This is a genomic window from Amycolatopsis sp. NPDC043885 (assembly GCF_056435685.1).
The window spans coordinates 110,412-167,751 of the sequence record NZ_JBWKEA010000021.1; the positions used below are offsets into that span (position 1 = coordinate 110,412).

Sequence of the window (57,340 nt, forward strand, 5' to 3'; positions counted from 1 at the left end):
CTTGCGCAGCCGTTGTGCAGGCTTACCCGTTGTCGTCTCGTCCCGGCTATCCGGGAGACAGCACCATGACCGAACGTATTCCTTTCACGCGGAGCAGCCGCGACGGCCCCGCCTTCAGCGCCGCTGCCCGGCCCGCCGTTCCGCCGCCGCGTCCTTCGGCCGAGAACCTGTTGCGGGTAAAGCGGATCCGGTGGAACGAAGACCTGCTCGTAGTCGCCGCGGCCGGGGAGATCGATCTCGCCACCGCGGGACGGCTGGAGCGCGCGCTTCGGGGCAGGCTCCCGGCCGCGACGGTGCTCGACCTCACCGAGGTCGGCTTCCTCGGCGTCGCCGGGTTACGGATCATCGAATCCGCCGCGGCCCGCGCCCGCTCCGAACACCGCACGACCGGGGTGGTCACGGACGCCCGGCCGGTACTGCGCCTGCTGCACCTGTTCGGCGTCGACAGCCATATCCCCGTGTACCGGCACCTCGACCACGCACTCCTCGAAGTGCCGAACCGCTGAGCCGCCTGCCGCTCAGGATCCGGCGAGCGGCAGGAGCGTGGAGAGTCCAGTCTTCGAGGCCAGCCGCCGGATCGTGGGCGACGGCAGGAAACTCAGGTCGACCCCCTGGGTACTGCACCGGTCGTTGATCCTGACCAGGGTCGCCAAACCGGTGGAATCGCAGAACTCCACACCTTCGAGATCGACGACGAGCCTGCCCGGCGCGGGCTCCAGCGCGTTCTCGAACGTCTCCTTGAGATCTTCGGAGGTCGTCAGATCGATCTCCCCCGCCACCGCGATGACGACCTCGGCGCCATCGGGCCTGGCGACGGTCACCGAGAACGGAACTTCCAGGTTTTCGCCGTCTCCGCTCGTCACCGTCATCCACCCCTCGCGATCGGTACCCGAATACTCCGAACATATCGGATGACGGCGCCCGCTCGCGCGACACTCGTGTCCCGATCCCCGGCGGTGCCTTAGCCTTGTCGATGGATCAGGCGGTCGTGGACCGCGGCGGACGACGAGGAGAAGCTTCGTGATACCGATCGACGAGCCGGTGCGCGACGGCACCGACGAGCTGGTCCTCGAGGTCGCCGCCGTCGCCGCCCAGGCAGCCGCGCTACGGGACGTCCTGGCGAAATGGGCACTCGAACGGGGTCTTCCCCGGGAACTGGCCGAAGATCTCAAGCTCACCGCCTACGAAGCGATGACGAACGTCGTCAAGCACGCTTACCCCGACGGCACCGACGACAACGTCATGAAGGTGACCGCCGCCCACGGCGACGGTCACCTCAGGATCAGCGTCGCCGACGAGGGCCGCTGGCGCGACGGAGGCCGCCCGGACGGCGGACGCGGCCTGCCGATCATCCGCGCCTTCGCGCCGGAGGCGACGGTGACGAGCACGCCGACCGGGACCATCGTCCGGCTCGCCTGGCCTTGCCCTTCCGCCTGACACGGGCGTCAGCCGACGGCGGTGACGAGCGTCTTCACGAACGTCGCACCGCGTGCGCGGCCCAGCGCCCGTTGATGCGGTGGACCTCGACCTCCCGTTCGTAACAGGCGGAGAGCCCTTCGCCGGTGAGGACCTCGTCGATCGGCCCCGCGCCGGTGACCTTGCCGCGGCGCACCATCAGCGCGTGCGTGGCCGTCGCCGGGATCTCCTCCAGGTGATGCGTCACGGTGACCGTCGCGAGCTCCGGCTGGGCCAAAGTCAGGTTTTCCAGCGCCATCAGGAGATCCTCGCGGCCGGGCAGGTCGAGACCGGCGAACGGCTCGTCCAGCAGGAGCAGCAGCGGGTCGGCCATGAGGGCCCTGGCGAGCCGGACCCGGGCGCGTTCGCCCTGCGAGCAGACGCGCACCGGCCGGTCGCGCAGTTCGGTGCAGCCGACCAGTTCGAGCAGTTTCGACGCCCTGTCCCGGACCGCGTCGTCGTAGCGATCCCACAGCGGCAGCACGCTTCCGCTGAACCCGGTGAGCACCACGGTGTGCGCGTCGTGGTTCTCCGCGTCCGGCAGCCGCTGGTTCGCGCCGACGAAGCCGATATGCGTCCGCACGTCACGCAGGTCGACCGCGCCCATGCGATGGCCGAGCACGACGGCCGTCCCCGCGCTGGGGAACCGCTGGGTCGCGGCCACCGAAAGAATGGTCGACTTCCCGGCCCCGTTGCGGCCGAGGACGACCCAGCGCCGGCCGTAGTCCACCCGCCAGTCGACGTCCGACACCAGCGGCACGCGACCCACGTGGACCTCGACCCCCGGACAGCTCCACCGCCGGTCCGTCGAGGTTCGGCTGCACGAAGACGGGCTTGTTCACGCGGTTCATGATCGCAGGACACGTGCCAGGCGCCCGCCTGGGTCCGATCATCGGATGACGTCGTAGACCAGCTTCTGGACGCCGTTGCCGTAGGCCTCGCTCTCGACGAGCTTGAGGTTCTGCTTGTCCTTGTCGGTGTCGCCGAACATCTTCTTGCCCGCGCCGAGCAGGACCGGGAACAGCAGCAGGTGGTAGCGGTCGATCAGCCCGGCGTCGGTGAGGTTCCGGTTCAGTTCCGCGCTGCCGTGGATGATGATCGGCCCGCCCTCGGTCTCCTTGAGCTTCGCGACGTCGTCGAGCGAACGCAGGATCGTGGTCTCGCCCCAGTTGTCGACGAGGTCCTCGTCCCGCAGGGTGGTCGAGACGACGTACTTCGGCATCGCGTTGTACTCGGCGAACTCCTCGGTCATGCCTGGCCACACCGGCGCGAACGCCTGGTAACTGACCCGGCCCATCATCATCGCGGTCGCCTCGCCCTGCTCACGCCCCTTGAGCTCGTAGGCGGCTTCGTCGAACTCGATACCGTCGAAGGTCCAGCCGGAGTTGCGGTAGCCCGGCTCCCCGCCGGGCCCTTCGACGACGCCGTCGAGCGAGACGAACGCGGTGGCGATCAGGGTGCGCATCTGGTTTCTCCTTGGGTTGTTTCAACCTGCTTCCGACACTGCGTCGACCGGGGAACGCCGGATTCGACACCGCGCCAGAAAAATTTTCAGCCGTCCGCGTCGCGCACGAGCAAGGCGATCTGCACCCGGTTCTCGACGCCGAGTTTCGCGAGCATGCTGCTCGTGTGCGCCTTCACCGTGGCGACGGTGATGTCCAGTCTCCGCGCGACATCGGTGTTGGACAGGCCCTCGGCGATGGCGTTCGCGGTCTCGCGTTCGCGGTCGGTCAGCGTCGCCAGCAACCCGCGGGCGGTTTCCCGGGACGCCCGGCGCGCGTCGGACGAGTGCGGCCCGGTGGCCGCGGCGATCAGCCGGGACGTCGCGGCGGGCGAGAGCGCGGGTTCGCCGGTCGCGACCGTCCGGATCGCCGCGAGCATCCGGGGCGGCGGCGTGTCCTTGAGGAGGAACCCGAGCGCGCCGACGCGCAGCGCGCCCAGCACCATTTCGTCGGAGTCGAACGTCGTGAGCACCAGGACGCGGGGCGGTTCCGGGAGCCGGAGAATCTCCTCGGTCGCGCTGAGGCCGTCGCGCCCGGGCATCCGGACGTCCATCAGGACGACGTCGGGCCGCTGCTCCCCCACCACGGTCACCGCCGCGTCGCCGTCGGCGGCCTCGCCGACCACGACGAGGTCGGGTTCGCCGTCGACGATGAGCCGCAGCGCCATCCGCACCAGGTGTTCGTCGTCGACGAGCACGACCCGCACCCGCTCGTTGCCCATTCACTCGCTCCCTTCGCGGACCGGCCACGGCAACCGCGCGGCGAGGACGAACCCGCCGCCAGGTTCCGCGTGGTGGTCCAGCTCGCCGCCTGCCAGTCCGACCCGCTCGGAGAGGCCGAGCAGCCCGAAACCCGAGGCGGGCGGCCCCGCGACCGCCCGCGCCGCGCCGGAATCCCGGATCGTCGCCCGCACGCCGTCCCCCGCTTCCCCCTCGACGGTGACGGCCACTCTCGCACCCGGCGCGTGTTTGCCCGCGTTGGTCAGGCCTTCCTGGACGACCCGGTAGACGGTCCTCGCGATCGCGTCGGGCGGCTCGCCCGAGATCGTGGTCGTCAAGGTGACGTCCAGTCCCAGCGCCCGCGCGTCCGCGACCAGCGCCGACAGGTCGGCGAGCGAAGGCTGCGGGGGCTCCACCTCATCCGGGCTGGCCCGTAGCACGCCGAGGACGTCCCGCAGCTCTTCCAGCGCCTGATGGGAGCCGTCGGCGATCCCGCGGGCCAGTTCCGCGACCTGGTCGGCGGGCAGATCCGGACGATGCCCGAGCACCCCGGCCTGCATCGCGACCAGCGAGACGCGGTGCGCGAGGACGTCGTGCATCTCGCGGGCGATCCGGTGCCGCTCCATGATCCGCGCCTCGGCCGCCCGCGCGGCCTGCTCCCGCTCCACGCTTTCGACCCGTTCGCGCAGGGAGCGGACCTCCTCCCGGCGCGCTCCGATCGCGGCGCCCACGGCCACCACGATGCCCACCATCAAGGTGGGGAGGCTGATCACCAGCCACAGCGGTCCGGGCACCTCGCGCTGCGGGTACAGGTCGGCGGTCAGCACCGCCGTGATCACCGACAACACCGCCGCGACCGCCGTTTCGGCCGGTCGCCGCCGGGCGGCCAGCGAGCAGAGCGCCAGCAACGACGCGCCGCCCGCCAATACCGAGACCGTCGACGCGAGGATGACCGCGATCGTGATCACGACCGGGAAGCGGCGGCGCCACAGCAGGGCGGTCAAGCAGGCGAGCGCGATCAGCGGATCACCGGTGATCATCCAGTCGACCCTCGACCCCGTCGCGCCCACCGGAACTTGCGACGCCGTGACGAGCCAGAGCAGCACGCCCAGTCCGGCCGCGGCGAGCAGGCGCCAGGCCTGTCCCCACGGACTGAGGGGCGGCTGGGCGCCGGCGTCGATGATCACGGGCCCATCATGGTCGACCCGCTCGCGGCGGCGCAGCCGGACACAGGACGACCCGGGGCTCGACTTTGGTCGGACGCGAAGTGCGACGCGCTGCCGATGTGCGCCCGGCCCCGCGGCGGCGATGCTGGGTCCCGACCGTGAACCAGGAGGTAGGAAGCATGACCAAGGGCGGCTATCTGGGGCTGCAGATCGTCGGGATGGTGGCCATCGCCGTCTTCGCGCAGGCCGCCATCCGCAGCCTGTTCGATCATTCCGCGACCCAGTTGTGGGGCGCGTTCGACTGGGTACCCGGTGACTGGAGCGGCAGGTTGATCGTGTTCCTGCTGCTCGTGGCCGCGGGAACGGTACTGGCGGGCTGGGCCCATGATCGCGGGAAGCAAGCTTCCCGCTAGGAGGACGCCGGTCCGCTAGTATCCGCAGCCGGGCGATTTCCGTCTACATCGGACGGAACTCGCGAGTCTGGTCGATGGCGGGAGAATGCATGGCGGACGGAGTTGGCTCACTCGCGGGGTGGTCTGCCGATCCCACCGAAGTGACCAGCTACGTGGGCCGCGATGCCGAAACCGGTGAAGCGCGGCGCCTGCTGGAGGCGTCGTCGCTGGTCACGCTGACCGGGCCGGGCGGCGTGGGCAAGACGCGGCTGGCGTGGCGGGTCGCCGCGGCCCACCGCGAGGCGACCGCCGACGAGGTCGCGTTCGTGTCGCTGGCCGAGCTGCGGGAACCGGCGTTGCTCGTGCCGACCGTGGCGAACGTCCTCGGTTTCGGCGACCGCTCGGCGAAACCGGCCATCGAGGTGGTCGTCGAGGCGCTTCAGGCGAGCCGGTTGCTGCTGGTGCTGGACAACTGTGAGCATCTGGTCGACAGCTGCGCCTGGTTCGCCGACACCGTCGTCCGGGCCTGCCCCCAGGTGACCGTGCTGGCCACGAGCAGGCAGTCCCTCGGCGTGGCGGGCGAACGTGTCCTGCCGGTGCCGCCGCTGGCGATCCCGGAACAGGGCGAGTCCTTCGAGCGCGTGATGAACGACGAATCCGTGCGGCTGTTCGTGGACCGCGCGACCGCGGTCGCGCCGTCGTTCCGGCTCACCGACGAGGACACCGAACCGCTGATCCGGCTGTGCCGCAGGCTCGACGGGCTGCCGCTGGCCATCGAGCTGGCCGCCGTCCGCGCGCGGGCGCTGTCCGTGCGTCAGCTGGCCGACCGCCTCGACCGGCAGTTCTCCGTGCTCACGAAGGACCGGCGAGGGCGGCCGGAGCGGCACGAAACCATGCGGGCCCTGATCGACTGGAGCCACGACCTGTGCACCGGGCCCGAACGGCTGCTGTGGGCGCGTGCGTCGGTGTTCTCCGGCAGCTTCGACCTCGACGCCGCCGAACAGGTCTGTTCCGGCGGCGAACTGCCGCGCGAACGGGTCCTCGAAGTCGTCGACGGGCTGCTCGACAAGTCCATCCTGCTGCGCGAGGAGTACCCCGGCGGCGTGCGGTACCGCATGCTGGAGTCGGTGCGCGAGTACGGCGTCGACAGGCTCACCGAGACGGGCGGGACGGTGGAGTTCCGGAAACGGCACCGGGACTGGTTCGCCGAGCTCGCCGGCCGGTACGCCACCGAATGGCTGGAGACCGATCAGCTCGGCTGGATCGGACGGCTGCGGCGCGAACACGCGAACCTTCGCGTCGCCCTCGACTACTGCACCGGCGACCCCGAAGACGCGATCATCGGGCTGCGGATGCTGCGCGACGTCAAGGAGTTCTGGATCGTCCGCGGCCTGAACACCGAAGGCCGGATCTGGGTCCGCCGTCTCGACGAGGCCGCGGCGCCGGGTGTTCCGGAGCGGGCGCACGTGCTGTGGCTCTCCGGTTTCCTGGCCCTGGTGCAGGGAGACCTGCCCGCTCATCGGTGCATGCTGGAGAGGGCGGCCGCCGAAGCCGAGACCAGCGGCGACGAGCTCGCCGCCGCGTACGTGCTCCACGTCCGCGCCTACGCCGCGCTGATCGGCAACGACATGGCCGAGGCGTCACGCCTGTTCGGCACGGCCATCGACCTGTTCCGCGCCCACGGCGACGAAGGCGCGGACCTCTGGGCGAGCTACAACCACGGGCTGGCCATCTGGCTGAACGGCGACATCGACCGCGGCCGGGCGGTGCTCGCGGAAGCCGTCGAGCGCTGCGAGCGGCGGGGCGAGGTCTTCTGGCGGGGCTGGGCACTGTGGTCGCGTGCCGCCGCCGAGTACCTCCAGGGTGACCTCGCGGTGGCGAGCCGCTGCTGCGAGCAGGTCCTGCGCCTGCACGCCCGGGTGGACGACCGCGTCGTCGTCGGGTTCACGCTCACCGTGCTGGCCGGCTGCGCCGCCCGCACCGGACGGCCCAACCGGGCCGCGATCCTGCAGGGTGCCGCGATGGACGTCTGGCGCACGGTGGGCGCCTGGCCGACGCGGTACGAGGCGTTCACCGAGCCGTTGCAGGCCGACACCGAGGCCGTGACGGCCGCGCTGGGCTGGGAAGTCGCGATCAAGGAGTTCACCGACGGCGCCGCGATGCCCATCGCCGACGCCATCGGGTACGCCCTCGAAGAACGGTCCCCCGAACCGCGGAAGCAGGCCGCAGGGGTGCTCACGAAACGCGAGACCGAGATCGCGCACGTGATCGCCGAGGGGCTGACGAACCAGGAGATCGCCGACCGGCTCGGCATCGCCCGGCGGACGGTGGACACCCATATCGACCACATCCTCACCAAACTCGGCTACTCCAACCGCGTCCAGGTCGCCACGTGGGTGACCCGGTCCGCGGAATCCGCCTGACGCTCAGGCCACCCTCATCGGAGTCGCCTGCCGACCCGGTTCGGGCGTGAGCAGCTCAGCGCGCAAGGCGATCCTCAGGTCCAGCCGCGCCTCCGGGTCGTCGAGCCGGGCGCCGAACAGGACGCGGAGGCGGCGCAGGCGGTTGCGGACGGTCTGCGGGTGGACGCCGAGGTTGTCCGCGATCTCGGGTGCCCCGCCGCGGGCCGACAGCATGGCGTCGAGGGTTTCGGCGAGTTTGGCGCGCTCGTTCGCGGGCAGGCCGTCGATCGGGGCGAGGCTGCGCGTGACGAGCGCGGTGGTCAGCACCTCGTCGGCGAAAAGCCAGTGCGTGGTCAGGTGGTCCGACCAGCGCACGAGCGGGCCGTCCTCGATCACCTCACGCCGGACCAGCTCGAGGGTCCGGCGCGCCCACCGCAGGGACACCGCGGCTTCGGCGGGCGAGACCGCGGGCCCGACCGCCGCCCGCGTCCCCGCCGGCACGCCACCGATCTCGACGTCGTCCGGCACGAGCAGGTGCGGGTACTCGCTGGTGAGGTCGGCCAGCACCTCCGGGCCGAACGAGGCGCGGACCGCGCCGGGCTCCGCGGCGACGGCCACCACCCGGGCGGGCGGCACCCAGCCCGCCTCCGCCGCGAGGCCCGCCCATTTCGACGGCGGGCGGCCGCTCAAGATCTCCTTCAGCAGGTCTTGCCGCAGTTCGGCGACCGAAGGAGTGCGCGCCGCGCGGTAGGCGGCGGTGGACAGCCGGATCAGGACGTCCGCGCAGCGGAGCAGGGCCTCCACCCCGGTGTCCATCAGGGCCGACCCGGCCCCGGGCTGCCGCGACAGCGAGGCCAGCGCGGGCAGGGCGCACCGGCCCGCGGAGTGGTAGGCGCGGGAGAGCCGTTCCAGGTCCTTGCCCGCCGCGTACTCGGCGACGCCGACCTGGCGGAAGGCGTCCGCACCGGCCGCGATGCCCAGGTTCATCCCGTCGTGTTCCAGTACCGAGGCGACGAACTCCGTGGCGCGCGCGTCGAACAGCGGCGCGTGCTCCGGCAGCGAATGCCGGATCCCGTCGACGACCACGCGGGCGATCACGAGGGCGGCGGTGCGGGCTGGGGCATGGGACGCGGTCAGGGTCATCATCGACCTCCGGAGCAGCGGGAATCGTCGGGCCGCCGAGTCTGCTACTCCGGAGTAGCGGGGCACATCGGGTGAATTACGTACTCGCGTCTCTCCGGCCTACGCATCACCCGTTCGTGAAGCGCGTGAAAGCCTCCTTCCCCTCGGCTCAGCCGAGGGGAAGGAGGCCTTCACGCGCAGTGGCTCCTACTCGCAAACGGCTCCGTGCGCGGCACTGCGGACGACCTTGGCGTACTTGCCGAGCACTCCGCGGGTGTACGCCGGCGGCTTGGGGGCCCAGCCTTCCTTCCGCGCCTCGATGTCGTCGATCTCGACTTCGAGTGTCCGGTTCGCGACGTCGAGGGTGATCGGGTCGCCGTCCCGTACGAACGCGATCGGCCCGGCGTCGACGGCTTCCGGGGCGATGTGGCCGACGCACAGCCCGGTCGTGCCGCCGCTGAACCGGCCGTCGGTGATGAGCAGGACGTCCTTCCCGAGTCCGGCGCCCTTGATCGCGCCGGTGATGGCGAGCATCTCCCGCATCCCCGGCCCGCCCTTGGGCCCTTCGTACCGGATGACGACGACGTCCCCGGCGACGATCCGGCCTTCCGCGAGCGCGTCGAGAGCGGCTCGCTCGCCGTCGAACACCCGCGCGGTGCCGGTGAACGTCGATTCGTCGAAGCCCGCCGACTTCACGACCGCGCCTTCGGGTGCCAGCGATCCCTTGAGGATGGTCAGCCCGCCGGTCTTGTGGATCGGCCGGTCGAGCGGGCGGATGATCTCGCCGTCGACCCCGGCGGGGGCGATGCCTTCGAGGTTCTCGGCCATGGTCCTGCCGGTCACGGTGAGCACGTCGCCGTGCATGAGCCCGGCGTCGAGCAGCGCCTTCATCACCACGGGGATGCCGCCGACCTTGTCGACGTCGTTCATCACGTACTTCCCGAACGGCTTGAGGTCGCCGAGGTGCGGGACCTTGTCCCCGATCCGGTTGAAGTCGTCGATGCGCAGGTCGACCTCCGCCTCGCGCGCGATCGCGAGCAGGTGGAGGACGGCGTTGGTCGAACCGCCCAGCGCCATCACGACGGCGATGGCGTTCTCGAACGCTTCCATGGTCATGATCTGGCGCGCGGTGATGCCCTGGCGGAGCATCCCGACGACGGCCTCCCCCGACCGGTGGGCGAACCCGTCACGACGCCTGTCGACGGCGGGCGGAGCGGCCGACCCTGGCAGCGACATGCCGAGCGCCTCGGCGACCGACGCCATCGTGTTGGCGGTGTACATCCCGCCGCAGGCACCTTCGCCGGGACAGATCGCGCGTTCGATCCTGTCCACTTCGGCGCGGCTGATCTTCCCCGCCAGGCAAGCGCCGACAGCTTCGAAAGCGTCGATGATCGTGACGTCCTGGCCGTCCACCTGGCCGGGCATGATCGAGCCCGCGTAAAGGAAAACGGAAGCGAGATCGAGCCGGGCCGCCGCCATGAGCATGCCCGGCAGGGATTTGTCGCAGCCCGCCAGCAGCACGGAGCCGTCCAGCCGCTCGGCCATCATCACCGTCTCGACCGAATCCGCGATCACCTCGCGGGACACCAGCGAGAAGTGCATGCCCTCGTGGCCCATGGAAATGCCGTCGGACACCGAGATCGTGCCGAACTCCAGCGGATAGCCGCCTGCCGCGTGCACGCCGTTCTTGACCGCCTTGGCCAGCCGTTCGAGCGACAGGTTGCACGGCGTGATCTCGTTCCACGAGGACGCCACGCCGATCTGCGGTTTGGCGAAGTCGTCGTCGCCCATCCCGACCGCGCGGAGCATGCCGCGGGCCGCCGCACGCTCCAGGCCGTCGGTCACGTCGCGCGAACGAGGTTTCAAATCCGGCTGGTCTTGCGGCATCGGGACACCTTTCTTCGTGGCGGGACACCGGGCACGCTGCCAACCCGGCGCGCCCGGCGCAACTCACCGCTCCGTGTTCGCTCCACGGTGCAGCGCCACCCGCGTGATCGCGTGATGCTCCACGCCGAGCACCTCGACGGTCCAGCCGGACACCGTCACCCGGTCGCCCGGCTTCTCCGGGATCCGGCCGAGGATCACGAGGATCAGTCCCGCGATCGTCGCGTACTCCCCCGGCGGGGCGTCGCGCAGCTCGACGCCGACGTCGACGAGGTCGTGCACCGGGAAGGTGCCGGGCAGGACCAGGGAACCGTCCGTCCCGTCGCGGACGGCCAGCACGTCGCGGTCGGTCTCGTCGTAGATCTCGCCGACGATCTCCTCCAGCAGGTCCTCCAGTGTGACCATGCCCGCGACGGCGCCGTGTTCGTCGACGACGAGCGCCATCTGCTCCCGCTCGGCCTTGAACCTCCGCAGCGCGTCCGAGACCCGCAGCGAATCGGGGAACACGACCGCCGGCCGGACGGCCTCGGCGAGGTCTTCGTGCTCGCCGAGCAGATCACGCAGCCGCACGACACCGACGACGTCGTCCAGGTGGCCGCCGCGGGCGACCGGCGCCCGGGAATGGCCGGACTCGGCCAGCTGCCTCCGCGCCGACTCGATGTCCTGCTCGGCCGCGAGCGTCAGCACCGCCCGGCGAGGGACGAGCACCTCCCGCAGCCGTCGCTCGTGGATCTCCAAGGCGCCGTTGATGATCATGCGCTGCTCGGTGTTCAGGCCGCGTTGCGCCGAGACCAGTTCCCTCAGTTCCTCGGGCGACATCTGATCCGGATCGGCTTCCCCCCGGCCGCCCAGCACCCGCACGACGAAGTTCGTCGACACGCTCAGCGCCCACACCACAGGTCTCGAGATCGCCGACAACAGATTCAGCGGACGCGCCACCAGCAACGCCCACCGCAACGCGTTCCGCATGGCGAGCCGTTTCGGCGCCAGTTCCCCGAGTACCAGGGTCAGGAAGGTGAGGACCATCGTCACCAGCGCGACGGCCACCACCCCGGCCGCGTCGCCGAGGAAATCCAGCAACGGCACCAGGGGTTGCGCGAGCGACACCGCCGCCGTCGCCGAAGCGAGGAAACCGGCGAGCGTGATGCCGATCTGGATCGTCGCCAGGAAACGGTTCGGGTCGCGCGCCAGCCGCACCAGCGTGCGGCCGGCCGCGCGACCGTCACGCTCCAACGCCCGCAACTGCCCCTCGCGCAACGAGATCAGCGCCATCTCACTGCCCGCGAACACCGCGTTGAGCACCACCAGCACCGCGACCAGCGCGATGTCGAACCCGTAGCCGCCCACAAGCACTCCCCGGCCCGCCCGAAGTGCAGAACATTACCGAGCGGACAGCGCGTCCGCAGAGATCGGAGCCGCTGGCTACTGACACGTCGTTCCGATACCTTCGAAGGGAACCCGCACGGACGGAGTCCTGATGTTCGCACTCAAGACCGCTCCCGCACGGACCTTCCGGCACAAGGCGGAGGCGATCGCCAAACCGGTCACCCGCTGGGGCATCGGTCACGCCATCCCCCGGGTCGCCCTGCGGGCCGCGGCACGCCGGGGCGACCTCCAGGGCAGGCTGTCCGTCGAGGCGAGCGGCGGAGCGGATCTGAGCGTGCTGTTCGACGAAATCCGCTCGCACGGCGCCATCGCCACCACCCGGGTCGGCCATGTCAGCACCCGGCATTCGGCGTGCAAAGAGGTGCTGACCAGCGACGCGTTCAAGACCGTGCGGTTCGTCCCGGACAACCCGCTGCTCAACAAGCTGGTCGCGTGGTCGGCGTCCGGCCTCATCCATCCGATCGAGCCGCCGTCGCTGCTCGCCAGCGAACCGCCCGACCACACGCGCTACCGGAAGCTGGTCACCCGCGTCTTCACCGCCCGTGCGGTCGAGCAGCTGCGCGAGCGCACCCAGGCGATCACCGACGAACTGCTCGACGGCCTCGATCCGGCGAACCCCGTCGATCTCATCGAGCACTACTGCGGGCTCTTGCCGGTCACCGTGATCAGCCAGATCCTCGGTGTCCCCTCGGAGGAACGCGACAAGGTGCTCGCGCTGGGCAGCGCGGCGGCCCCGAGCCTCGACCTCGGCCTGCCGTGGCGGACCTTCCGCACGGTGGAGGCGACGCTGGCCGAGTTCGACTCATGGCTCACCGTGCATCTGGAGAAACTGCGGAAGAACCCCGGCGACAACCTGCTCAGCAAGCTGATCGCCGCGCGCGAGGACGGGGTGGGCCTGACCGAGCGGGAACTCAAGGCCACCGCCGGACTGGTCCTGGCGGCCGGCTTCGAAACGACCGTCAACCTCCTCGGCAACGGCATCGCCCTGCTCACCCGGCACCCGGGCGAACTCGCGAAACTGCGGGCGGATCCGGACCTGTGGAGCAACGCCGTCGACGAGATCCTCCGCTACGACCCGCCGGTTCTGCTGACCGGCAGGCTGTCCGCGCGGGACACCGAGATCGGCGGTGCCCGCATCGAGCGCGGCGCGATCGTCACCACCGTGCTCGCGGGCGCCAACCGGGACCCGGAGATCTTCGACGACCCCGCCACCTTCGACGTCGAGCGGGCGAACGCGCGGGATCACGTGTCGTTCGGCGCGGGGCGGCACTACTGTCTCGGCGCTTCGCTGGCGAGGATGGAAGGCGAGATCGGGCTGCGGTCGATCTTCGAGCGCTTCCCGGACCTGCGGCTGCTCGACGGTGCGCGACGGCGGGAGACCCGGATCCTGCGCGGCTTCGAAACGCTCCCCGCCGCGCTCGCGTAAGCGGATCGTTTCGTTCACCCTCTCCGCCGCCCCACCACCGGGACCGCCAGCAGCACCAGTGCTCCGCCGATCCACAGCACACTGACGGTGGCGATGGCGTCGACGGCCAAGCCACCGAAGAGCGCGCCGAGGGCGATGGACAGATTGAACGCCGACACGTACAGCGAGGAAGCCGCCTCGGTCGCATCCGGCGCGGCGGCGAGGATCCAGGTCTGGAAGGTGACGGGGACGGCGCCGTAGCCCAGCCCCCAGAGGACGAGGATCGCGGCGGCCGAGAAGGTGTCGTTGTCGGTCACGGCGAACACGGCCATGGCCGTCGCGAGAACCACGCCGATCCCGCACACGGTCTGCCGCAGGTACCGGTCGATCAGCGCGCCGGCGAGGAAGTTCCCGCAGATGCCCGCGACGCCGAAGATCAGCAGCACCACACCGATCATGCCGTCCGCGACGCCGTCTTCCTGCAGGATCGGCCGCACGAAGGTGTAGGCGACGAAGTGACCGGTGATGACCAGGAAGGTCATCGCGATACCCGCGCGGACCGCGGCGTGCGAACGGAACACCCGCGGCAGATCCGCGAAGGCGATCGTCTGGTCCGGCTCCACCTTCGGCATCAGGAAGACCATGCAGGCCAAGGAAATCAGGCCGAGGACGCCCACGGTCGCGAAAGCCGTCCGCCAGCCGCCGAGGTCGCCGATCAGCGTGCCGGCGGGCACGCCCAGCACGGACGCCGTCTCGACACCGCCGAAGATGACGGCGGTGGCGCGCGCGACGTGGTGTTTGGGCACCAGGCGCAGCGCGATACCGCCGGCGAGGGCCCAGAAACCGCCGACGCTGATCCCGATCAGGAAGCGGGCGACGAGAACGAGCGCGAAGCCGGTGGCGAACGCGGAAGCCAGGTTGGCCGCGCCCACGAGACCGACCAGCACCGCCAGCACCAGCCGCCGATCGGTCTTGCCGATGGCCACGGTCACCAATGGCGCCGAAATCGCGGCGACCAGACCGGGCACGGTGACCATCAGCCCCGCCGTTCCCGGGGAGATGTCCAAGGCCGAACCGATCGGCGTGAGCAGGCCGACGGGCAGCAGTTCGGAGGTCATCAGGGCGAAGATGCCCAGTGTCACGGCCAGGACGGCGAGCCAGCCCTTGACCGGTGAGTGGCTCCTGGGCAGGGTTTCGGCGGCGGTCACGAGGTCAGCCTTTCGAGAGCAGGGGCGATGGCCGCGCGCGAGCGGCCATCGCCCTTGGTGTGCGGGGAGAGGTTTATTCGGTGCCTGGTGTCTTGCGGGTGGTCACGTTCATCCGGTTCCAGGCGTTGACCGTGAAGATCAGCGCGATGAGCTGGGCGAGCTCCGCGTCCTCGAAGTGCAGAGCCGCCTGGTCGTACACCGCGTCCGAAACCCCTTGTGGCAGCAAGGTCACGGCTTCGGTGAGGGCGAGCGCCGCACGCTCCTTCGCGGTGTAGAGGCTGGACTCTTCCCAAGCGTTCAGCTGGTTGACGCGCTCTTCGGTTTCGCCAGCCTTGCGCGCGTCGTTGGTGTGGTAGTCGATGCAGTACGCGCACCTGTTGATCTGGGACGCGCGAATCTGCACGAGTTCGAGGAGGACCGGATCCAGACCGGCGCGGGCCGCGGCGTCCAGAGCCAGCACGGCTTTGAAGACCCGCGGGGCGACGCGGGAGAAATCCATCCGCTCGGGGATGTGAACAGTGGTCATGTCAAGGACACTAGAAGTGCAAGTGGCCCACGGTATGGTGCATTCTTGTGGAGATTTCATGGGTCAATTCCCGTCGGCTCGCGGCGTCGTGATGGACCGGGGCAGCGATCTGCATCTGGAGCTCGCCGGCAGTGGGAGCGTGCGGTTCCGGCTGATGCGAGCCTTGCGTGAAGCGATCCGGTCCGAACGGCTCGCGCCCGGCACCCGGCTGCCGCCCTATCGCGCCCTCGCCGCCGACCTGGGCATCGCTCGCAACACCGTCGCCGACGCGTACGCGGAGCTGGCCGAAGAAGGCTGGCTCATCGCCCGCCAAGGTTCGGGCACGCGCGTCGCGCATCGCGCCACGCCGCTGGAACCCGGCCGATCACGGGGTCCGGCGCGCCCGGCCTCACGGCGCGTGGTCCACGACCTGATGCCCAGTTCCCCGGACGCCTCCGCCTTCCCACGTTCGGCCTGGGCGGCTTCGGCCCGGCGGGCGCTCGCGACCGCTCCCAACGAAGCCTTCGGCGCCGGCGATCCCCGCGGCAGGCCGGAGTTGCGGACGGCTCTGGTGGAGTACCTGGCGCGGACCAGGGGCGTACGCACGGAACCGGACCGGATCGTGGTCTGCTCCGGATTCGCGCACGGGCTGAGCCTGGTGCGCCGGGTCCTGCGCGGCCCTGTCGCCGTGGAGTCGTACGGACTCGAGTTCCACCGCTCGCTGCTCGAAGAGGCCGGGCTGAAAACGGTGCCGTTGACGGTGGACGCCCACGGAGCACGCGTCGAGGAGCTCGACGGCACCGGCGCGGACGCCGTCCTGCTGACCCCCGCCCACCAGTACCCGATGGGAGGTGCCCTGCTTCCGGAGCGCCGAGCCGCGGTCATCGACTGGGCACGCGCGACCGGCGGCCTGCTCCTCGAGGACGACTACGACGGCGAGTTCCGCTACGACCGCGAGCCGGTCGGCGCCGTACAAGGTCTCGACCCCGATCACGTCGTCTATTTCGGTTCGGCGAGCAAGAGCCTCTCCCCCGCGCTCCGGCTCGGCTGGCTGGCCGTACCCGGCTGGTTGGCGGACGAGGTCGCCGCCGCCAAGGGACCGCGGGAGATCTGGTCGGGCGTCGTCGATCAGCTCACCCTCGCCGACTTCCTCACCAGCGGCGCCTACGACCGGCATCTGCGCCGGATGAGGAAGGTCTATCGGCACCGTCGCGACCTGCTCACGACCACACTCGCCGACCGCGCCCCGCACATCACGGTCAGTGGAATCGCCGCGGGGCTGCACGCCGTGCTCGAACTGCCCGCGGGTACCGAGGAAGCCGCGCTGCGCGCCGCACGGCGTCAGGGGCTCGCTCTCGACGGCCTCGCCGCGTATCCGCATCCGGACAGCGCGATGCCCCGGCGCGAGGGCTTGGTCATCGGGTACGGCACCCCACCCGAACACGCCTTCGGTGCCGCGCTGGACGCCCTCTGCCTTGCCTTGCCTGACCGGTGAAGACCACCGTATGTCCACAAAGGACAAACAAATCCCTTCGCGGGTGATTGGCCGACCACGGGTCCGTCTCGGCGCGGACCCGCTTCGGCAAGCGGGCATTTTTACCGGACCACCGACGGAAACCGGCCAGTAACCTCACGCCCGTGGAGACGGACCGCGAGGGCAAGGAAGCACCGGAGCTGCCTGCCTTCACCGTCATCGGGTGCCTCCTGGGCTTCTTCATGACCATCCTGGTCCTGATCGGCCCGGGCCTGCTCTGGATCAGCAGCTACTTCGAACCCGGCGACGACGACCGCCTGGTGGTCATCGCCATGGGCGTCGTGTTCACGCTCGGCGGTCTGGGCACCGTCGGCTCGCACCTCAGGCAGAACGCCAAGGCTCGCGAGGCCCACCGCGGGCTCGACCGGTCCGGGGTCCGCGCGAACGCCGAAGTCGTTTCCAGGAAACGGATCTGGGTCGGCGAAGTGAGCACACCCGCGGACGACGTCGACCTCGTCGTCACCGGCCCGGGAGTGACTCCGTTCAGTGCGCGCGTCCTCACCGAAGACGTAGGCCGCTACGAAACGGGCACGGTGGTACCCGTCGACGTGGACCCGAGGACCCTCCTGTTCCGCCTCGCCGACTGACCTCGCCGCGATCATTGCCCGGCAGCATCGTATCGCTTATCGTATATGAAATTCACCCCCCGATGCTGCGAGGTGACCCCGTGACCACCGCCACCGCCGACCCGACCACCACCACGGTCGCGCGAGATTTCACCGATTTCCGCACGGTGGTGTCGCAGTCCTTCGTGCCGCTGCATGTGACGAGCGAGCACCGGGACCACTTCCGCGGTCGCATCCGCTCGTGCGGCGCGGACGACGTCCAGCTGACCGAGGTGACCGCGTCCGCGCACGTGGTCGAACGGACGCCCGAGCTCATCGCCAGGGCGGACAGGCACTACTACAAGCTGAGCCTGATCCTGTCCGGCACCGGGCTCCTGGTCCAGGACAACCGCGAGGCGATGCTGCGCCCAGGGGACGTGGCTTTGTACGACACGCACCGGCCGTACACCTTGGCGTTCGAGGAGGATTTCCGCACGCTCGTGGTGATGTTCCCGCAGCGGCTCATCGATCTCCCCCGTGACCTGGTCGGCCAGCTGACCGCGGTACCCATGTCGGGCAAGCGGGGCATGGGCAACGTGGTGGTGCCCTTCCTCGCGCAACTCGGCAGCAACCTCGACCAGCTCGGCGGGCCGGCCGGCGTCCGGCTCGCGCATACGGCGGTCGATCTGCTCGCCACGCTGTTCGCCAGCGAACTGGACCTCGCCCGCGCGACCGCCGGGCCGCACCACGAGCTGATGCGCCGCGTACTCGCCTACATCGACTCGAATCTCTCCTCCACCGACCTCGGCCCTGCGCAGATCGCGGCCGAGCACTACATCTCCACCCGGCATCTGCACGGCCTCTTCCACGAACAGGGCACGACCGTCTCGGGCTGGATCCGCACCCGGCGGCTCGAACACTGCCGCCGCGAATTGCTCGACCCCGTGCACCTTTCCCGGCCCGTCGCGGCCATCGCGGCGAAGTGGGGTTTCGTCGACGCGCCGCATTTCAGCCGGGTGTTCAAGACGGAATTCGGCTGCTCGCCGAGCGAACTGCGCCGAGGCTTGACCGTGAGCGACCGGTTGTTGCCGCCCAGCGCGTGACAGCTGGCCTCGCCGGTGCGGTCGCCTCGACGATGACCGCATGCCCGAAGCACCCGAGGAACAGTGGCGCACCTATGACGAGTTCGCCGCCGGAATAGCCACCTACCGCCTGCCGAACGCGGACCTGTCGGGACGCGAGCTCACCGTCACCCTCGACGACGGAAAGACGCTCGCGCTGCGATTCGAGGACGCTGAAACCGTCACCTGCAACGGCATCAAGGATCCGTACGACGCGGTCGCCGTCCGGAAAGACGTTTTCTTCGTCAATCTCCCACACACCAGCGTGGAAGGTGAGGCGCTCACCGTCGTCTTTTCCACGACGACGCATCGCGCGCTCGCCGTGCGCTCGGTCATCGGCGCCGAGGACGTCGAAGGCGTTCCCCGTGTCTCGCAGACGTTCTGGTCCGGCACGACCGACGCGGGCACACCGACCGGCGAGGTACCGGGTCCGTCGCGCGACCTGATCGGCAAGCGCAACATCTACCGCTACAGCCCCGAACACCTCTACGAGCATGTGTACGTGTCCTCGCAACGCTACGCCTGGCAATGCCTCGAAGGTGTGCAGCGCGGTCACGGGGACATGGACCTGTCGACGGTGTGGAAGTTCCAGGACGGGCTCTACCTGTTCTGTTTCCGCGAATTCCGCATCGCCGTGGCCAGCGTGTGGTTGCACGATCTCGGCTACGCGCTGAAGACCACCGGCGTCTTCCTCGGCCTGACCGGCGACGGCCGGTCGGAACATTCCCGCGCGGGCGGGCACATCTACCCACTCGGCGCCGTCGCCTATCCCGACGCGCAACCGGTCTAAGGAGCCTCAGTGTCCAATCTAGACATCATCGCCGCGCACTACGCCGCGAGCGACCGGGGCGATCTGGCGGGAATGCTGGCCCCGCTCAATCCCGGGACCACTTGGACGGAGGCAGCCGGTTTCCCCTACGCCGGCACCTACACCGGCCCCGAAGAAGTCCGGGACAACGTCTTCGGCGCGATCGCGAAGGACTGGGACGGCTACACCTTCACCCTCGGCGACCTTTTCGACGCCGGTGACACGGTGATCGGCATCGGGACCTACGAGGGCAAGCACCGCGGGACCGGTCGCTCGTTCACCGCCCGCGTCGCGCACGTGTGGAAGTTCGCCGACGGCAAGGTCACTTCGTTCGAGCAGATCGTCGACTCGGTCCCCGTGGCCGACGCTATGAACGCTTCGGAGAACCGGTGAAACCCGCGCGGCGCCTCGTCGCCCTCGCCGCGGCCGTCCTGCTCGCCACAGCAGGCTGCGCCGGTTCCGACAGCGGTTCGAGCGGGCCGATCGTTGTCGGTTCGGTCAACGCGCTGAGCGGCGCGGCCACGTTCCCCGAGGCCTCCCAGGCGGCCAAGGCGGTCTTCGACGCGGCCAACGCGAGCGGCGGCGTGAACGGCAGACAGATCCAGTACAAGGCCCTCGACGACAAGGGTGACCCGGCGGCGGCGGCCGCCGCGGCCCGCGAGGTCGTCGGCCGGGACGAGGCGGTGGCGCTCGTCGGCTCGTCCAGCCTCATCGAGTGCGAGATCAACAACAAGTACTACGAACAGCAGAAGATCCTGTCCATGCAGGGTATCGGCGTGGACCCGGCCTGTTTCTCCAGCCCGAACATCGCCCCGGTCAACGTCGGCCCGTACCACGACATGACGCTGACCCTGCTCTACGGCTCGGAAACCCTGAAGCTGAACGACATCTGCGCGCTGCTGGAGATCGCGGGCAACACGCTGCCGTCGTACCAGGCGGCGATCGACGAGTGGTCGGCCATCACCGGCAAGAAGCTCAAGTACCTCGACGCGACCGTGCCCTACGGCGGTTCCGACTACACCTCGTACATCGTCAAGGCGCGCAACGCAGGGTGCAAGGCGATCACGGTGAACCCGGTCGAGCCGGATTCCATCGGGCAGCTCAAGGCCGCCGCGGCGCAGGGCTGGAACGACGTCACGTGGCTGCTGCTCACCAGCGTCTACAGCGAGAACTACGCCAAGGCCATCACCAACGCCGGCGCCGGAGTGTACGTGCCCGCGGAGTTCTACCCGTTCACCGACGCGACCAGCCCGCAGAACAAGGACTGGCGCGAACTGATGACCAAGAACAACATCCCGCTGACCTCGTTCAGCCAGGGCGGCTACCTGGCGGCGAAGTACTTCCTCGACGTCATCCGCGGGATCCAAGGTGACATCACCCGCGAATCGGTGACCAAGGCACTGCGCGAGATGAAGCCGATCACCGATCCGATGGTCGGCACCCCGTACGTCTTCGGACCGGGGCAGACCCACCACGACAACACCGCGGGCTGGCCGATCAAGCTCGCCTCCGGCACCAACAAATGGGAGCTCGTCGCCGACGACTGGCTGCGGATCCCCAAGAAGTAACGGGAGGCGGGTGCGTGGTGGGTCACCTGGGTCGTGGGGGGGGTTTTTGGTTTTCACCCCAAAAACCCCCCCCCACCCCCCCCCCCCCCCCCCCCCCCCCCCCCCTCCCCCCCCCAAGAAAGGAGTGGGAGGGGGGGGGGGGGGGGGTAACCTGGGTCGGGGGGGGTTTTTGGGGTCCAACCCAAAACCCCCACCCACGACCACCGCGCCCCACTACGCACCGCTCCCTTCCCTCACACAGGAGGAAACATGCTGCAGGGAGCGCTGGCAGGCTTGGCCGCCGGCGGACTGTACGCGGTGTTGGCGGTGTGCCTGACGCTGATGTCGCGCCTGGTGCGGGTGGTGAACTTCGCCCAGTCGGCCACCGGGATGTTCGGCTGCTACGTGGCGGTGTTCCTGTCCGTCCACGCGGGACTGCCGACGTGGCTGGCCACGGTGGCGGGAATCCTGCTCGGCGGGTTGCTGAGCGCGCTGCTCGGCTGGATCGTGTCCACCTGGCTCGCCGAGGCGGACACCGGCACCCGATCGGCGGTCACCGTGGCGGTGCTGCTCCTGCTGATCTCGTTGTCGTTCATCCTGTTCGGCAACAAGCCACAGCCGTTCCACCCGATCCTGGACGGTCCGGCGGTCACCGTCGGCGGCGTGGTGATCAGCCAGGTCACCGTGGTGACGGTCGCGCTGGCCGTCCTCGTGGCGGTGGCCAGCCGGATCGTGCTGAGCCGGACCCCGGCGGGGGTCCAGCTCAGGGCGCTGTCCGAACGCCCGACGACGGCGGAGCTGCTGGGCATCCCGGCGAAACGGCTCAGTGTCGCGGTATGGGCGGTCACCGGGGTGGTCAGCACGCTGGTGATCTCGATCGTGGCGCCGTCGCAGTCCAACGACGCGACGTCGCTGGCGATGCTCGTGGTCCCCGCGGCCGCGGCCGCCCTGCTCGGCGGATTCCGCCGTCTCGACCTCGCGGTCGCGGGCGGGCTGGGCCTCGGCCTGATCCAGGGCGCGGCCGCGCAGGTCGACGGCCTTTCGGTGGTGCGGTACTTCCTGCCGTTCGCGGTCATCGTCGCGCTGCTGCTCTGGTCACAGCGCAAGGAGGTGTGGGATGCGGCTCGCTGAACGCGGGATTCCGTTCGCGGTCGCCATCGTGGCGATCGCCGTGGGGTACGGCCTGAGCGTCGGGCTCGACGGGTACTTCGTCTACCTCGGCATGAGCGCCGTCGTCGCCGGGATCTCCCTGCTCGGGCTCGGCGTGGTCACCGGCAGCGCGGGCATGATCTCCCTGTGCCAGCTGACCTTCGGTGCCGTCGGCGCCTGGACGGTGTCGGCGCTGAACGAGGCGCAGGCTCCGGGCGGGTTCCTCACCTGGCTGGTGCTCGGCGGTCTCGCCGCCGGGGTGGTCGGGGTGCTCGTCGGGCTGCCGGCGCTGCGGCTGCGTGGAATCAACCTCGCCGTCGTGACGCTGGGGCTCGCCGCGGCGGCCGACCTCGCGCTGGTCCAGCTCCAGTTCCCCGGCGTCTCCGGCGGGATCTCGGTCGAACGGCCGGACGCCTTCTCCGACGACCGGGCCTACTTCCAGTTCGCCGTCGTGGTACTGGTGCTCTGCTGCCTCGCCGTGTACTTCCTGCGCCGCGGGCGCTGGGGCAGCGCCTGGCAGGCGGTGGCGTTCTCCGAACGCGGCACGGCCGCCGCCGGGACGAGCGTGCGGACGTCGAAGCTGACCGCGTTCGCGGTGAGCGCCACCCTCGGCGGGATCAGCGGCGGCCTGCTCACCGGGCAGGTCGGGCTCGCCTTCCCGGCCAGTTTCACCGCGATCCAGTCGCTGGCGCTGTACGTGCTGGCGATCATGTCGGGCGCGCACCTGATCGACATGGCCGTGTTCGGCGCGGTGCTGTGGGTCGGAGTTCCTGAACTGCTGAAACGCTGGGGAATCCCGCAGGACTGGGGTTTCGTGGTGTTCGGCGTGCTCGGGGTCCAGGCGCTGGCCGGCGGCGGGAACCTGGGCACCACGGTGCGCCAGGTGTGGTATCGGCGCGCCAGGAAGGAACCGGCGAAACTCGATCTCGCCGCCGGGACGAGCACGGTGGAACCGGTCTCACCTGGTCCACCGGTGCTCACCGTACGCGGGCTGAGCGTGAACTTCGGCCACGTGGCCGCACTATCCTCAGTGGACATATCGGTCCCGGAACACGGGGTACTCGGCGTCATCGGGCCGAACGGTGCGGGGAAGTCGACGCTGGTCGACGCGATCAGCGGCTTCCTGCCGAACGCCGAGGGCCAGGTGGAACTCGGCGGCAGCCCGCTGACCGGGTCGCCGTCGAACCGGGCCCGCGCCGGGTTGCGCCGGACGTTCCAGCAGGATCGCGTCCCGCCGGGGCTGACGGTCGGGGCGTACCTCAAGTTCCTCGCCAGGCGGCGGCTCACCGCCGACGAAATCGGCGATGCGCTGGACTTCTTCGGCTGCCCGGCCGCCCGCACTCCGCTGTCGCAAGTGGACGTCGGCGCGCGCAGGCTGGTCGAGGTCGTCGGGCATCTGCTGGCGCGGCCGCGTGTCCTGCTGCTCGACGAGCCCGCCGCGGGACTTCCGCACGAGGAACACGTCGCCTTCGGGGAACGGCTGCGGCAGGTCCCCGCGCGGTTCGGGGTGTCGGTGCTGCTCATCGAGCACGACCTCGACCTGGTGCGCTCGGTCTGCGACACGATCACCGTCCTGGACTTCGGCCGCGTGCTGGCCTCCGGCCCGCAGGCCGAAGTGCTCGCCGATCCGGCCGTACTCAAGGCATACATGGGTGAAACGGAGCTGTTGTGAACGCTTTGCGGATAGCGGGGCTGACCGTCACCCGCGGCGCCGGGCCGGTGATCCGGGACGTCGACCTGACCCTGGAGCCGGGCCGGATCACCGCGCTCGTCGGCCCGAACGGCGCCGGCAAGACCAGCCTGCTGGAGGCCGTCTCCGGCGTGGTCCCCGCCTCGGCCGGAACCGTCCACATCGGAGCCGACGAGATCACGAAGCAGTCGCGGGTCTCCCGTGCGCGGCGGGGTCTGGCGCATATCGAGCAGGGGCGCGCGGTGTTCGGCGGCCTGACCGTGCTGGAGAACCTGATGCTGACCGCGCGCACCCGCGCGCGGGCCGACGAACTGTTCGAGCTGTTCCCGGAACTGGAGAAGCGCCGCGATTCACCGGCCGCGCTGCTCAGCGGCGGCGAACAGCAGATGGTGGTGCTGGCCCGCGCGTTCGCCGCGCGACCGTCGTTCCTGCTGATCGACGAGATGTCGCTGGGCCTGGCGCCCGTGGTGTTCACGCGGCTGCTGCCGATGGTGACCCGGTTCGCCGAGGAGGGCGCGGCGATCCTGTTGGTCGAGCAGTTCACGCATCTGGCCCTCGGGGTGGCGAGCGACGCGCTGGTGGTCTCTTCGGGGCGGGTCACCTATGCGGGTTCCGCGCAGGGCCTGCTGGACTCGCCCGGCACCCTGCACGCGGCCTACCTCGGCGAATCCTGACCGTTCGGAAGTCCGTGAAGGCCTCCTTCCCTACTCTCAAGGTAGGGAAGGAGGCCTTCACGGAGCCCGCACCCGTCTAAGAACCCATCCCCGCCCGTTCGAAGGCCAAGGTCGGGAGATCGACGGCGTGCGCGCCGCCGTCCGCCACGATCACCGCACCGGTGATGTACGAAGACTCCGAAGACCCCAGGAACCGCACGATCGACGCGATCTCCTCCGGTTCGGCGGGACGGCGCAGCGGGACCTCGGCGGTGACGCGCCGGTAGCCCTCGTCGTGGCCGCCGTCGAAGCCCGCCGCCTCGGCGAACTGGTCCATTTCGCCGTCCGCCATCGGGGTCCGCACCCAGCCGGGGCAGACCGCGTTCGCGCGCACGCCCTTCGGCCCGTAATCGCGGGCGATCGAGCGCGTCAGGCCGATCAGCGCGTGCTTCGCGACGGTGTAGCCGGCGACGTTCGGCCCGGCGAACAACCCCGCCAGCGAGGACACGATGACCACCTGACCGCCGGTTTCGACCAGCGAGGGCAGCGTGGCCCGGCAGAACACGAAGGCGCTGGACAGGTTCGAGCGCAGGGCCAGTTCCCATTCCTCGTCACCGGTGTCGGTCACCGAGGACAGGCCGTGCCCACCGGCGTTGGCCACCACGACGTCCAGCCTGCCGAACTTGCCGACGATCTCCGCCGCGGCGTTCTCGGCGGCTTCGCGGTCGCTGGCGTCGCAGGCGATGACGTGCGCGCCGGTTTCGGCGGCCACCTTCTCCAGCGGTTCGAGCCGCCGTCCGAGCACCACCACCTGGGCGCCTTCGTCGGCGTACCGGCGGGCCACCGCGGCGCCGATACCGGTACCGCCACCCGTGATCGCGACAACCTTCTTCACTTGCGGAGTCCTTTCTAAGCGGGAAAACCGGAACGGGCCGAGACGCCGAAGTCGGCGAGCACGGCCTGGCCGTTGACCGCCCGCGAACGCGCGGACGCGAGGTGGAGCACCTGCCAGGCGACCTCTTCGGGAGCCTGCACCGGGAAAGCGGGATCGTCGAGTACGTCGCCGAGATCGCCGCGCGCCATCGGGGTGTCGACCACCGACGGGCAGACGCAGTTCACCCGGACACCGGGAAGATCGACGGCGAGAGCCCTGGTCATCGCGACCACGGCGCCCTTCGAAGCGCAGTACGGGACCATGCCGGGCGCGCTGGTGAACGCCGAGTCGCTGGCCAGCAGCACGACCGAGCCACCCGACGCGGTGAGCCACGGCGCGGCGTGTTTGACCAGCAGGAACTGGCCGGTGACGTTGATCGCCATGAGCGCGGCGAAATCCGCCGCCGAGGTTTCGGTGACCGGTGTGCCCACCGGTCCGGAGATCCCCGCGCAGCCCACCACGACGTCGAGTCCGCCGAACCGGCTCGCCACGGCCTCGACGGCGGCCGCCATCGACGGCTCGTCGGTCACGTCGGCGTTGATCGCCAGGAGACCGTCGGCCAGTGTGGGGACGGGTGCCCGGTCGAGGGCGCCGACCCGTGCGCCCTCGGCGAGGAAGGCCTGGACGCAGGCAAGGCCGATACCGGATGCCGCGCCGGTCACCAGAACGGCCTTGCCCGCGAGATCCAGACCCATGCCGCCATCCTCCGGTCCGGACCTTTCACGGAGGTTGGCCGTCAGTGCACCCTTCTTGTCGGCAGCCGCATGACGGCCTTTTCAGGGAGAGGTGGACCGGCAAGACTGCGAACCATGACCAGGCCGCATCCACTCGACCCGCTGACCGCCGACGAACTCACCGCAGGCCGCGAGATCCTGGCCGCCGAAGGCCTGCTCGCCGCGACCACGCGGTTCCCGGCCGTGCTGCCGGTGGAGCCCGAGAAAGGCGACGCCGCCCCCGACCGCCGTGTCCAGTACACGCTGCTGGACACCGCGACCGGCGAGGCGCGCGACGTGGTCGTCTCGCTGGCTAAGCGCGAAGTGGTTTCCAACGAGGACTGCGGCGCAGGTCAGCCCGCGTACCTGTTCGAGGAGTACGACCTCGCCGCGTCGATCACCAAGGCGTCACCGGAATGGCAGACCGCGATGGAGCGGCGCGGGCTCGGCGACCGGATCGAGCACGCCTTCTGCGCTCCTCTGGCCCCCGGCTTCTTCGGCAGGTCCGACGAGACCGGCCGAGTCATCCGCTCGCTGACGTTCCTGCGCGACGACGCGTCCGACAGCCCGTGGGCGCATCCGGTCGAAGGCCTGATCGTGCACATCGACCTGACCGGGCAGCGCGTCATCCGGGTGGAGGACGAGGGCGACGTGCCCGTACCGCCGGAGCACGGCCGCTACGGCGACGTCCCGGCCCGAACCACGCTCAAGCCGATCGAGATCACCCAGCCGGAGGGCCCGAGCTTCACCGTCGACGGCAACGAGGTCACCTGGGAGGGCTGGAACCTCCGGGTCGGCTTCAACGCCCGCGAAGGCCTGACGCTGCACCGGATCAGCTTCCAGGACCGGTCGGTGCTGCACCGCGCGTCGGTACCGGAGATGGTGGTGCCCTACGGCGACACCGCGCCCGGCCGGTTCTGGATCAGCTACTTCGACGCGGGCGAGTACCTGCTCGGCAAGAACGGCAACGATCTGCGGCTGGGCTGCGACTGCCTCGGCGTCATCCACTACTTCCCCGCGTTCGTCGCCGACGACCACGGCCATCCGGTCGAGATCCCCCGCGCGATCTGCATGCACGAGGAGGACTACGGGATCCTCTGGAAGCACACGGATCTCGACGGCCGCGCCGAGGTCCGCCGCTCGCGACGGCTGGTGATCTCGTCGATCTCCACCATCGGCAACTACGACTACGGCTTCTTCTGGTACTTCTACCTCGACGGCACCGTGGAACTGGAGGCGAAGGCCACCGGCATCGTGTTCGCCGGCGCCGCGCACCCCGGCACGGACCACCCGCACGCCAACGAGATCGCGCCCGGCCTGTTCGCACCGGTGCACCAGCACCTGTTCTGCGCGCGGCTGGACGTGGCGATCGACGGCGAACGCAACTCGCTCGTCGAGGTCGACGTCGAACGGATCCCCATGGGCGCGCGGAACCCGTACGGGAACGCGTTCACCTGGAAGGAGACCCCGCTGCGCACCGAACAGGAGGCGCGGCGGTTCGCGGATCCGGCCAAGGCGCGTGTCTGGGAGATCCGCAGCGCGGAGCGGACCAACCGGCTCGGCTCGCCGACGGCCTACCAGCTGGTCCCCCGGCCGTCCGCGACCCTGATGGCGCAGCCGGAATCGACCGTCCACCAGCGGGCGACGTTCGCCACCCGTCACCTGTGGGCGACGCCGTACCGCGCGGACGAACGGTTCCCGGCGGGCGACCGCCCGAACGCGCATCCGGGCGGGGCGGGCCTGCCCGCCTGGACCGCCGCCGACCGCGACCTCGTCGACACCGATCTCGTGCTGTGGCACGTGTTCGGCCCGACCCACATCCCGCGTCCGGAGGACTGGCCGGTCATGCCGGTCGACTACTCCGGCTTCTCCCTGCGCCCCTATGGCTTCCTGGACCGAAACCCGGCCCTCGACCTGCCTTCCGGCGCCGCCGGCGATCACTGTTCCGCCCACGAGCACTAAAGGCCTGTCGGCGGAGCTGAAGACACCCCCGAAACGACCACCAGGTGAAACCGCCCGGCCGACGGCCCCGCTGTCGCGGTGGCAGGGCGCCTTGTCCGCCGGCTGGAGACGGACATCAGACCGCGCCCTGCCGACGTCGATCGCGGAGGCGGGTTCACCACCAGACACTAGGACTCATCGATGCCCGAACTGACCCTGTCCGACACGTCCACCTGGCTGCCGCTCGACGGTCTGGCCCCCGGTTTCGACGCGAACAAGGCGCCCACGGTCGGCGACCTGCACGGCCGCTCGTTCGAACTCGCCTGCGAAGACGGCACCACGTTCACCGCGGCCTTCTCCGGTACCCGGATCGAATGGACCTACCACGGCACGGGCACCGACCGCTGCGAGACGTTCCTGGTCGACGACGACCTGTACTACGTCCAGTTCCATCCGCAGGCCCGGCAGGACGAGGCGTTCACCCTGTTGCTGGACCTGCGCCGCGGCCGCGCCCTCCTGGTACTGAGCAAGATCGGCGACACCTCGCCCCGCGTCACACAATCCTTCGTGGCCGCCACGATCGGCGGCATCGAGCCGACCGGGGAATCGCTCGCCCCGACCACGTCGCTGGTCGGGCGCCGGGTGCTGTGGGTGTACAGCACCGAACACGCCTACGAGCACGTGTACCTCAGCCCGCACTGGTACACGTGGCAGTGCCTTGCCGGTCCAGAGCGGGGGCTCGCGGACACCGATGAGAACTCGGTCTACGAGCTGCGGCCGGGTATCTACGTCTTCGCCTGGCGGGAGAAGGTGATCCCGTGCGCCTCGGTGACCGTCGCCGACCACCGTGACGCGAAGCGGCTGCGCTCGCATGGTGTCCTTTTCGGACTCGACGCCACCGGGAGCACACCGACCCACTTCACCTTCGGCGCGCACGGCAGGCTGCTGAGCACCACCGTGCACCCCGAGGCCTACGACCCGGCCGGGAGCTGAGCCTTGACCGCCGACATCGTCCTCACCAACGCCACCGTGTACACAGTGGACAGTGGCAGGCCCTGGGCATCGTCGCTGGCGATCAAGGACGGCAAGGTGCTGTCCCTGGAGGATATCGAACGCGGGCCGAACACCGAGGTCGTCGACCTCGAAGGCGCGTTCGTGATGCCCGGCCTGGTCGACGTGCACAACCACCACGCCCTCGCCGGGCGCGCGGCCCTCTTCGAGCTGAACTTCGGCCTCGACGCCGGACTGGCCGACATCCTCGCGGCCGTCCGCGCGAGGGCCGCCGGACTCGGGCCGGACGAGTGGGTGGTCGGCGGCGCCTGGGCGTCCACTTTGGTCAGCACCCTTTCGCGGACTTCGGCCCGGCACGCCCTCGACGAAGCCGCCGGCGGACGTCCGGTCATGCTGTCGGACGACAGCAGGCACAACCGCTGGGTGAGCAGCCGGGCGCTGGAGCTGGCGGGCGTCACCGCCTCGACGCCCGATCCCGCGGGCGGGGAGATCGTCCGCGATCCCTCGACCGGGGAGCCGGTCGGCGTCTTGCTCGAAGCGGCGGGCGTCGCCGTCGAGCGGGCGCTCAGCGAGACACGGACGCTCACCGCGGAGCAGCACGTCGCGGCGTCGCGGCACGCGATCGGCACGCTGCACTCGTACGGGGTCACCGCGTTCCAGGACGCCGGTGTCTCCGCCGACATCCTGCGGGCGCTGAAGTCGCTCGACGACGCGGGCGAACTGCGCGCCTGGGTCGTTTCGTCGCTGCTGATCAACGACCCGATCTTCGGTTTCGACCCGATCGGGGAACCGTTGCTGGAGGTCGCCGGGCAGTACCGGAGCGAGCATCACCGGCCGGACTTCGTGAAGATCTTCCTCGACGGTGTCCCGCCGACGCGCACCGCCGCCTTCCTGGAGCCGTACCTGCCGGACGCCGCGCACGGAGCCTGCCATCACGGCGCCACGACCATGCCGGGCGAAGAACTCGTCGGCTGGTTGCGCACAGCGGCCACGGCGGGGCTCTCGGCCAAGGTCCACTGCACCGGGGACGCGTCGGTGCGCGCGACGCTCGACGCCGTCGAGAAGGTGCGCGCCGAGGGCTTCACCGAAGCACGGTTCCAGGTCGCGCACGGCCAGTTCGTGCACCCCGACGACCTCCCCCGCTTCTCCGCGCTGGGCGTCGCCGCGGACATCTCGCCGTTCTTGTGGGTCCCCGGCGTCATCCCGGCGGCCATCGCCGAGGTCCTGCCCGGCGAGCGGGCAAGGCGGATGCAGCCGAACCGGTCGCTGCTGGACGAGGGCGCGCTGGTCGCGGGCGGTTCGGACTGGCCGGTCAGCGAGTCGCCGAACGCGTGGGAAGGCATCCACGGCCTCGTCACCCGCCAGGATCCGACCGGCACCTTCCCCGGCGCGCTATGGCCGGAGCAGGCGATCACCCTGGCCGAGGCGATCGAGGTCTTCACCCTGGCCGCCGCCCGCGCGATGGGACTGGGAGACGTCACCGGCTCGCTGACCCCCGGGAAGTCGGCGGATCTCGTCGTCCTGGACCGCGATCCGTTCAAAACCGACCCGTCGGCGCTCGTCAAGACAAAGGTGACGCAAACGTGGTTCGCCGGGCACCGCGTGTATCACCGCGTCTGATCTCCTACACTGGTAGAAGAACCAGTGCGGGAGGTCTGCCGATGCCGAAGATCATCGACCACGACGAGCGGCGTAGCCATATCGTCGACGTCACCTGGGATTTGATCACCCAGGGCGGGATCGAGGCCGCCACCATGCGCGAAATCGCCGCGGCCGCCGGCTTCGCCAACGGCGCGCTCAAGCTGTACTTCCCGAGCAAGGAAGACATCATCCAGGCCACCTACGAACGCGCGCTCGGCATGATGCGCGAGTACGTGGAGCTGGACGAGTTGCGCGGGCTGACCGCGCTCCGCGAGCTGTGCGTCTCGTCGATGCCCATCGACGAGGACCGCATCGCCGCGGGGCGCGTCCTGCTCACCTTCTGGCAGCTGTCGCTGACCAACCCGAAACTGCAGGACAAGTACCTCGAACACATCCGCTCGTGGCGGGGCCTGCTGCACCGGTATCTCACCGAAGGCAGGGAGGACGGCGACATCGTCACCGAAACGCCCGACGAGCAGCTGGTCGACGAGGTCGTGCTGATCAACGCCGGGGCGAACGTGATGAGCCTGGTCGCCGGGGAGTTCTCGACGATCGCCTTGCAGCGGCAGCACCTCGAGTCCTTCTTCGAGCGCCTCACCCGCCCCTGACGCCACGTACTACCGCATTTCGTCCTCTGAATGCGGTAGTACGTGGCGCCAACTACCGCATTCAGAGGACGAAATGCGGTGGGTCGAAGACCCGGGTCAGGAAGCTCGCCACGTGCCGGTGGGAGCGCGGCGAGGCCGGGAGATCCGTGTGGAGCCCATAGAACCCATGGATCTGCCCCGAGTACCGCGTCATTTCGACGTGGGTGCCTGCGTCGGTCAGCCGCCGCGCGAACTCCTCCCCTTCGTCCCGCAATACGTCGTACTCGGCCGTGAGCACCAGCGCCGGCGGCAGACCGGTCAGGTCGTCGGCGCGCAGCGGCAGCAGGTACGGGTCGTTCAGCTGCGCCGGATCCGACACGTACTGCTCGAAGAAGAACCGCATCGCCCCGGCGGTCATGCCGAAGCCCTCGGCGAAGTCCACATAGGACCGGAACCCGTCGTCCGGATGGCCGTACACCGGGCAGATCAGCACCTGCGCGGCCAACGGCGGGCCACCACGGTCACGGGACATCATCGAGACGACCGTCGACAGGTTTCCGCCGGCGCTTTCCCCACCGACCGCGATCCGCGACCCGTCGACCGCAGGTCCGGCGCCGCCCGCGGCGAGCCATTCGACGACGGCGTAGCAGTCGTCCGGGGCCGCCGGGTACGGATGCTCGGGCGCGAGCCGGTAGTCGACCGCGACGACGGCGACCTTCGCCGCGTTGCACACCGCCCGCGACGCGACCTCGTTCTCGTCGATCGAGCCGATCGTCCACCCGCCGCCGTGGATCCAGACGAACGCGGGCACCGGCGCGGCGACATCCGGCAGGTAGACCCGCACCCGCACACCGGACGGCAGGACGTGGTCGGTCACCGAGGCGACCTCTTCGACCGACTCGGGGCGCCGCCACGAAGCGGCGAAGGCGGCACGCAACTCTGGAGCCGTCAGTGGCCCGGCCGGTGCCTCCGACGGGGCACTGCGGGCGAGCAGTTCCTTGACCGCGGGATCGAGGGTCACGGTCACACCGCTTCCGCGACCAGCACCCGCGGGCTGCCCGGCAGCGCGAGCCGGTCGGTGACCCGCCAGCCCGCGCCGCTCAGCCACTCGCGGACCTCGGCCTCCGGGTAGACGACCGTCCCGTCGATCACCAGGTACTCCCCCGCGTGCAGCGCGTCGATCGGCCGCTGGACCGCGTCGTCGTCGAGGAAGAAGTCGAGCAGCAGCAGCGTCGCTCCCGGCGCGGCGGCGGCACGGGCGTTGCGCAGGATCTCCGCGTTCTGCTTCGCGTCGAACCGGTGGACGACGTGGTTGACCATCACCAGGTCGAACTCGCCTTCGGCCCGCGCGGTCGGTGTCTCCGCCCCGACGACGGTCGTGCGGTCCGCGAGCCCCGCCTCGGCGGCCGCGGTGGTGACCGACTCGGTGAAACCCGGGTCGAAGACGAACGTGGTGTGCAGTTCGTCGTTGGCCTTCATGGCTTCGACAGCGAACGCGCTGGAGAGCCCGCCAAGGTCCAGCGCCTTCCGGTGGGTGCCGAAATCGTAAGCGCCGGCCAGCATCTTGGCGTGCAGGGCGTTATACGTCATGACGCCCGCCATGAACGTGCCCCAGCGCGCGTCGTCCATCTCCAGCTTGCCCGGCTCGCCGCTGTCGGCCGTGTGACCGAATTGCAGCCAATGCGGGTAACTGATCGAGTCCAGGAACGTCAGGAACGGCGCCAGATCGAGGTCTCCGCCGCCGAGGTACTCGGCCGCGTCGGCGGCCAACTCGTACCGTCCGTCCACACGGGACAGCAGACCGAGTGATGACATGGCGTCACCGAGGATGCGGGTGATCTTCTCCGGTTTGCCGGTCTTCTCCGCCAGTTCCGCGGCCGCCAGCGGCCCGTCGGCGAGCGCGGTGAACAGGCCGATCCGGCTCGCCGCGAAGAGTTGCTTGGCCGCCATGTAGCCCACGGCGATGTCCACGATCCGCTCGGGACCGGCAGTCTTGGTCGACCCGCTCACGGGTGCCCTCCTTAGCTCGTTTCCGCCGAGAGTCTACAGACGTAGACAAAAGAATCCAGTGCGAGTTTTCGCCCACTGCCAGGGAAAACCCGCCGGATATCAACTTCCTACATTCGTAGAATATACCCATTGACAGCGCACCCGCCCAGTGTCAACATGCGTAGAACTACCCCCGCCGGAGGCCCGTTCCCCGGCAGTGCGGTCCGCTTCGGGCGGGCTCGGGAAAGGGGATTCATGACCCTGCTCGAATTACGAGAACTCACCGTCGGCGTCATCGCCGACGAAACCGAACGCGAACTGGTGCGCGAACTTTCGTTCGACCTCGACCAAGGCCGGACACTCTGCGTGGTCGGTGAATCCGGCAGCGGTAAAACGGTGACGGCCTTGTCGATCATCCGGTTGCTGGAATTCGTCGCGCCGGTGTTCACCCGCGGTGAGATCGCCGTCGACGGCGTGGACGTCACGCGGCTCTCCGCCGACGAGATGCGCGCGTACCGCGGCCCGCGGATCGGCATGATCTTCCAGGAGGCACTGGATTCACTCAACCCGAGTCAGCGCGTCGGCAAGCAGCTGATCGAGGCCTATCGGAAGCCAGGCTCCCTTCCGCGCCAAGCCGCGCGCAAGGGTACGCCGTTGCACCGCGAGGCCGAGGCGAAGGCTCGCGGCCTGCTGAAAGAGGTCGGCCTCGCCGACACCGACCGGGTGCTTTCCCTGTACCCGCACCAGATGTCGGGCGGCATGCAGCAACGCGTGATGATCGCGCTGGCGCTGATGGCCGATCCGAGCCTGCTGATCGCCGACGAGCCGACCACCGCGCTGGACGTCACCACGCAGGCGGAGATCCTCACCCTGTTCGACCGGGTCCGCCGCGACCACGGCACGGCGTGCGTCTTCATCACGCACGACATGGGCGTGGCCGCGCAGGTGGCGGACCGGATCGCGGTGATGTACCGCGGCGAGCTCGTCGAACTCGGGTCCACCGAGGACATTCTGCATTCGCCGAAGCATCCCTACACCAAGGCGTTGCTCGACTGCGTTCCGCAACTCGGGGTCAGCAGGCGCGACGGCTTCCCCACCATCTCCGAAGCCCTGCTCGAAGCCGCGATGAACGGCGAATCAGCGGTCGCGACCGAAACCAGGTCGTTGAGCCGCGCGAAAACCGGAGACACCGGCGAGGGCACCGCGCTCGTCATCGATTCGGTGTCCAAAGTGTACGGACGGCGCGGCCGGTTCTCGCTGAGCCGCGAACCCGAGGTGCACGCGGTCAAGGACGTCTCGCTGGAGATCGCGGCCGGCGAGTTCTTCGGCCTGGTCGGGGAATCCGGTTCGGGAAAGACCACGCTCGGCCGTCTGGTGAGCGCGCTGGAGCCACCGACGTCGGGCACCATCGCCTTCGGAGAGCACCGATGCACGCCGTCCGGGCTCGACGGCGACGAGCGCGCGTTCCGCCGCCGTGCGCAGCTCATCTTCCAGGACCCGCAGAGCTCGCTCGATCCCCGGCACACCGCCGCCCGGATCATCGCCGAACCACTGCGGGAACTCACCGGACTCCGCGGTGCCGAACTCGACCGCCGCGTCACGGAACTGATCGACGAGGTCGGTCTCCCCTCCGGCACCGCGAAGAAGCTGCCCTCGCAGCTCTCCGGCGGGCAGCGGCAGCGCGTCTCCATCGCGCGCGCGATCGCGGCCGAACCCGACCTCATCGTCGCCGACGAGCCCACCTCCGCGCTCGACGTCTCGGTGCAGGGCCAGGTGATGAACCTGCTACTGGAACTGGGGCGCACCCGCGCGCTCAGCTTCCTGTTCATCACGCACAACCTCAGCCTGGTGCTGTCGGTCGCCGACCGCGTCGGCGTGATGTACCGGGGCGAACTGATCGAAATCGGCGAACCGGACGAGATCCGGCTCCACGCCCGGCACGAGTACACCCGCCGTCTCCTCGCGGCGAATCCCGAACTGCCCGCCCACCCCCACACTGGAGTGCGGAACCCATGAGACGAACCCTGACCAAGGCCACGCTCGGCCTGGCGACCGTCCTGCTGCTCAGCTCGTGCATGGGAAGCCAGGCGGGTGGTGGGGCCGCCGACGGGCCGCCGAAGCCCGGCGGCAACCTGAACGTCGCCGTGCCCACCGATCCGCAGTCCCTCGACATGGTCGCGAATCCCGGCCAGGTGACCGCGCATATCGGCAACATGATGTACGAGAAGCTGTTCGAGGTGGACAAGGGCTTCACCGCCCGGCCCATGCTGGTCGAGGACTACACCACCAGCCCGGACCGGCTCACCTACACCTTCAAACTGCGCCAGGGCGTCACCTTCCACGACGGCAACCCGCTGACGTCCGAGGATGTCGTGGCGAGCCTGAAGCGGTGGCAGCAGGTGCACCGCACCGGCCAGCTGGTCACGCCGGACATCGAAGCGATCACGCCGACCGATCCGGCGACGGTGACCATCAAGCTCAAGAAGCCGCGTTACCCGCTGATCAACGAACTCGCCGGCGCGGGCACGGAGATCTACGAGGCGAAAAACCTCACCGGTGTCGCACCGACCGGTTTCGCCCAGGACAAGGCGATCGGGACCGGGCCGTACAAGCTGAAGAGCTGGGACATCGGCCGCGAACTGGTGCTGGAGCGCTACTCCGGCTACAAGTCCCGGTCCGAAGAGGACTGGGGTGGGCAGGCGGGCGCCAAGCACGCGTACCTGGACACCGTGACCTACAAGGTGGTCTCCGACCAGGACGCGCTGATCAACGGCCTCCAGACCGGCCAGTGGGACCACATCATGCCCACGAACGACCAATACGAGCCGCTGCGCAACAACCCTGCCGTTGTCGTGCACAACCTGCCCGGCGGCAACGACAACGTCGTGATCCCGAACTTCAACACCGGTTCGAAGTTCGCCGATCCCCGCGCCCGCGAGGCGCTGAACCTGCTGCTCGACAAGCCCGCGATCAACGCGGCCACCGGCGGCAGCAAGGACCTCACCATCGAGACCGGCGCCTTCGCCTCGCCGGACAACAAGCAGTTCTACTCCACCGCGGGTGAAGAGGTCTACAAGGCCCACGACCCGGAGAAGGCAAAGCGGCTGCTGGCCGAGGTCGGCATCACCGCCGGCGCCACGATCCGGATCGTCACCACCAACTCGTATCCGGAGTTCGGCAAGTGGGCCGTGCTGATCCAGGACAGCCTGTCGAAGATCGGCATCAACACCAAGATCGACACCTTCGACTTCGCCACCATGCTCGGCACGCTGACGAAGGAACCGGGTGGCTGGGACATCACCACGCTGTTCTTCGACTCGGCACTGACCTCGCCCGCGCAGATGCCCGCGCTCACCCTGGGCACGCTGAACGGTTCGTCTTCGCCCGAACTGGACGGCCTCATGGCCGAGTTCAACGCCTCGACGACACTCGAGCAGGCGAAAGCGGTGGTGGACAAGCTTCAGGCGTTCACCTGGAAGCAACTGTCGGTGATCACCCTGAGCCAGTCGAAGCTGTACGCGGCCTACTCCCCCAAGCTCAAGGGCTACGGCGACTTCTACCGGGTCTTCTGGAACACCTGGCTGGCGTCATGACCGGTCTGCTGCTGCGCAGGCTGCGCGATCTGGTGATCATCCTGGTGATCGTCGGGACGATGATGTTCTTCGTCATCCGGTTGATCCCCGGTGACCCGGCGCAGGCCATCCTCGGCCCGACCGCGCGACCGTCCGATGTGGACGCCCTGCGGGAGAGCATGGGGCTGAACGGGACACTCTGGGAGCAGTACTTCAGCTGGGCCGGGAACGTGCTGCACGGCGACTTCGGCACGTCGATCACCTACCACGCGCCGGTGCTCGGCGTGGTCGCCGACCACATCTTGCCGACGCTGACTCTGGCCGTGTTGTCGACGGTGATCAGCTTCTTCCTCTCGGTCGCGATCACCTCGTGGCAGGCGGTGTCGCCGCGCAATCCGGTGGCACGGGCGCTGGACCGGCTCTCCGCGCTCGGGATGGCGATGCCGGACTTCTGGATCTCGCTGATGCTCGTGCTCGTGTTCTCGGTGACGCTGCGCTGGTTCCCTTCCAGCGGCTACGAGAACCTGTTCACCGACCCGGCGACGGCCGTGCCGGCACTGGTGCTGCCGCTGACCGTGCTGGTCATCGGGCAGACCGCGTTGTTCGTGCTCACCCTGCGCGAAAGCCTGCTCGGGGAGCTGCCACTGGCGTATCTGCGCACCGCTCGGGTGAAGGGGCTGTCGGAGCGGCAGGTCATGACCAAGCACGTCCTGCCGAACGCGCTGATGCCGCTGATCACCCAGCTGGGCAGCAACTTCGCCATGCTGGTCGGCGGGATCGTGATCATCGAGTCCATCTTCGTCGTGCCGGGGCTGGGCCATCTGCTGATGGGCGCGGTGTCGACCCGCGACTTCCCGCTGATCCAGGGTGTGACGCTGTTCGTCGCGGTGCTGTTCGTGCTGGTCAACCTGCTGGTGGACCTCTCGTACGCGCTGCTCGACCCGAAGGTGCGTGTCTCGTGAGCGTGGCTCTTGTGGAAAAGACGTCGCCGGTGCGCGAGAAGCCGTCGCCCGGCCGAGCGGCCAAGGTGTTCCGGCGCAACCGGATGCTGGTGATCACCACGGCGGTGCTGGCGGTGATCGTGCTGACCGTGATCGTGCTGCCGTTCTTCCTGCCGAGCGTCAGCGCGACCGACCCGGTCAACCGGCTGCTGCCGCCGTCGGCCGCGCATCCGCTCGGCACGGACTCGTTCGGCCGTGACGTGCTCGCCCGGCTGGTCTCCGGCGGCCGTGCGTCGCTCGGGCTGTCCGCCCTGATCACCCTGTGCGCGGCCTTCACCGGCCTGGTGATCGGGCTGATCAGCGGGTTCTTCCGCGCCGTCGACGCGGTGCTGATGCGAGTGATGGACGCCTGGATGTCGTTCCCGGCGATCATCCTCGCGATGGCGCTGGCGATCTCGCTCGGCGCGAGCATCTGGACCGAGCTGATCGCGCTGACCGTGATCTTCACGCCGTTCACCGCCAGGGTCATCCGCAGCCGGGTGCTCGGCATCGCCGGTCGCGCCTACATCGGCGCCGCCCGGGTTTCGGGGATGAGCCGGTGGAAGATCCTCGTCGTGCACGTGTTCCCGAACGTGCTGCCGCTCGCGCTGGTCCAGGTCGTGATCCTGTCCGCGGCGGCCATGCTCGTGGACGGGGCGATGAGTTTCCTCGGTCTCGGTATCGCTCCCCCGACCCCGACCTGGGGCAACATGATCGCCGAAGGGCGGTCGTACCTGGTGCAGGCGCCCTGGCTGGTGATCGTCCCCGGCGTGACGATCATGGTGTGCGTGTTCCTGCTGAACCTCATCGGCTCGTCGCTGCGGATCGCCGTCGACGCCCGGGCGCGGACGTTGAGCGAAATGCAGCGCCTGCGCACCCGCCGCCCCTCCGGCAGCTGAGAAAGGATCCCGTTGTCTGCCACTACTTCCCTGGCCGTGCGCCGATTCGCTCCCGAAATCGTCTCGGGACCGCCTGTGCTGCTGGTGCACGGATTCGCCTCCGACGGGCACACCGACTGGATCACCACCGGGTGGCCGGCCGCGCTCACCGCCGCGGGACACGAGGTGCTCATACCCGACCTTCCCGCGCACGGCTCCAGCCCGGCCCCCTCGGGATCGCTGGGTGCCGTCGCGATCACTTCGGAACTCACCCGGCTGCTCGCAGGACTGTCCGAAGTGGACGTTGTCGGCTATTCACTGGGCGCGCGGCTGGCCTGGGAACTGCCCGCACAGGCTCCCGTCCGGCGGCTCGTGTTAGCCGGCGTGAGCCCTTTCGAGCCCTTCGGCGCCGTCGATGTCGCGGCCGCGCTGGCTTTCGCCGGTGGTGGCAAGGCTCCGTCGGATCCGCTGACGGGGATGATCGCTCAGATGATCACCGCGCCGGGGCGGAATCCGGCCGCGCTCGCGCGGTGCGTCGAAGACCTGCGGGCGGAGCCTTTCGCGCCGGTTTCCGGTGCTGTCTCCGTGCCTACCCGCTTTGTGGCGGGCGTGGAGGATCCGGTGAGCCAAGGCATCGAGACGTTGGTGGAGCTGGTGCCGGGATCCTCGCTGGTGCGGGTACCCGGGGACCACGGTGGGGCGCTGAGGAGCCCGGAGTTCAAGGCGGCCGTGCTGGAATTCCTGGGCTGAGGTCTCCCGCTCTCCGCGTGTGTCAGGAAAGGGTCGTGTAGGACATCTTTTGTCCTGAACGACCCTTTCCTGACATCCGGAAGGCGGCTCCGGAAGCGTTGCGGAACCCACCTTCGCAACGCTTCCCGAGGCTCGACCGACGCCATGAAAGGTCCTTTCCTTGCAAATTTTGCAAGGAAAGGACCTTTCATGGCGCTCTCGCCCGGCTCACGCCACCGAGGTTCGGGTCCGGTGCTCTCACTGCTGCGATGAAGGACGCTTTCATAGCAAATTTTGCCATGAAAGCGTCCTTCATCGCAGCCGCGAAAGGCGTTCAGAAGGTCCCATCGGCGGCGACCGAGCGGTCCAGCCAGAGATCCTCCAGGGCCGCCCGCACCTCAGCACCCCGGGAAGCAGCCAGCGCGACAGCGCTCAGGTTGTCCTCCAGCTGAGCCATCCGGCTCACGCCGAACAGCACGTTCGCCACCGGCGTGTACGCGAGGCAGAACGCGAGAGCCAGCTGCGAAGGACTCACCCCGAAGTCCCCGGCAACAGCGGCGACGCGCGTGGCGGCGGCACGGATCGACTCGCGGATCCCGCCCGGGTCGGCGCCGATCTTCCGCGACGGAGTCTTGCCGAGCAGCACGCCACCCTCGAACACGTCGGACGCCTGCAACGTCAACCGTCCCGCCTCGAAATGCGCGCCGTAGAAAGGACCTTCCGCCATCGAACGCCGCACGACGCTGTACTTCAGCTGAGCGAACCGCGGTGCCGGAAGCCCTTCGCGGGAAGCGAAGTCCAGTGCCCGGTCGAGGTCCGCGGCCTGCCAGTTGTTCACGCCCCAGACGTCGAAGCGGCCGAGCCGGATCTGTTCGGCCACCTCGGTGACGATCCGCGGGATGTCCGGGCGCTCGAAATAGTCGCCGACCACGACGGCCTCCGCACGCTCGACGCCGACACGGTCGAACGAGGTCGCGAGCTGCTCGGCGAAACCGGTGTTCGGGTAGTCCCAGAGCCAGAGTTTCCCGCACAGCTGATACTCGTCGCGCTTGATACCGGCGGCACGGACGGCCTCGCCGAAGAGGAGGTCCGTGCGCGATTGCTCGGAATGCGGCCCCATGTTGTAGTGAGCCACGTCGAAGAGCGTGATCCCGGAGTCGATCGCGTACCGGAGCAGGCGCACCGCGTCGTCGAAATCCATGCGGTCCCAGGTGTTCCAGGATCCCAGGCTCAGCGCCGAAGTGGCGAAGCCGAGTCCGTTCTGCTTCTCGTCCACGAGATTTCCTTTCGCTGGTAACGGAAACCAGTTTTAGTCTACGATTGTAGAATGAACAAGAGACTTGTTGTGGTGACCGGCGGTGCCAGTGGCATCGGCCGCGGAGTCGCCGAAGCCTTCCAGTCCGCGGGTGACCGCGTGGTCATCGCCGACGTCGATGTCCGCGCCGCGCACGACCTGGCCGGAGAACTCGGCGCGGAGCACGTCGAACTCGACATCTCCGACCCCGGATCGGTCGACGCCGCGCTGGCGCTGGTCACCGATCGGTTCGGCCCGGTGGAGGTCCTGGTCAACAACGCCGGCCTCGCCGGGGGCGGCGGGCCGTTGGTGGGCTTGGACATCGGCGTCTTCGACCTCTGCATGCGGGTGAACTTCCGCGGCACCTTCCTGATGACGCGCGCGGTCGGCGCGCACATGCTGGAAGCGGGTACCCGGGGCGCCATCGTGAACATCACCTCCATCGGCGCCCGGCAGCCGACCCCGGGACTCGGCCACTACGAGGCCACCAAGGCAGCCGTCGAGGCCCTCACCCGCTCGGCCGCGCTCGAACTGGCACCGCACGGCATCCGCGTCAACGCCGTCGCGCCCGGCCCGGTACTCACTCCGATGACCGCCGGGTTCGCTTCGGACACCGCTGCCCGCGCGGCATGGGAAGCGAGGATTCCCCTGGGAACCATCGCTTCCGTCGCCGACGTGGTGCCGTCAGTCCTGTTCCTCGCCTCCGCCGACGCCGGCCATCTCACCGGGGTGAGCCTCCAGGTCGACGGCGGGCAGCTGCTCACCTGAGTACACGACGCGGCCGCCGGACACGGTGAGTTCGACACCGACGTCCGGCAGGTCCGCGAATCCGACCTCAAGCGGGTTCGCCTCCAGCACACAGAAGTCCGCGACGCGGCCCACGGTCAGCGATCCCTTCCAATCCGCCGCACCGTCCTGCTCGGCGGCCGCGACCGTGTAGCAGCGCAGTAACCGGGCCATCAGCCCGGCGTCCACTTCGGACGCTTCCAGCATCCGGGCGGCCGCCGCGATGTGCACCCGCCAATCGGGGGTCACCACCGGCGCGTCGCTGCTCAAGGTCAGCGGGACCCCCGAGGCCAGCATTTCCGCCAATGGCCAGGCACGAGCACCGACCTCGGCACCGAGTGCGTCCGTCAGCATTCCCCGCATGGCCACCGCGATAGCGGGCTGCGTGGTCAGGCCGACGCCCGCCGAAGCCATTCGCGCGAGCTGATCCACCGTCACCAGATCGCCGTGCACCAGGTGGTCGCCACGGCGAAGCGAGCCGAGCGCGGCCTCGATGCTGCGGTCCCCCGTGGCGTGCACGGCCACCGTCATCCCGGCGTCGTGGGCGAGACGGATCATCGCGGTCAGATTGCCCGCACGGCCAGGATCGTCGTCGCCGTCGACGAGCAGCGCTCCGTGCGAACCGTCCGCGTAGCAGTGATGCGTCCACGCGGAGCGCATCGGCGGAATTCCGTCGGCGAAGATCTTCACGCCGGGCACGTTGAGCCACAACGGATTCGCGGCCGGCGCCGGAACCGCCAGCCCGCGCCGGAAGTTCGCCAGCGAACTGGCGCCGTCGAGCAGTCCGAACAACCTCAGCGCGGTCACCCTCGCGCGCAGGAGCCCGTCATCGGCCAGCGTCGCGTACTCCTCCAGCACCTCGGCGCTGAAACACCCGGTCTCGCCGGGCCCCAGGCCGGGTTCGGTGTAGCTCGTGATGCCCAGCGACGCGCACAGGTCACCCGCACGCAGGATGGCGGCTCGCCGTTCGACCGCGGAACGCACCGTTTTCTCTTCTCCACCAGCGAATCCGGCGCCGCCGATGAGCGTGTCCGGCCACCGCGCACCGAGCCAGGTCGCATGCAGATGGGAATCGTTGATACCGGGGAGGACCGTTCTCCCCGCCAGGTCGATCACCTCGGTCTCCGGGCCGATGTGGTCCAGCGCGACATCGCCGAGGGCGACGATCCGGCCGTCACGCACGGCCATCGCCCGCACGACGGTGCCGGCCGGGTCGAAGGTGAGCACAGGACCGCCGCGAACCACGAGTGAAGCGGGACGAATACGGTGCGACGGCATGGTTTCCTCCAGGATCTGGACTTTTTCTCCTACGACTGTAGACTAAAAAGATGGTCAACAGAACCGAAGCGGCGGTGCTCACCGAACACGGCTCCGCGCTCACCTTGCGGGAACTACCGCTGCCCGGGGAGCCGGAACCGGGCGCCGCGCTGGTCCGGATCACCTGCACCACCCTGTGCGGCACCGACGTGCACCTCTGGTCCGGCCAGATGACCTTCCCCGGCATGCTCCCGATGGTGCTGGGCCACGAAATGGTCGGCGAGGTGGTGGCCGTCGGACCGGGGACCACCGACACGCTCGGCCGCGAGATCACCGAGGGCGACCGCATCGGCTGGTCCGAGTCGACCTGTGGAAAGTGTTACGGCTGCACGATCTTGCGTGAACCGGTCGCGTGCGATAGACGCGGATACGGGTTCCTCCAGCGTTCCGACGTCTTCCCGTACGCCACCGGCGGGCTCGTGCGGTACTGCTACGTGACTCCCGGCGCGGCGAAGCTTCTCCTGCCCGGCGACGTCAAGGACACTTGGGCCTCGATGTCGGGCTGCGCGGGCAAAACCGTGCTGCGAGCCGTCTCGCGATCGGGCGGGATCCGTCCGGGGGCGACCGTCGTGGTCCAGGGCGCGGGCGCACTGGGCGTGTTCGCCACCGCGGTCGCGCGGATCTCCGGCGCGGGCGACGTGATTACCATCGGCGGTCCCGCCGATCGGCTGAAGATCGCCGAGCGTTTCGGGGCCACAGCGACGATCCCGGTCGACGGCAGCGCCGAAGACCGCGTCGAGCGAGTCAAGGAACTCACCGGCGGCCGGGGCGCCGACCACGTCTTCGACTTCGCCGGCGGGCCGACCATCGGCGAAGAGGCCGTCGCCTTCGCCGCCCAGCGCGGGACCATCGCGATCGTCGGCTCCACCGGTCCCGCGCCCTCTCCCGTGGCGCTGGGCACTGTGATGGGCAAAGAACTCACGGTCGTCGGGTCGCTCAACGGCGACATCGCCGACTACCACGGCTCGGTGGACTTCTTCCGCACGTTCGCCGATCGGCTGCCGTGGGACGAACTCTTCAGCGCGCCCGTCGGTCTTTCCCAAGCTTCGCAGAGTGTCGAGTCGATGTCGCGGCTCGGTGAACTCAAAGCCGTCATCGACCCCCGCCTGCCGTGATTTCCGCCCGTGAACCCGCGACCGCGATCGACGTCGGCAGGGCGGGGCCTTCGGCCGGGGCGGGTTCACGCGTACGCCGGTTTCCCGAACACACCCCAGCTCCGCCACCCCAGCCCTAGGAGAACCCATGTCCGTCATCCCCCAGCGCCGGATCGGCCGCGACGGCCCGCTCACCGGCGTGCTCTCGCTCGGTTCCTGGCACACCTACGACCGGATGGACTTTCGCGAGGCGGTCAACCTGGTCCGCACCGCGGTCGATTCCGGGATCACGCTCTTCGACGTCGGTGTCTACGGTTTCCCCGGCGCCGCACCGGTTTTCACCGACGTGCTGTTCTCCGCCATGGTCCGCGCGGCCGGGATCCGCCGGGAGGACTACCTGTTCTCGGCCAAGCTCTGGCTGGAGGGCTATCCGGAGCACAACCTCCGTGGCCAGCTGGACAACGCGCTGTTCCGCGCGGGCGTCGAGCACGCCGATCTGGTGGTGCTGGGCGATCTCCGTCGCGACGACACCGATCTGCACCGGTTGGTGCTGGATCTGAACGAGCTCCGCGAGGCCGGGCTCATCCGGCAGTGGGGCGTCAACAACTGGTCCGCCGGCACGATCCAGGCCCTGCACGATTTCGCCGCGGCCAAGAACGTGCCCGGTCCCGCGATCGCGCAGCTGAAGTACAGCGTCGCACGACGGTCCATTCCGGACGGTGATCCCTTCAAGAAGGTCTTCGGCGAAATCGGGGTCACGCTCCAGTCGTCGGATATCTTCGAAGGCGGGATCCTGCTGGGCAAGAACAGCGGAGCGCGCCAGGTCGGCCGCGACCCCGGCGACATCCGCGAGCGCATCGCCGCCTCCGCCCCGGAACTGGCGAAGATCGCGGCCGGGCTGGACGCGACACCCGCTCAGCTGTGTCTCGCGTTCACCCTCACCCATCCGGCCAACACGACCACGCTCTTCGGCGCGACGAGCACCCAGCAGCTCAAGGACAACCTGGGCGCCGTCGACCTCGTCGAGCGCGTGGGCGCGGAGCAGCTCCGCGAACTCGTCGAGCCGTATTGGGCCGACCGGGGCGTCGTCGATCCGGAGGGACCGTGACGGCCTTCGATCCCGAACTCGCCGAAGCCCTGAGCGGGCTGCCTTCCGGACCGCCACTGGGCGCCGAATCGCTGGCGGAGATCCGGCGGGTGATGGCCGACGGGAACCTGAGTTGCGCCGAGGCGATCGGCGACCGGGATCTCGTCTGGGAGGACCGGCGGGTCCCCGGCACCGCCGTGGTCGTCACGGTCGTCAAGCCGAGGGACGCCAAGGACGCGCCGGGGTTCTACAACATCCACGGCGGCGGGATGGTGCTGGACGACCGGTTCGCCGACCTGCCCAGAATGGTCTCGCTGGTCGAGGAGTTCGGCTTCGTCGCGGTGACCGTGGACTACCGGCTCGCTCCCGAACATCCGCATCCGGCGCCGATCGAAGACTGCTACGCGGGCTTGACGTGGATGGTCGAGCACGCGGGCGAACTCGGCTTCGACCCGGGACGGCTGATCGTGGGCGGCGGCAGCGCCGGAGGCGGGCTCAGCGCGGGTATCGCCTTGCTCGCCAGGGATCGCGGTGGACCTGCGCTCGCCGGTCAGCTCCTGCTGTGCCCGATGATCGACAGCCGCAACGATTCGGCGTCCACAGTGGAATTCGCCGAACGCGGGGTGTGGGGCCGGGCGGCCAACGAGTTCGGCTGGCGATCCCTCCTGAATGGACAGACGTCGCCATACGCCGTTCCGGCCACGGCGACCGATCTCACCGGTCTCCCGCCCGCCTTCATCGAGGTCGGCGCGGCCGAGATCTTCCGCGACGAGGACGTCGGGTACGCGCGGCGGCTCTGGCAGGCGGGCGTGCCCACCGAACTGCATGTCTGGGCGGGCGCGTACCACGGCTTCGACCGGATCGCCCCGGACAGCGAGGTGACCCGGGCCGCGCTAGCCGCCCGGGCCTCCTGGCTGCGCCGCACTATCGGCCGAGCATGAACCGGGCGGCCTGCTCGCCGACCAGCACCGCCGGCGCGTTGGTGTTGCCCGTGGTCACCCGGGGCAGCACCGACGCGTCGGCGATCCGGAGCCCGCGGATCCCGTGCACGGCGAGCTCCGGGTCGACCACGGAGTCGGCGTCGGTGCCCATCCGGCAGGTCCCGACCTGGTGGTGGTAGGTGATCGCGGTCCGCCGGACGTACTCGCGGACATCGGTGTCCGGCCCCGGGTACAGCTCGCGGGCGCCCCAGTCGTCGGCCAGCGCGGACGCGTGGCCGATCTCCCGGCACTGCTCGACCGACGCGACCAGGCTCTCGAAGTCGGCCGGATCCTCCAGCGCGGCCAGGTCGATCAGCGGCTCGTCGAGCGGGCTCGGCCCCGAAAGCCGGAGACTGCCCCGGCTGCGTGGCGTGACCATGCCCGCCATCAGCGAGAACCCGGTCTCCGGACCGGTCATCCACGACTCGTACATCGGCACGCTGAAGTGGATCGGCTGGGTGTCGGGCACCTCCAGACCAGGGCGGCTGCGCCAGAACAGATGGGTCTGCGTGACCGAGCGGCCGGGCGCGGGCGGATCGACCTGACGGCGATCGGTCGCGAAGATGACCGGCGAGAGCAGATGGTCGTGCAGGTTCTTCCCGACGCCCGGCAGGTCCGCGACGACGTCGATACCGTGCACCTCCAGCTCGTCGACCGGGCCGATCCCACTGCGCAGCAGGATCGCCGGGGACGCCAGCGCGCCGGCGGCGAGCACGACCTCGTCGGCGAAGACCTTGCGCAGTTCGCCGTCGACCTCGGCGAGCACGCCGGTCACCTTGTCGCCCTCGATGAGCAACCGGTGCACGAGCGCTCCCGTGTGGACGGTCATCCGCTCGGCCGCGGGCCGGCCGTAGGCGAGCCAGGTGTTGAGCCGTTCGCCATCGCGCGTGGTGACGCGTTGCACCGACACGCCGTCGAGCTCGTCGCCGTTGTAATCCGGATTGAACGGCAGGCCGACCTGCACCGCCGCGTCCACAATGGACTGCTGGATCGGATGCAACGGCTCGTTCGGTACGACGTCGAGCAGATCCTTCTCGATCCGCTCGAACACCGGGCGCACGTCGTCCCACCGCCAGCCCAGCAGGTCCCAGCCGTCGTAGTCGGCCGGGGCGCCGCGCACCCAGATCATCGCGTTGAGCGAATGCGACCCGCCGAGCACCTTGCCGCGTGGCAGGTGCAGCCGCCGGTTCGCCGCGTGCGGCTGCGGGACGGTGTAGTAGTCCCAGTCCTCCGGGCCGTGCCACAGCTCTCCGGCCCGCGAAGGGTCGTGAATGGCCGGATTGGTGTCCGGCCCGCCCGCTTCGAGCAGGGTGACCCACGCCCCGGAATCGGCCAGTCTCCTGGCGACCACCGAACCGGCCGAACCCGCTCCCACCACGATGACGTCCATGTCCCCACCCTCGCAAGGCGCGACGACGTCCGGCGGATTCGTTTCGCTGGCAGACAATCGGCATGCCCTGGCGGGCAAGACCGGAGACCTCGTGGCGCCCGATACTCGATCACACACCGGTCGAGGAGGAGCTAGCCATGGCCACACGCCTGTTCATCGACGGACAGTGGACCGCCGCGGGAGGCGGGTCGCTGCCGACGTACGATCCGGCCACCGGCCAGGTGATCGAGGAGGTCGGCACCGCGTCGGCCGCCGACGTCGACGCCGCCGTCGGTGCCGCACGGAAGGCATTTAACGACCCCGCATGGGCGGGACTGCTGCCGGTTCAACGCGCGGCGCTGCTGTTCAAGCTGGCGTCGCTGGTCGACGAGCACCACGAGGAGCTGGCCGCGCTCGAGACACGCGACCAGGGCCAGCCGATCGGCATCTCACGCCAGGTCAGCGTCACCGGCGCGGCGGAGCACCTCAGGTACTTCGCGGGCTGGGTGACCAAGATCCAGGGCACCACCAACCCGGTGTCCTTCCCGGACACGCTGCACTACACCCGCCGCGAGCCGGTCGGGGTGAACGCGCTGATCACGCCGTGGAACTTCCCGCTGATGATCCTGGTGTGGAAGCTCGCGCCCGCACTGGCCACCGGCAACACCGTGGTGATCAAGCCCAGTGAGGTCACCCCGCTGACCAGCATCCGCCTGGTGGAGCTCGTGCACGAGGCCGGGTTCCCGCCGGGGGTGGTCAACCTGGTCACCGGTGACGGCGCGGTGGGCGCGCTCCTGAGCAGGCACGACGACGTCGACCACCTGTCCTACACCGGGTCCACCGCGGTCGGGAAACTGATCACGGCGGCGAGCGCGGAGTCGAACCTCAAGCGCCTCACCCTCGAACTCGGCGGCAAGGCACCCAGCATCATCGCCGACGACGCGGACATCGACGCCGCCGTCGCGGGCAACCTCGCGGGCGCGACGCTGAACAGCGGGCAGGTCTGCGCCGCGTACACCCGGTTCTTCGTGGACCGCAAACGCGAACAGGAGTTCGTCGCGAAGCTGGCCGCCGGGCTCGAAGACCTCAAGATCGGTCCGGGGCTGGACGAATCCACCCAGCTCGGCCCGCTCGTGTCCGCGAAGCACCGTGAGCATGTGGACTTCCTCGTCTCGACCGGGAACGAGCAGGGTGCGGAACTGGTCACCGGCGGCAAGCCCGTCGACCGCGACGGCTACTTCTACTCTCCCACGTTGTTCGCCGGCGTCGCCGACGACATGACGATCATGCGTGAGGAGATCTTCGGCCCGGTCCTCGCCGTCACCGCCTACGACGATCCGGACGAACTGCTCGCACGGGCGAACGACACCGAATACGGGCTCGCGGCGACCGTGTGGACCCGCGATCTGGGCGTCGCGCAGCGGTTCGCCAACGGTATCCGGGCGGGCGCCGTGTTCGTCAACATGCCGTCGATCCCCGACATGGCGGCACCTTGGGGCGGCTACAAGGCTTCCGGCTGGGGCCGCGAGATGGGGCCGTGGGCGATCGACGCGTACACCGAGATCAAATCCGTCTGGCTGCACTACTCGTGACCACGGGCGACGCGGTCAACTCGACCACGATGAGCAAGTCGCAGATCGCCTACCACTGGATCAAGGCGAGGATCGACGACGGCACCTTCTCCCCCGGTTACCGCCTCGTGTTCGGGCAGATCGCGCAGGAACTCGGGGTCAGCACCGTGCCCGTGCGCGAGGCTGTCCGGCGGCTGGAGGCCGAGGGCCTGGTGACCTACGAGCACAACGTCGGCGCGCAGGTCGCGATGGCGGACGAGAGCGACTACCAGCACACCATGCAGACGCTCGCGCTGGTCGAGGGCTACGCCGCCGCGCTCGCGGCGCCGTCCTTGCCCGGCGAGGCGCTCGACGAGGCCAAGGCACTCAACGCGGAACTGACCGCCTGCCTGGACAACTTCGAGCCGTCGCGATTCACCGCGCTGAACCGCGACTTCCACCGCGTCCTGTTCGGCACCTGCCCCAATCCGCAGGTACTCGATCTGGTGAACCGCGGCTGGAACCGGTTGGCCGGGCTGCGCACGTCGACGTTCAGCTTCGTCCCCGGCCGCGCGCACGAATCCGTGCAGGAGCACCGGAAGATCCTCGACCTGTTCGATCGGAACGCGCCGGCCGGGGAGATCGAACTGGCTGTGCGCGAACACCGGTTGACCACCCTGGAGACGTTCCTGGCCTGGCGGCACCCTTAGCTTGCGTGGGTCGTGAGTGGCGATTCGGGCTAGAACCCGAATCGCCACTCACGACCACGCCCTAGCGGCTGCGGAAAAGCGTAGAAGCGCACGGAAAGTTCCTTCTCCCCCTCCACCGGACGACGACGGCGTAGGCAGTACCGCGTGATCAGTTCGCGGTACTCCGCGTCCAGCTCACGGAACTCCTCCTCGGTCAGCCTCGTCGAGGTCCGTTGGGCCGTCGCCCAGGGGCCGAACTCCTCGCGATGCGCCGCGGCCCAGGACAGCAGGGCGACCTCGTTCGCGTACTTCGCGTCGAGGAAGGCCGCGACCCGTTCCCTATCCGCGCCGTCGTAGTCCTCCGGCTTCGGCTCTCGTAGGTCTTGCGGGATCGCGATCCAGTTCCCTTTCCGGTGACGGCGGACGAAACCGTTGTCCCGCAGAGTGTTCAGGCATTCGGTGACTTCGGCGCGCTCCAGCCCCGTCCGGCGCGCGACCGTCCGCGTGTCGCCGGGAAGCTCACGCGTCACCCGCTGGTATCGCGGGTCCTCCCGCATCGCGATGTCCCGCAAGGTGACCGATCGCCGCGGCAGCGCGTCGCTCAACAACCGGCGCGCGGTGAAGGCCAGCACCACGGCGACCGGGATCTCGACGAAGACGGCGAGCGCGACACTGGTCCACCGTTCGGCCGACGTCCAGCCGAGCATGACGTCGAACCACGCGTCGCAGCACAACATCGCGGCCGTGGCCGACAGCAGTGGCACGGCCGCCCGGCGGCGGCGCGTCCCCAGCCACGCGCCGGCCGCGAAGCAGAGCAGAAGTGCGACGTCGAATCCGACCCAGGCCGCGCGCCACTGGCCGGTGTCGTACCGGTCGGGCAGGGTTTGCGCGAGGTAGACGGTCCAGGGCACGAGCAAGACCGCCGCGCCGGCGAGCACCGTCAGGAGTATCCGTCGGATCATGATCACGACGCTAGAAGCGGGCGGCGGTCCCGGCATCCGGGATTCTCCCTGGTCCGGGCTCCGGGTCCGCCGACCTCGAATCCCGCGGGAACTCGACCGGCAGGGAGCCGCCGGCGGTGCCGCGCGGGCAGGCCGCCCCAATCGACGTTGCTGTGGCTTTCGCGACACGCCGTGCTTGCCTCATCCCCTCGTGAGCCGTCCTGGCCGCCCACGAGGACTTGAGTCTCCACCCACTGGAGCCTTTACCGTCGCTCCCATGACGATCACCGTTCTCGACACCTACCCCGCGATGCGAGCGATCCTGCGCGCGCCGCGGGCGGACCGCGCCGCGATGCTCAAGGCGATGGTCGAGCCCGCCGCCGGGATGTACCGCTACTTCCCCGGCGACGTGGATCTCGTCGCGATGCACGCGATGGGTTCCGGGTTCCCGCTCGACCGCGACGAGGAACGCTGCCTGGAGGCACTCGAAGCACTCCACGAGGCGGACGCCTGGAACCGGATCCAGCGGGCGCTCGACGACGCCGTCACCGCTCAGCTCGCCGCGACGCCCGGACTGACGGTCCCCGACGTCACCGTCCTCACCGTGCTGGGTGATCCCGGCGACGAGCACTTCATGGGCCCGAATCTGGGGATGACGGCGAACGGGAGTGTGCCCGGCTACATCCACCTCAACTTCTGGCCGTATCCGGAGAACCTGGCGCGGCTGGAAGCCACGGCCGTCCACGAGTTGAACCACAACCTGCGCTACAGCCCCGGCGGGGTGATCTGGGACCCGGCGACGGTCACCGTCGGCGAGCAGATCGTGTCCGAGGGCCTGGCCGACGCGTTCGCCCGCCAGCTGTACGGCGACGAACTCGGCTACGCCCGCATCGGTGTGCCGCATCTGCACGACGACGCCGTGTTCGCGAAGGTCGTCTCCGGGCTGGAGATCACCGGCATGCGGAACTTCACGGCGTGGGTGCACGGCGACGAGACCGCCGCCCGTTACGGCGCCACACCCGTCGGCCTGCCGACCGGCGCCGGGTACGCGGCCGGCAACCGGCTCGTCGACGCCTATCTGGCCGCGACGGGCCGGACCGCCGCGGAGGCCCTGCTGGCGGACCGCCGCGACGTCATCGACACCGCCCTCGGCTAGGACTCGCGGCGCCTCGACCGGATCGTGAGTGCCACCAGCGCGCCACCGACGAGCAGCAGGAACAGGCCGGAGACCAGCAGGCCCCGGACCTCGCTGCCGGTCGAGGCCAGCGGGCCGCCGTCGGACGGCCCGCCGCCCGGCGCGGTCCCGCCCGGCTGCCCGGGCGTGGTGGTCAGCGTGACGCCGGGGCCCGGGGTCGTGGTCGAAGTGCTGCTGCTGGTGGTGGTGGTCGGCGCGGTGCTGCTCAAGCTCGACGACGGCCTGGAGCTGCTGCTCGTCGGGCTCGACGACGTCGCGCTGCTGGAGGAACTGCTCGATGTCGAGCTGGTGCTCGTCGGGCTCGACGACGTGGTCGTGGTCGAGGTCGGCGTCGTCGAGGTGGGCGCCGTCGACGTCGAAGTCACCGAAGTCGGGCTGGTCGACGTGGCGCTCGTCGGTGTCGAGCTGGTCGGTGTCGAGCTGGTCGGTGTCGAGCTACTGGTCGTGGTGGTGCTGCTGCTCGTGGTGGTCGAGCTGCTGCTCGTCGGCGAACTGCTCGACGACGAAGAAGAAGACGTGGAGGTGCTGGGCGTCGTGGTCGGCGTGCTGCCGCATTCGGGCAGGTCGCCGTTGAACGGGTAGGCGTGGAACTCCTGCCCGCCACCGCCGGTCGCCTCGGAGGTGTGCACCAGCGAGCCCGTGGTGAAGAAACGGCCGTTCATCCCGGAGGCGGTGACGGTCGCGGTGCTCCCCGGCTCACCGATCAGCACACTCCCCTGGAACTGGGCGCCTCCGGCGATCTTCACTCCGGTGGCGTCCGGGAAGTTCCACAGCAGCCGCTCGCGCAGCTTGTTCAGCGGATCCTGGTCGTTGAGGTCGCCGGTGTAGGTGTTGATCGTCCGGGCGGCTCCCACCATGTTGACCAGAATCGTCGCCCCGGCCGGGATGCCCTCGAACTCGATCCCCTGCATGCCACCGGTGGCGCCGGTCAGGTCGAAGTCCACGGTGAACACCTGCAGCGCGGATTTCCCGTCCCCGGTGAACAGGGTGCGGTATCCCTGGTTGACCGCCGTGCCCGTGGCCGGACGCGGCGTGGTGCCTTCCCGTGCGTAGCACTTGCTCGCCACTCGGAGTTCCTCGCGCAGGCCCAGATAGGGTTTCGCCGCGTCGGGGTCCTTTTCGAGCTTGCCGGTCACCGTCCCGGTGACGGTTCCCGCGTGCCGGACGACGCCGCCGTCGGCGAGCAGCCGCTGGTCCGCCGCGACACTGACGTTCCCGCCGGTGGTCAGGAAGTCGGCGCCGTCCGATGGCGGGACACGCGAACCGACACCGGCGATGCCGACGTTGTAGACGGAGGACGCGCCCGCTCGTTTCGCCATGTCGAAATCACCGAGGACGACGACCCGCCCTTCGGCTTCCGCGGCGGCTTCCCGTACCTGGAATTCGCCGCCGACATAGACATTGATGCCGTCGTCCCGGCCCGCGTAATCCTCGTTGTTCACCGGTGGGTACACATCGGGACAGGCCGGCCCGACGCACGGTCCCAGACCGCCCGGTAAAGGGGCGGCGACCGCGCCGTCGGTGACCACGAGCGCCGCCACGCACACCGCGGCGGCGGCACCGGCAGAAAGAGAGGCGAATCGCCTTGCACGCATGCGGCGATTCTTGTGCCCATCGACCGTGCGAACACAATCGGAATGCGGAAATACCCCCGACCGGGCGAGGCGGGTAACCCACCCCATTCGTGGACGTCCAGCGTTGTCCAGACAAGGGAATTCCAGGTGGAACGCGAAATCCCTAGAGTCTTGCCGGACGATGGGAGGTTCGCCACATGACGGACACCGGAGTGGGCAGGCGCGCCGGTTCGGTGGAAGTGCTCGCGGGCCTTCTCGTTCTCGTCCTGCTGGTCCGAGGCCCGCTCGACGATGTCCTCGGCACGCCGATCGTGCAGACCTGGACGACGGTCTTCGTTTCGATCGTGCTCCAGGCTGTTCCTTTCCTCGTCTTCGGGGTGACCCTTTCCGCCGCGATCGCGGTCTTCGTGCCGCGGGAATTCTTCGCGAAAGCCCTTCCGAAACGTCCGGTTCTCGCGGTTCCGGCGGCCGCGGCGACCGGAATGGTGCTGCCGGGTTGCGAATGCGGTTCGGTCCCGGTCGCCGGCGCCTTGGTGCGCAAGGGGGTCACCCCGGCGGCGGCGCTGGCGTTCCTGCTCGCCGCCCCCGCCCTCAATCCGGTCGTGCTGGCCGCCACGGCGATCGCGTTCCCGGATCAGCCGTCGATGGTCTTCGCCAGGGCGGCGGCCGGGCTCGCCGCCTCGGTCGTGATGGGCTGGCTGTGGCTCGGCCTCGGCCGGACGGAGTGGATCAAGCTGCCCGCGCACGCCCACGACGGCCCGCGCTGGCGGGCGTTCGCCGGCGCGGCAGGCCACGACCTGGTGCATGCGGGCGGATTCCTGGTCATCGGTGCCATGGCGGCCGCGACGCTCAACGTCCTGATCCCCGGCCGCTGGCTCCAGACCGTCGCGGACCATCCGGTGCTCGGTGTCCTCGCGCTGTCCCTGCTGGCGGTCCTGTTGTCGATCTGCAGCGAAGCGGACGCCTTCGTCGCCGCCTCGCTGAGCCAGTTCTCCCTCACCGCCCGCCTGGCGTTCCTCGTGGTCGGGCCGATGGTCGACCTGAAGCTGTTCGCCATGCAGGCCGGCACCTTCGGCAGGCGGTTCGCCGCCCGGTTCGCGCCCGCCACGTTCGTGGTCGCGCTCGGTTGCGGGGTCGTGACCGGGACGGTGCTCTGGTGAACCGGACCGCCGCGACCGTCGTGCTGCTCCTGCTGGGCGCGGCCGTGGTCAAGGTCTGCTTGACCGGCCAATACCTGCGTTATGTCAAGGAAGGGCTGTGGCCGTTCCTGCTCGCGTCCGGTCTCCTGGTCCTGGTGCTGGCGGCGACGAACCGCCATCGTCATCCGAAAGTGGCCTGGCTGCTCCCTCTTCCGGTTCTCGCGTTGCTGTTGGTCGCCCCGCAGCCGCTCGGCAGCTACGCGGCGGGCAACGCGGGCACTGCGCTGAGCCGATCCGACGAATATCCGGCACTGCCCGACGGCGACCCGGTGAAGGTGACCGTCCTGGACTACGCCTCCCGCGCGGTGTTCGACGAGGGCCGGTCCCTCGGTGCGAGAAGGGTCGTGCTCACCGGTTTCACCGCCACCGGCCCGGACGGCGCGTCACTGCTCGTCCGGATGATCCTGACGTGCTGCGCAGCGGACGGCCGCCCGGTGAAGGTCGTGCTGGACGGCCAGGTCCCGAGCGCGCCCGACACCTGGATCGAGGTCACCGGCACGTTCCGGCCGGGATCCGTGGTGGACGCCGTCAACGGCGAACGCATCCCGTTCCTGAAGGTCGAAAACGTCGTACCGGTGGCCGCGCCCGAACGTCCTTACGAATAGTCAGGCCCAGCTCCATTGGATCCCGTACTGGCCGGGGAGCGGGTCGAGGGTGATGAACTGGAAAGTACTGGTCGCCCTGTCGAATCTCGCCTCGCCGCGCTCCTCGCGTGGCAGCCCGCTGCGAGGCTGGAAGAACGCGGTGCAGCGTTTCGGCAGCCGTCCGGGGTCGAACGCGAGCTGCACGACGATGTCCCGCGCGGGCCGGTAGAGCGCGATCTGCGCGTGCCGGTTGGTCTGTCCCGGCGGAAACCGGACCCCGAACTCCACAGAGGCCAGTTCGCCCGCGGCCAAGGCCCGGTCGAGCGCGAATTCGAAGACGCAGGTGGACGACGGGACGTCCGCGCGGAACCGCGCCGGACGGCAGCCTTCGGTGAACAGCACCACGGGCGGCTGCGTGATACTGGAACACCGGCTCACGAACACGAACCGCGAGGTGCCGTCGTGATCGGCGCGGACGAGCCGCCGGACCCGGATCGATTCCTGGTGCCCGTGCCCGTCGACGCGGTAGCACACGTTCTGCGAAATCCGGTGCGGTGTATCGAGTTCGTCCGGCGTCGCGTCCATTTTGGCCAGTGCGCGCACCACTTCCTCCGGCCGCCGCCACACCTGGTCGTAGGGCAGGGCGTCGCCGGTGCGGCTCGTCCCGCGGCCGCGGGGGCGCCGCGGGCCGAGCAACCCGGTCAGCGTTTCCGGCGGTTGGCCGAGAATGGTCTCCAGCGCGGTCACCGCGGCGAGGGAACTGGCCCGTTCCGGCCGGTTTTCGCCATTCTGCCAATAGCTCAGCGCACTGATGCTGACCGGCGTGTCCTGCGCGCGCAATCGGCGGCTGATCTCGCTGAGGCTCAGCCCGCTGCGTTCGATCGCGGTGCGCAGTGCGGCACCGAATTCCGCCGGAGCGAGACTCGTCATGAAGGCGCAGCGTACCGTCCGGAACGCCCGACTTTCGTCGGGTGAACCGGGCCCGTTCAGAGTTATCCAGCGTCCCGGCGACTTTTCGTTGACCCTCCTCCGGCCGTGATTAGGGTCGGAATCGTCGGAAGAATCCCCGAATCGCCGACGACTCGCACGTCCTCCCGCCGATGATCGAAGAGGATGATTTCCCATGCGCTCAAGCACAAGACGATGGCGCCGCCGTACGCTGGCCGTCGCAACCGCCACGCTGGCGGCCGGGGCCTTCCTGGTCGCCGCGCAACCCCAAGCGGGCGGAGCCGCGCCACCCGCCGCGCCCGAAGTGGCCGATCAGGTTCCACAACTGACCGAGGCCGGGGTCACCGCCGGCGCCGCTTCGGTCTCCGGTGCCGGCGCGTCCACCATGGCCACCCGGTCCGTCTGCGCACCCGGCGCGCAGTGGCTGCGAGTCCGGTTCACGGAACTTTCGCTGCGCGGCGAGGACTCGGTGACGCTCACCGGCAGCCGCGCGGGCGCGTTCACGCTCACCGCGCGGAACTGGCCTGGCAAGGCGTTCCACACCCGCGCGTTCGAAGGCGACTGTGTGCGAGTCGCGGCGGCGCTGTCCGACCCCGCCAGCCGCTTCGCCATCGACGCCTACCAAGCCGGAGACCGGCCTCTCGCCTCGGCGACCACGACCGTCGCGGCGGTCGGCGACGTCTGCGGGTCTTCGTGCAACCAGACCGCCCCGCTGATCAAGAACATGAACCCGCAGGCGCTCATTCTGGCCGGGGACAACGCGTACAACTCGGGCACGCTGTCCGAATACAAGAACACTTATGACCCCTACTACGGACAGTTCAAATCCATCACCTATCCGACGCCGGGCAACCACGAGTACAACACCTCCGGCGCCTCGGGCTACTTCGACTATTTCGGCACGCGCGCCGGTGAAAGAGGCAAGGGCTACTACAGCTTCGACGTCGGCGATTGGCATTTCGTCGCGCTCAACTCCAACATCACCCGGAGCACCGGCTCCGCGCAGGAGACCTGGCTGAAGAACGATCTGGCGGCGAGCACCAAACCGTGCACGGCCGCGTTCTTCCACCATCCGCGGTTCAGCCGCGGCTCCCACGGGGACGACACGTCGGTGAGGCCGTTCTTCCAGGCGCTCTACAACGCGAAGGCGGACCTGATCGTCGTCGGCCACGACCACAACTACCAGCGGTACGCGCCCTCGCGGCCGGACGGTACCCGCGACGACGTGAACGGCGTCCGCGAGTTGCTGATCGGTACCGGCGGCCGAGGTTACTACAACTTCGACCAGTCGTCCGCCGCCGTGCAGGAAGCGGGCAACACCAACACCTTCGGCGTCGGGAAGCTGACGCTGAGCGCGACGGACTACCGCAGCGACTTCGTGCCGGTATCGGGCCGCACCTTCACCGACACCGCGACCGGCAAATGCAAGAAGGGCGTCTCCTCCCCCGCCTTCTCCGTCGGCACCAGCCCGTCGTCGGTGTCGGTGGAACCGGGCGGGACGGCCTCGGTGACGGTGAACGTCGGCAGCACCGGAGGCTTCAGCTCCGCGACCGTGCTTTCGGTTT

53 protein-coding genes (1 of these 53 running past the window's edge) are annotated in these 57,340 nt (G+C 69.5%); 33 read left to right on the forward strand and 20 right to left on the reverse strand.

Going from position 1 to position 57,340, the window contains the following annotated elements; translation table 11 throughout:
- Positions 1-65 precede the first annotated feature (65 nt).
- Positions 66-506, forward strand: coding sequence for an STAS domain-containing protein (locus AC069I_RS38305; protein ID WP_478230333.1), 441 nt, complete (start codon positions 66-68; stop codon positions 504-506).
- 12 nt (positions 507-518) lie between these two features.
- Here AC069I_RS38305 and AC069I_RS38310 read toward each other — a convergent pair whose 3' ends face one another.
- Positions 519-869 (reverse strand): STAS domain-containing protein, encoded by a 351-nt coding sequence (locus AC069I_RS38310; RefSeq protein ID WP_340682250.1) that lies wholly within the window; start codon positions 867-869, stop codon positions 519-521.
- Between the two features lie 151 nt (positions 870-1,020).
- On the opposite strand from AC069I_RS38310, the gene AC069I_RS38315 reads away from it, so the two are divergent.
- The gene (locus tag AC069I_RS38315; protein ID WP_340682251.1) at positions 1,021-1,437 is read left to right on the forward strand and encodes an ATP-binding protein; all 417 of its coding nucleotides are present in this window, start codon (positions 1,021-1,023) and stop codon (positions 1,435-1,437) included.
- A 34-nt stretch (positions 1,438-1,471) separates the two neighbouring features.
- Here AC069I_RS38315 and AC069I_RS38320 read toward each other — a convergent pair whose 3' ends face one another.
- From AC069I_RS38320 to AC069I_RS38335, 4 genes are all read right to left on the reverse strand, one after another.
- Positions 1,472-2,215 carry an ABC transporter ATP-binding protein gene (locus AC069I_RS38320; RefSeq protein WP_478267537.1) on the reverse strand — a complete coding sequence of 248 codons (744 nt, stop codon included), beginning with the start codon at positions 2,213-2,215 and terminating at the stop codon, positions 1,472-1,474.
- 129 nt (positions 2,216-2,344) lie between these two features.
- The gene (locus tag AC069I_RS38325; RefSeq protein ID WP_478230335.1) at positions 2,345-2,920 is read right to left on the reverse strand and encodes a dihydrofolate reductase family protein; all 576 of its coding nucleotides are present in this window, start codon (positions 2,918-2,920) and stop codon (positions 2,345-2,347) included.
- A gap of 86 nt (positions 2,921-3,006) precedes the next feature.
- Positions 3,007-3,678 (reverse strand): response regulator, encoded by a 672-nt coding sequence (locus AC069I_RS38330; RefSeq protein ID WP_478230336.1) that lies wholly within the window; start codon positions 3,676-3,678, stop codon positions 3,007-3,009.
- Positions 3,679-4,863: a sensor histidine kinase gene (locus AC069I_RS38335; protein ID WP_478230337.1), complete on the reverse strand. Its 1,185-nt coding sequence runs from the start codon at positions 4,861-4,863 to the stop codon at positions 3,679-3,681. It abuts the gene before it with no gap.
- Positions 4,864-5,021: 158 nt separating this feature from the next.
- On the opposite strand from AC069I_RS38335, the gene AC069I_RS38340 reads away from it, so the two are divergent.
- Both AC069I_RS38340 and AC069I_RS38345 read left to right on the forward strand, forming a co-directional pair.
- Positions 5,022-5,255: a hypothetical protein gene (locus AC069I_RS38340; RefSeq protein WP_478230338.1), complete on the forward strand. Its 234-nt coding sequence runs from the start codon at positions 5,022-5,024 to the stop codon at positions 5,253-5,255.
- A gap of 89 nt (positions 5,256-5,344) precedes the next feature.
- Positions 5,345-7,657: an ATP-binding protein gene (locus tag AC069I_RS38345; protein WP_478267538.1), complete on the forward strand. Its 2,313-nt coding sequence runs from the start codon at positions 5,345-5,347 to the stop codon at positions 7,655-7,657.
- Positions 7,658-7,660: 3 nt separating this feature from the next.
- Here the strand turns inward: AC069I_RS38345 and AC069I_RS38350 are convergent, their stop codons facing one another.
- The 3 genes from AC069I_RS38350 to AC069I_RS38360 all read right to left on the reverse strand — a co-directional run bounded on the left by AC069I_RS38350 (position 7,661) and on the right by AC069I_RS38360 (position 11,989).
- A complete protein-coding gene (locus tag AC069I_RS38350; RefSeq protein WP_478267539.1) occupies positions 7,661-8,782 on the reverse strand; it encodes a helix-turn-helix domain-containing protein in 1,122 nt (373 codons plus the stop codon).
- 183 nt (positions 8,783-8,965) lie between these two features.
- Entirely contained in the window at positions 8,966-10,645 is a 1,680-nt protein-coding gene (gene ilvD, locus AC069I_RS38355) for a dihydroxy-acid dehydratase (protein WP_478267540.1), read from the reverse strand.
- A gap of 63 nt (positions 10,646-10,708) precedes the next feature.
- Positions 10,709-11,989 carry a hemolysin family protein gene (locus AC069I_RS38360; RefSeq protein ID WP_478230341.1) on the reverse strand — a complete coding sequence of 427 codons (1,281 nt, stop codon included), beginning with the start codon at positions 11,987-11,989 and terminating at the stop codon, positions 10,709-10,711.
- Between the two features lie 130 nt (positions 11,990-12,119).
- Between AC069I_RS38360 and AC069I_RS38365 the strand changes: the two genes are divergently transcribed.
- Positions 12,120-13,454, forward strand: coding sequence for a cytochrome P450 (locus tag AC069I_RS38365; protein ID WP_478267541.1), 1,335 nt, complete (start codon positions 12,120-12,122; stop codon positions 13,452-13,454).
- A 14-nt stretch (positions 13,455-13,468) separates the two neighbouring features.
- Here the strand turns inward: AC069I_RS38365 and AC069I_RS38370 are convergent, their stop codons facing one another.
- Together AC069I_RS38370 and AC069I_RS38375 are read right to left on the reverse strand one after the other, a co-directional pair.
- Entirely contained in the window at positions 13,469-14,641 is a 1,173-nt protein-coding gene (locus AC069I_RS38370) for an MFS transporter (protein ID WP_478267542.1), read from the reverse strand.
- Between the two features lie 73 nt (positions 14,642-14,714).
- On the reverse strand, positions 14,715-15,167 hold the full coding sequence (locus AC069I_RS38375; RefSeq protein ID WP_478230344.1) for a carboxymuconolactone decarboxylase family protein: 453 nt from the start codon (positions 15,165-15,167) through the stop codon (positions 14,715-14,717).
- A 58-nt stretch (positions 15,168-15,225) separates the two neighbouring features.
- Here AC069I_RS38375 and pdxR point away from each other — a divergent pair, with 58 nt between their 5' ends.
- From pdxR to AC069I_RS38420, 9 genes are all read left to right on the forward strand, one after another.
- Positions 15,226-16,641 carry a MocR-like pyridoxine biosynthesis transcription factor PdxR gene (pdxR, locus tag AC069I_RS38380; protein ID WP_478267543.1) on the forward strand — a complete coding sequence of 472 codons (1,416 nt, stop codon included), beginning with the start codon at positions 15,226-15,228 and terminating at the stop codon, positions 16,639-16,641.
- A 143-nt stretch (positions 16,642-16,784) separates the two neighbouring features.
- Positions 16,785-17,267 carry a hypothetical protein gene (locus AC069I_RS38385; RefSeq protein ID WP_478230346.1) on the forward strand — a complete coding sequence of 161 codons (483 nt, stop codon included), beginning with the start codon at positions 16,785-16,787 and terminating at the stop codon, positions 17,265-17,267.
- A 62-nt stretch (positions 17,268-17,329) separates the two neighbouring features.
- Entirely contained in the window at positions 17,330-18,328 is a 999-nt protein-coding gene (locus tag AC069I_RS38390; RefSeq protein WP_478230347.1) for an AraC-like ligand-binding domain-containing protein, read from the forward strand.
- A gap of 40 nt (positions 18,329-18,368) precedes the next feature.
- Positions 18,369-19,136 carry a MoaF C-terminal domain-containing protein gene (locus tag AC069I_RS38395; RefSeq protein ID WP_478267544.1) on the forward strand — a complete coding sequence of 256 codons (768 nt, stop codon included), beginning with the start codon at positions 18,369-18,371 and terminating at the stop codon, positions 19,134-19,136.
- 9 nt (positions 19,137-19,145) lie between these two features.
- Positions 19,146-19,547: a nuclear transport factor 2 family protein gene (locus AC069I_RS38400; protein WP_478267545.1), complete on the forward strand. Its 402-nt coding sequence runs from the start codon at positions 19,146-19,148 to the stop codon at positions 19,545-19,547.
- The gene (locus AC069I_RS38405; protein WP_478230349.1) at positions 19,544-20,722 is read left to right on the forward strand and encodes an ABC transporter substrate-binding protein; all 1,179 of its coding nucleotides are present in this window, start codon (positions 19,544-19,546) and stop codon (positions 20,720-20,722) included. Before AC069I_RS38400 ends, AC069I_RS38405 begins: the two co-directional genes overlap by 4 nt.
- Positions 20,723-20,971: 249 nt before the next feature.
- On the forward strand, positions 20,972-21,832 hold the full coding sequence (locus tag AC069I_RS38410) for an ABC transporter permease subunit (protein ID WP_192744586.1): 861 nt from the start codon (positions 20,972-20,974) through the stop codon (positions 21,830-21,832).
- Complete coding sequence (locus AC069I_RS38415) at positions 21,819-23,522, forward strand: branched-chain amino acid ABC transporter ATP-binding protein/permease (protein WP_478230416.1); 1,704 nt, start codon at positions 21,819-21,821, stop codon at positions 23,520-23,522. Before AC069I_RS38410 ends, AC069I_RS38415 begins: the two co-directional genes overlap by 14 nt.
- Positions 23,519-24,214, forward strand: a complete 696-nt coding sequence (locus AC069I_RS38420; RefSeq protein WP_478230415.1) for an ABC transporter ATP-binding protein — start codon at positions 23,519-23,521, stop codon at positions 24,212-24,214. The genes AC069I_RS38415 and AC069I_RS38420 overlap by 4 nt, the downstream gene beginning before the upstream one ends.
- A gap of 76 nt (positions 24,215-24,290) precedes the next feature.
- On the opposite strand, the gene AC069I_RS38425 is transcribed toward AC069I_RS38420, so the two are convergent.
- The gene (locus AC069I_RS38425; protein ID WP_478235816.1) at positions 24,291-25,088 is read right to left on the reverse strand and encodes an SDR family NAD(P)-dependent oxidoreductase; all 798 of its coding nucleotides are present in this window, start codon (positions 25,086-25,088) and stop codon (positions 24,291-24,293) included.
- 14 nt (positions 25,089-25,102) lie between these two features.
- Entirely contained in the window at positions 25,103-25,822 is a 720-nt protein-coding gene (locus tag AC069I_RS38430; protein ID WP_478267546.1) for an SDR family NAD(P)-dependent oxidoreductase, read from the reverse strand.
- 114 nt (positions 25,823-25,936) lie between these two features.
- On the opposite strand from AC069I_RS38430, the gene AC069I_RS38435 reads away from it, so the two are divergent.
- From AC069I_RS38435 to AC069I_RS38450, 4 genes are all read left to right on the forward strand, one after another.
- A complete protein-coding gene (locus AC069I_RS38435; RefSeq protein WP_478230412.1) occupies positions 25,937-27,802 on the forward strand; it encodes a primary-amine oxidase in 1,866 nt (621 codons plus the stop codon).
- Positions 27,803-27,982: 180 nt separating this feature from the next.
- Positions 27,983-28,774, forward strand: coding sequence for a molybdenum cofactor biosynthesis F family protein (locus AC069I_RS38440; RefSeq protein WP_478230411.1), 792 nt, complete (start codon positions 27,983-27,985; stop codon positions 28,772-28,774).
- Between the two features lie 3 nt (positions 28,775-28,777).
- On the forward strand, positions 28,778-30,412 hold the full coding sequence (locus AC069I_RS38445; RefSeq protein ID WP_478267547.1) for an amidohydrolase: 1,635 nt from the start codon (positions 28,778-28,780) through the stop codon (positions 30,410-30,412).
- Between the two features lie 41 nt (positions 30,413-30,453).
- A complete protein-coding gene (locus AC069I_RS38450) occupies positions 30,454-31,041 on the forward strand; it encodes a TetR/AcrR family transcriptional regulator (RefSeq protein ID WP_034306161.1) in 588 nt (195 codons plus the stop codon).
- Between the two features lie 61 nt (positions 31,042-31,102).
- On the opposite strand, the gene AC069I_RS38455 is transcribed toward AC069I_RS38450, so the two are convergent.
- Together AC069I_RS38455 and AC069I_RS38460 are read right to left on the reverse strand one after the other, a co-directional pair.
- Positions 31,103-32,047 (reverse strand): alpha/beta hydrolase, encoded by a 945-nt coding sequence (locus AC069I_RS38455; RefSeq protein WP_478267548.1) that lies wholly within the window; start codon positions 32,045-32,047, stop codon positions 31,103-31,105.
- Positions 32,044-33,030: a methyltransferase family protein gene (locus AC069I_RS38460; protein ID WP_478230408.1), complete on the reverse strand. Its 987-nt coding sequence runs from the start codon at positions 33,028-33,030 to the stop codon at positions 32,044-32,046. The genes AC069I_RS38455 and AC069I_RS38460 overlap by 4 nt, the downstream gene beginning before the upstream one ends.
- Before the next feature lie 234 nt (positions 33,031-33,264).
- On the opposite strand from AC069I_RS38460, the gene AC069I_RS38465 reads away from it, so the two are divergent.
- The 5 genes from AC069I_RS38465 to AC069I_RS38485 all read left to right on the forward strand — a co-directional run bounded on the left by AC069I_RS38465 (position 33,265) and on the right by AC069I_RS38485 (position 39,189).
- Positions 33,265-35,025, forward strand: a complete 1,761-nt coding sequence (locus AC069I_RS38465; protein WP_478235822.1) for a dipeptide ABC transporter ATP-binding protein — start codon at positions 33,265-33,267, stop codon at positions 35,023-35,025.
- Positions 35,022-36,602, forward strand: coding sequence for an ABC transporter substrate-binding protein (locus AC069I_RS38470; protein ID WP_478267549.1), 1,581 nt, complete (start codon positions 35,022-35,024; stop codon positions 36,600-36,602). The genes AC069I_RS38465 and AC069I_RS38470 overlap by 4 nt, the downstream gene beginning before the upstream one ends.
- Entirely contained in the window at positions 36,599-37,543 is a 945-nt protein-coding gene (locus AC069I_RS38475) for an ABC transporter permease (protein ID WP_073842625.1), read from the forward strand. Before AC069I_RS38470 ends, AC069I_RS38475 begins: the two co-directional genes overlap by 4 nt.
- Positions 37,540-38,460: an ABC transporter permease gene (locus tag AC069I_RS38480; RefSeq protein WP_478230405.1), complete on the forward strand. Its 921-nt coding sequence runs from the start codon at positions 37,540-37,542 to the stop codon at positions 38,458-38,460. Before AC069I_RS38475 ends, AC069I_RS38480 begins: the two co-directional genes overlap by 4 nt.
- A gap of 75 nt (positions 38,461-38,535) precedes the next feature.
- On the forward strand, positions 38,536-39,189 hold the full coding sequence (locus tag AC069I_RS38485; RefSeq protein WP_478267563.1) for an alpha/beta fold hydrolase: 654 nt from the start codon (positions 38,536-38,538) through the stop codon (positions 39,187-39,189).
- Positions 39,190-39,502: 313 nt separating this feature from the next.
- Here AC069I_RS38485 and AC069I_RS38490 read toward each other — a convergent pair whose 3' ends face one another.
- Positions 39,503-40,444 (reverse strand): aldo/keto reductase, encoded by a 942-nt coding sequence (locus AC069I_RS38490; RefSeq protein WP_478267550.1) that lies wholly within the window; start codon positions 40,442-40,444, stop codon positions 39,503-39,505.
- Positions 40,445-40,513: 69 nt separating this feature from the next.
- On the opposite strand from AC069I_RS38490, the gene AC069I_RS38495 reads away from it, so the two are divergent.
- Positions 40,514-41,230, forward strand: coding sequence for an SDR family NAD(P)-dependent oxidoreductase (locus AC069I_RS38495; protein ID WP_125678827.1), 717 nt, complete (start codon positions 40,514-40,516; stop codon positions 41,228-41,230).
- Here the strand turns inward: AC069I_RS38495 and AC069I_RS38500 are convergent.
- The gene (locus AC069I_RS38500) at positions 41,147-42,526 is read right to left on the reverse strand and encodes an amidohydrolase (protein WP_478267551.1); all 1,380 of its coding nucleotides are present in this window, start codon (positions 42,524-42,526) and stop codon (positions 41,147-41,149) included. The genes AC069I_RS38495 and AC069I_RS38500 overlap by 84 nt on opposite strands.
- Before the next feature lie 50 nt (positions 42,527-42,576).
- Between AC069I_RS38500 and AC069I_RS38505 the strand changes: the two genes are divergently transcribed.
- The 3 genes from AC069I_RS38505 (at position 42,577) to AC069I_RS38515 (ending at position 45,687) form a co-directional block, all read left to right on the forward strand.
- The gene (locus AC069I_RS38505) at positions 42,577-43,680 is read left to right on the forward strand and encodes a zinc-binding dehydrogenase (RefSeq protein WP_478230402.1); all 1,104 of its coding nucleotides are present in this window, start codon (positions 42,577-42,579) and stop codon (positions 43,678-43,680) included.
- Between the two features lie 127 nt (positions 43,681-43,807).
- Positions 43,808-44,767, forward strand: a complete 960-nt coding sequence (locus tag AC069I_RS38510; RefSeq protein WP_478267552.1) for an aldo/keto reductase — start codon at positions 43,808-43,810, stop codon at positions 44,765-44,767.
- Positions 44,764-45,687 (forward strand): alpha/beta hydrolase, encoded by a 924-nt coding sequence (locus AC069I_RS38515; protein ID WP_478230400.1) that lies wholly within the window; start codon positions 44,764-44,766, stop codon positions 45,685-45,687. Before AC069I_RS38510 ends, AC069I_RS38515 begins: the two co-directional genes overlap by 4 nt.
- Here AC069I_RS38515 and AC069I_RS38520 read toward each other — a convergent pair.
- Entirely contained in the window at positions 45,671-47,116 is a 1,446-nt protein-coding gene (locus AC069I_RS38520) for a GMC family oxidoreductase (protein ID WP_478267553.1), read from the reverse strand. The genes AC069I_RS38515 and AC069I_RS38520 overlap by 17 nt on opposite strands.
- A 137-nt stretch (positions 47,117-47,253) precedes the next feature.
- Here AC069I_RS38520 and AC069I_RS38525 point away from each other — a divergent pair, with 137 nt between their 5' ends.
- Positions 47,254-48,687 (forward strand): aldehyde dehydrogenase family protein, encoded by a 1,434-nt coding sequence (locus AC069I_RS38525; protein WP_478267554.1) that lies wholly within the window; start codon positions 47,254-47,256, stop codon positions 48,685-48,687.
- Positions 48,684-49,355, forward strand: coding sequence for a GntR family transcriptional regulator (locus AC069I_RS38530; RefSeq protein ID WP_478230397.1), 672 nt, complete (start codon positions 48,684-48,686; stop codon positions 49,353-49,355). Before AC069I_RS38525 ends, AC069I_RS38530 begins: the two co-directional genes overlap by 4 nt.
- A gap of 29 nt (positions 49,356-49,384) precedes the next feature.
- Here AC069I_RS38530 and AC069I_RS38535 read toward each other — a convergent pair whose 3' ends face one another.
- On the reverse strand, positions 49,385-50,296 hold the full coding sequence (locus AC069I_RS38535) for a hypothetical protein (RefSeq protein ID WP_478267555.1): 912 nt from the start codon (positions 50,294-50,296) through the stop codon (positions 49,385-49,387).
- Between the two features lie 256 nt (positions 50,297-50,552).
- On the opposite strand from AC069I_RS38535, the gene AC069I_RS38540 reads away from it, so the two are divergent.
- Positions 50,553-51,431 (forward strand): DUF2268 domain-containing putative Zn-dependent protease, encoded by an 879-nt coding sequence (locus AC069I_RS38540; protein WP_478230395.1) that lies wholly within the window; start codon positions 50,553-50,555, stop codon positions 51,429-51,431.
- On the opposite strand, the gene AC069I_RS38545 is transcribed toward AC069I_RS38540, so the two are convergent.
- A complete protein-coding gene (locus AC069I_RS38545) occupies positions 51,428-53,065 on the reverse strand; it encodes a choice-of-anchor A family protein (protein ID WP_478267556.1) in 1,638 nt (545 codons plus the stop codon). The genes AC069I_RS38540 and AC069I_RS38545 overlap by 4 nt on opposite strands.
- 176 nt (positions 53,066-53,241) lie before the next feature.
- On the opposite strand from AC069I_RS38545, the gene AC069I_RS38550 reads away from it, so the two are divergent.
- Both AC069I_RS38550 and AC069I_RS38555 read left to right on the forward strand, forming a co-directional pair.
- Positions 53,242-54,204 carry a permease gene (locus tag AC069I_RS38550; protein WP_478235834.1) on the forward strand — a complete coding sequence of 321 codons (963 nt, stop codon included), beginning with the start codon at positions 53,242-53,244 and terminating at the stop codon, positions 54,202-54,204.
- A complete protein-coding gene (locus AC069I_RS38555; RefSeq protein WP_478267557.1) occupies positions 54,201-54,848 on the forward strand; it encodes a TIGR03943 family putative permease subunit in 648 nt (215 codons plus the stop codon). Before AC069I_RS38550 ends, AC069I_RS38555 begins: the two co-directional genes overlap by 4 nt.
- Here AC069I_RS38555 and AC069I_RS38560 read toward each other — a convergent pair whose 3' ends face one another.
- Positions 54,849-55,757 carry a helix-turn-helix domain-containing protein gene (locus AC069I_RS38560; RefSeq protein ID WP_478230391.1) on the reverse strand — a complete coding sequence of 303 codons (909 nt, stop codon included), beginning with the start codon at positions 55,755-55,757 and terminating at the stop codon, positions 54,849-54,851. It abuts the gene before it with no gap.
- Positions 55,758-55,950: 193 nt separating this feature from the next.
- Here AC069I_RS38560 and AC069I_RS38565 point away from each other — a divergent pair, with 193 nt between their 5' ends.
- Positions 55,951-57,340 carry the 5' portion of a metallophosphoesterase gene (locus AC069I_RS38565; protein WP_478235835.1) on the forward strand. The gene runs 734 nt beyond the window's last position, so only the first 1,390 of its 2,124 coding nucleotides appear in the window; the start codon lies at positions 55,951-55,953; its stop codon lies off the right edge, out of view.

Excerpts from the sequence above, each read along its gene's own strand:
- AC069I_RS38350 (WP_478267539.1), bottom strand. The coding sequence starts at position 8,782 with ATGATGACCCTGACCGCGTCCCATGCCCCAGCCCGCACCGCCGCCCTC.
- AC069I_RS38310 (WP_340682250.1), bottom strand. The coding sequence starts at position 869 with ATGACGGTGACGAGCGGAGACGGCGAAAACCTGGAAGTTCCGTTCTCG.
- AC069I_RS38500 (WP_478267551.1), bottom strand. The coding sequence starts at position 42,526 with ATGCCGTCGCACCGTATTCGTCCCGCTTCACTCGTGGTTCGCGGCGGT.
- AC069I_RS38390 (WP_478230347.1), top strand. The coding sequence starts at position 17,330 with ATGCTGCGAGGTGACCCCGTGACCACCGCCACCGCCGACCCGACCACC.
- AC069I_RS38540 (WP_478230395.1), top strand. The coding sequence starts at position 50,553 with ATGACGATCACCGTTCTCGACACCTACCCCGCGATGCGAGCGATCCTG.
- AC069I_RS38415 (WP_478230416.1), top strand. The coding sequence starts at position 21,819 with ATGCGGCTCGCTGAACGCGGGATTCCGTTCGCGGTCGCCATCGTGGCG.
- AC069I_RS38545 (WP_478267556.1), bottom strand. The coding sequence starts at position 53,065 with ATGCGTGCAAGGCGATTCGCCTCTCTTTCTGCCGGTGCCGCCGCCGCG.
- AC069I_RS38430 (WP_478267546.1), bottom strand. The coding sequence starts at position 25,822 with ATGGGTCTGGATCTCGCGGGCAAGGCCGTTCTGGTGACCGGCGCGGCA.
- AC069I_RS38450 (WP_034306161.1), top strand. The coding sequence starts at position 30,454 with ATGCCGAAGATCATCGACCACGACGAGCGGCGTAGCCATATCGTCGAC.
- AC069I_RS38345 (WP_478267538.1), top strand. The coding sequence starts at position 5,345 with ATGGCGGACGGAGTTGGCTCACTCGCGGGGTGGTCTGCCGATCCCACC.
- pdxR (WP_478267543.1), top strand. The coding sequence starts at position 15,226 with ATGGGTCAATTCCCGTCGGCTCGCGGCGTCGTGATGGACCGGGGCAGC.
- AC069I_RS38435 (WP_478230412.1), top strand. The coding sequence starts at position 25,937 with ATGACCAGGCCGCATCCACTCGACCCGCTGACCGCCGACGAACTCACC.
- AC069I_RS38305 (WP_478230333.1), top strand. The coding sequence starts at position 66 with ATGACCGAACGTATTCCTTTCACGCGGAGCAGCCGCGACGGCCCCGCC.
- AC069I_RS38395 (WP_478267544.1), top strand. The coding sequence starts at position 18,369 with ATGCCCGAAGCACCCGAGGAACAGTGGCGCACCTATGACGAGTTCGCC.
- AC069I_RS38475 (WP_073842625.1), top strand. The coding sequence starts at position 36,599 with ATGACCGGTCTGCTGCTGCGCAGGCTGCGCGATCTGGTGATCATCCTG.
- AC069I_RS38525 (WP_478267554.1), top strand. The coding sequence starts at position 47,254 with ATGGCCACACGCCTGTTCATCGACGGACAGTGGACCGCCGCGGGAGGC.
- AC069I_RS38510 (WP_478267552.1), top strand. The coding sequence starts at position 43,808 with ATGTCCGTCATCCCCCAGCGCCGGATCGGCCGCGACGGCCCGCTCACC.
- AC069I_RS38330 (WP_478230336.1), bottom strand. The coding sequence starts at position 3,678 with ATGGGCAACGAGCGGGTGCGGGTCGTGCTCGTCGACGACGAACACCTG.
- AC069I_RS38375 (WP_478230344.1), bottom strand. The coding sequence starts at position 15,167 with ATGACCACTGTTCACATCCCCGAGCGGATGGATTTCTCCCGCGTCGCC.
- ilvD (WP_478267540.1), bottom strand. The coding sequence starts at position 10,645 with ATGCCGCAAGACCAGCCGGATTTGAAACCTCGTTCGCGCGACGTGACC.
- AC069I_RS38440 (WP_478230411.1), top strand. The coding sequence starts at position 27,983 with ATGCCCGAACTGACCCTGTCCGACACGTCCACCTGGCTGCCGCTCGAC.
- AC069I_RS38340 (WP_478230338.1), top strand. The coding sequence starts at position 5,022 with ATGACCAAGGGCGGCTATCTGGGGCTGCAGATCGTCGGGATGGTGGCC.
- AC069I_RS38550 (WP_478235834.1), top strand. The coding sequence starts at position 53,242 with ATGACGGACACCGGAGTGGGCAGGCGCGCCGGTTCGGTGGAAGTGCTC.
- AC069I_RS38535 (WP_478267555.1), bottom strand. The coding sequence starts at position 50,296 with ATGATCCGACGGATACTCCTGACGGTGCTCGCCGGCGCGGCGGTCTTG.
- AC069I_RS38325 (WP_478230335.1), bottom strand. The coding sequence starts at position 2,920 with ATGCGCACCCTGATCGCCACCGCGTTCGTCTCGCTCGACGGCGTCGTC.
- AC069I_RS38470 (WP_478267549.1), top strand. The coding sequence starts at position 35,022 with ATGAGACGAACCCTGACCAAGGCCACGCTCGGCCTGGCGACCGTCCTG.
- AC069I_RS38410 (WP_192744586.1), top strand. The coding sequence starts at position 20,972 with ATGCTGCAGGGAGCGCTGGCAGGCTTGGCCGCCGGCGGACTGTACGCG.
- AC069I_RS38365 (WP_478267541.1), top strand. The coding sequence starts at position 12,120 with ATGTTCGCACTCAAGACCGCTCCCGCACGGACCTTCCGGCACAAGGCG.
- AC069I_RS38465 (WP_478235822.1), top strand. The coding sequence starts at position 33,265 with ATGACCCTGCTCGAATTACGAGAACTCACCGTCGGCGTCATCGCCGAC.
- AC069I_RS38560 (WP_478230391.1), bottom strand. The coding sequence starts at position 55,757 with ATGACGAGTCTCGCTCCGGCGGAATTCGGTGCCGCACTGCGCACCGCG.
- AC069I_RS38505 (WP_478230402.1), top strand. The coding sequence starts at position 42,577 with ATGGTCAACAGAACCGAAGCGGCGGTGCTCACCGAACACGGCTCCGCG.
- AC069I_RS38520 (WP_478267553.1), bottom strand. The coding sequence starts at position 47,116 with ATGGACGTCATCGTGGTGGGAGCGGGTTCGGCCGGTTCGGTGGTCGCC.